The sequence below is a fragment of the Pseudarthrobacter xylosi genome (assembly GCF_055412765.1).
In genome coordinates this window covers 339,413-395,727 of the sequence record NZ_JBVAYT010000001.1, presented here as the reverse complement: position 1 = coordinate 395,727, position 56,315 = coordinate 339,413, and the positions used below count along the sequence as shown (strand labels likewise).

The following is a 56,315-nucleotide window of genomic DNA, read 5'->3' as shown; positions in this document are numbered from 1 at the left end:
CGTGACTGGCTTCTCCGCGCCGTGGCGGGGGATCCGGCCGACCTGCAGATCATGTACGGGATCCACGGCGAACGCAGGCTTCCGGAAATGGAACTGCCCTGGCTTGCCGGGTACGAGAATTCAAAACCGGTACGGACCGGGAACGGAGCTGCCGAACAGCTTCAGCTGGACGTCTGGGGTGAGGTGTTGGACTGTCTCGCGCTGACCAGGAACTCGCTGCTGAAACACACCGATGAATCCTGGGACGTTCAGGTTGCCCTGATGCAGCATCTGGAGACCATCTGGGACCAGCCGGACAACGGACTCTGGGAGATGCGCGGGCCACGTCGCCATTTCACGCATTCCAAAGTGATGGCCTGGGTGGCCGCGGACCGGATGGTCAAGGGCGTCCGCGACTTCGGCCTGCCTGGCCCCGTGGAACGCTGGAAGGCCCTTCGCGACACCATCCACGGGGACGTTATGGCGAACGGCTTCGACGCGGCCCGCAACACCTTCGTGCAGTCCTATGGCCGGCCTGAGCTAGACGCCAGCCTGTTGCTGATCCCGCGGGTGGGCTTCCTGCCGGCGGATGATCCCCGCGTGCTGGGGACCATTGACGCGATCCAGCGGGAGCTGACAGAAGATGGTTTTGTGCTGCGTTACCGTCCCGCTGACAGCGACGACGGGCTCCCGGGGGACGAAGGGGTGTTCCTGGCGTGCTCGTTCTGGTTGGTGGAGGCCCTGCTCGGCGCAGGGCGGAGCGAAGAGTCCACCCAGCTGTTCGAACGGTTGCTGGAACTCCGCAACGATGTGGGTCTGCTCAGCGAGGAATGGGCCGTAGGTGCGCGGCGGCAACTGGGCAATACGCCCCAGGCGTTCAGCCACTTCGCGCTTGTGACAAGCGCTCTTGAGCTTCATCAGGATACAGTTCGCCGAAGTGACAAACCTATCCCCCCGGAGACCGAAAGGGGAGGGCAATGAGGGCCTCAGGGCCCCTCGCTCTTCACCTCCGGGAGAAAGGTAAGTATACTTACTAGACTCGCGGAGCGCTCCCAAAAGGCACAGCGCCGTGACAGAACGAGGGGTGGTTGTAATGGCCGGACATTTTGAGCTGGTGGATGCGCCTGACGGCGGCTATCGGGTGCGGATGTTGGATGGTTCAGGAAGCCTTATGGCTATCTCGGTGACCTTCCCAACGAAACGCGCAGCGGTGGCCGGGGTTGCCATGGCCCGCGAGATTGCCGGTACTGGCTTGATCAGGGACCGCAGCAGCAACGGTGCTGGCGCGGTCATCCGCGATCGCATCGGCCCCACGTCGTCCCCGAGGGACAGCGCCCCCCGCGGCAAGAAGATGTCCGCGGCTGCACGCGCTGTGGCAGGGTGATCACCCAAAGCCACGCCATGGTCCGCGGGCGGCGGTACGGCGTCCTTTTTGACGTGGATGGCACCCTGGTGGACTCCGCCTACATCCATACGCTCGCGTGGTGGCAGGCGTTCCGCCAGCACCAGTATGACGTCCCCATGGCCGCCATTCACCGGTGCGTTGGGATGGGTGGCGGCCGCCTGGTGGACGCACTCCTTCCTGCTGGCCGGGACCGCAACGCGGACGCCGAAATCCTGACGAGCCATGCTGCGCTCTTCGCGCAGAGCTGGCCGTCGCTGCGTCCGTTCGACGGCGCCAAGGAGCTGCTTGCCCAGTGCCACGCCGGTGGACTCGCCGTCGCCCTGGCCTCATCGGCGCGCACCCAGGACCTGGCGGCCACCCGCAGGGCCCTCGGGGCGGACTCGTTCATCCATGCCGCCACCAGCGCGGACGATGCAAAGGCAAGCAAGCCGGCCCCGGACATCCTCGTGGCCGCGCTGGAAGCCGTCGGTGTGGCCGCGGCCGGTGCCGTGTATGTCGGGGACGCGGTGTGGGACATGCAGGCCGCCGCCGCCCTGGGAATCCCCGCCATCGGCGTAACCTGCGGCGGAACCAGCGCCGCCGAACTCCGCGAGGCGGGCGCGGCCGAGGTCTATGACGGGCCTTGGGACATCCTGGACAACCTGCAGGCAAGCGCGATCGGCAGGCTGCTGACTTTGAAATCGAACCCTGCCGGCGCCCAGTAGCGTGAGGCGACACTAACGGCCCTTCTCGCAGGCCTTAAGCGCTCGCGTTCGGTTACAGGGGCAGCAGGGCTGAGAGGTCCGCGCGCAGGCCGGAGGCGGACACCCTGCTTGCCGCGACGGCGTCAGGCCAGCTCAACTGTCCGGTCGCCATGCCAAGCCAGGTGGCGGCGTCGCACTCGATCACGTTGGGCGGTGTCCCGCGGGTGTGCCGCGGCCCCTCCACGCACTGGGTGACGCCGAACGGCGGTACGCGCACCTCCACCGAATTCCCCGGCGCGCGCGCGGTCACCTCCTCCAGCGTGTACCGCACGGCGGTGGCTGTGACGTTGCGGGGGAGCGGAACGTCCGACGGCGACGCAGCGGCTTCCTGCCACGCGGCCAGTGCCGCACTACCTTCTTCAATGCCGATCCGACGGCGTGCCACAGCCATGTCAGTCCAGAAGAGCGGACACGGCAGGGCCCAGGCGGATCTTGCCCACCTCGTGGCTGCCGCCCATCACCGGGGCAACCACTTTTTCGAGGACGCTGGAGACGCCGGGGATATCCACGGCGCCAACCGCGGCGAGAAGGGTCAGGCCCACCAGGGACGTGGCGCGCAGGTTCCCGTCCAGCATCTTGATGGCCACCGAGACACCCTGGGGTGTGGCCATGGCCAGGACGCCCTCGGCCCCGATCTTGGCGATGATGCCCAGCTCGTCCATCACGATGGTGTTGGCCTCGCCGCGACCCTGGACTGCCCACGGGTAGTCGAGCATGGACGTGGCGATGGTGGCGGCGCGGGCGTTGGAGTTCTTGTCGCCGGGCGCATTGGCCAGCATCGAGAACGCGCGGGCCAGGCCGGTCAGCGAGATCGCGGCCACCGGGGCACCGCACCCGTCAATGCCCAAGTGGGCGATGCGCTCGCCGCTGTACTCCTCGATCACGCTGCGGACGCGCTGTTGCAGCGGATGGTTCGGCTCAAGGTAGCTGTGGGTGTCCCAGCCGTTTTCGGTACACGCCCACAGGAAAGCGGCGTGCTTTCCGGAGCAATTAAAGGCGAGCTTGGACTTGCCGCGATCGGAGCGCAGGAGCCAGTTGCGGGCCGTCTCGTCCTGCGGCCAGGCGGCGGGGCACTGCAGCTGCTCTTCCCGGACACCGGCGGCCTTGAGCATCCCCTCCACCACATCCATGTGGTCCAGGGAACCGACGTGGCTGCCGCAGGCCAGCGCCACCTGCGCGCCGCGCAGGGGAACCCCGGACTGCATGGACGCCAGGGCCTGCAGCGGTTTGAGTGCGGACCGTGCGTACATGGGAGTCCGGATGTCGCCGAGTTCGGTGACGACGGACCCGTCGGCGGACAGTACGACGGCGGAGCCAATGTGCCGGGACTCCACAAAACCGCTTCGTTCAACAACGGCGAGTTCGACGGCGGAGTCCACGGTGAACGTGGCATGCGGGTTGTGCGGCATGGTGCCAAGTCTATGGCCCCCGGAGGGAAGATCAGGGAAGGTCAGGGAAGACCTGCCGAATGCCGGGCTACTCCACGGTGACCATGAGGGACTGCCAGCCGGAGGCGCCGTCGGGTACCGGATCGGCCCGCTGGTCGGTCTGTACCTCGCCCGTTCCATCGGTGGCACGGACCTTGATGTAGTGCGGTCCGGGAGTGGCTTCCCAGTCGAAGGACCACTGGCGCCACGTGATGAGGGACGCCTCGGTGGACAGGACGGCCTCGGCCCAGGGGTTGTTGTCGATCTGGACTTCCACCTTGGTGATGCCGCGGGTTTGCGCCCAGGCCGTGCCGCCGATCGCCACGCGGCCGGCGGGCACCTTGGCGAAGGACTTCGGGACTTCCACCCGGGCCATGGTCTTGATGGGGCCGCGCTCGGACCAGCCGCGCTCGGTCCAGTAGGCCTTGCTGTCGGCGAACCGAGTCACTTCCAGGTCCACCACCCACTTGGTGGCGGACACAAAACCGTACAGCCCGGGCACCACCATGCGGACCGGATAGCCGTGCTCCAGCGGCAGCGGCTCGCCGTTCATGCCGATCGCCAGCATGGCGTCGCGGTCATCCTGCAGGACCTCCAGCGGTGTGGAGGCGCTGAAACCATCGATCGACGTCGAGAGCACCATGTCCGCGCCGTCCTTGGGACGGGCCCGCTTGAGGACCTCGCGGATAGGCAGACCGAGCCAGCGTGCGTTCCCGGCGAGGTTTCCGCCCACGGGATTGGAGACACAGGTGAGGGTCACGTGCGACTCGATGAGGTCGGCGTCGAGCAGATCCTGGAAGGTGAGGCGGATTTCTTCCTCCACCAGCCCGTGGACGCGGAGCTCCCAGTCATCGGCGTTGATTTCGGGGACGCTGAGGGCGGTGTCGATCCGGTAGAACTCCCCGTTGGGAGTTACCCACGGCGTAACCCCCGCGGCGGGTGACTGGACACCGGCGGGCACGGCCGCGGCGGCCCGGGCCGGTGCGGGCAGCTGCAGGGCATCGCGGGCCTTGGAGATGTTGCTGCGGGCGGCACTGAGCAGGCGTCCGCCCGTTGCCGCGATGCCGGCGCCGATCACGGTGATCCCGGCGGCGGCGAAGAAACGGCGGCGGCTGGTGGCGGGCCGGTCAGGTTCCTCGGCGCCCGTGTCGGCGGGTGCCTCTGGCCAGGACTTCAGCCGCCAGAGCGGGGCGATTAGAAGCCGCAGAACCACCAGCCCGGCAATCGTGCCCAGCACGGTGGGGACGGCATCCATCGGCTTCACGCTGGCCCGTGTCACCACGCTGACCACGATCACCGCGCCCATCAGCAGAACACCGGCAACGCCCAGTGCCCACTTGCGGTAGGCCACCACACCCAGCACGCAGGCCAGCAGGAAAATGGTCAGGCCCATCCCCACGAACAGCGCGGCTTTATCGTTCGTGCCGAACGTGGCGATGGCGAAATCCTTCATCCACGGCGGTGTGAAGTCGATGAACGTGGACCCCAACGCGATCACCGGGGTTGCCCGGGCGGTAAAGAACGCTCCGATCAGCTCCGCAACGGAGAGTACGACGGCGGCAGCCGCCACGCCTGCCAGCGCGGCCATTGCGGCGGGACCCTTGAGCCAGTTCAGAAGCTTCTTCATGCCTTGGATTCGTTGCGGCGGGCCACAGGGATGGCCGGGCAAGGACACTGCTTAGGAATACCCCCTTAGGAAAGGGCAGGGTGCACAAAGTACCCTTGGAGACTGTGAAGGTACTCGTCATTGGCCCTGGAGGCCGCGAACACGCCATTGTCCGCTCCCTGCTCGCCGACCCCAACGTTTCAGAGGTCCACGCAGCTCCCGGCAACGCCGGAATCAGCAAGCTGGTCCCCACCCACAACATTGACGGGAATGATCCCGGCGCTGTCGCGGCGCTGGCCACCAAGCTCGGCGTGGACCTCGTGGTGGTGGGCCCCGAGGCGCCGCTGGCTGCCGGCGTCTCCGACGCCGTCCGCGACGCCGGTATTCCGGTCTTTGGCCCCAGCAAGGCCGCGGCCCAACTGGAGGCCTCCAAAGCGTTCGCCAAGGAAGTCATGGCAGAAGCGGGAGTCCCCACAGCCATGGCGATGGTGGCCACCAACGCCGAGGAAGCCGCGGCGGCCGTGGACACCTTCGGCGCACCCTACGTGGTGAAGGACGACGGCCTCGCAGCCGGCAAGGGCGTTGTAGTTACCAACAACCGCGACGAAGCCCTGGCCCACGCACAGACGTGCTTCGACGCCGGCGGCACCGTGGTGATCGAGGAATTCCTCGACGGCCCAGAAGTGTCGGTCTTTGTCCTGTGCGACGGCCGCAACACCGTGGCCCTGTCCCCGGCGCAGGACTTCAAGCGCATCTTCGACAACGACGAAGGCCCCAACACCGGCGGCATGGGTGCGTACACCCCGCTGGAATGGGCCCCCGCCGGGCTGGTCCAGGAGGTCATCGACCGGGTGGCCCAGCCCACGGTCAACGAGATGGCGAACCGCGGCACCCCGTTCGTGGGTGTGCTGTTTGTGGGCCTGGCGCTGACTACGCGCGGCACCCGCGTCATCGAATTCAACGTCCGCTTCGGCGACCCCGAGACGCAGGCCGTGCTGGCCCGGCTCAAAACCCCGCTTGGTGCGCTGCTGCTGGCAGCTGCCAAGGGCGAACTGGACAAGGCAGAGGAGCTGCGCTGGTCCAAGGAGACCGCCGTCGCCGTCGTCGTCGCGTCCGAAAACTACCCGGACTCCCCGCGCACCGGTGACCGCATCCGCGGACTCAAGAAAGTGGATGAGCTCGACGGCGTGCACGTGATCCACGCTGGCACAGCGCTCGACGACGACGGCAAGGTGATCTCCGCCGGCGGCCGGGTGCTCGCCGTCGTTGCCCTCGGCAGCGACCTGGTGGAGGCCCGGGAACGGGCGTACGACGGCGTGGAGCTGGTCCAGCTGGAAGGCTCACAGTTCCGGACGGACATCGGCCGCAAGGCCGCCCGCGGCGAAATCAAGGTAACGGCCCTGGCCACTGGAGCGCTCCCCGTCACGAAGGCGAAGGCATAAACATGACTGAGAACTCCGCCCAGGAACCACAGCAGTCCCGCGGCTTCAGCACCGAAACCCTGGACCTGCCGGGCTGGACGCATGTTTACTCCGGCAAGGTCCGCGACCTCTACGAGCCGGCGGACGAAGCCATCCGCCAGCAGGTGGGCCAGGACTGTGTCCTCGTGGTGGCCAGTGACCGCATCAGCGCCTACGACCACGTGCTGGCCAGCGAAATCCCGGACAAGGGCCGCATCCTCACACAGTTGAGCCTGTGGTGGTTCGACCAGCTTGACGTGGTCCACCACGTGTTGGCATCCACCGTGGAAGACGGCGTTCCCGCGGCTGTGGAAGGCCGCGCGATGATCTGCCGGAAGCTGGACATGTTCCCCGTGGAATGCATCGCCCGCGGCTACCTCACCGGCACCGGACTGCTGGAGTACAAGGCCAAAGGGACGGTCTGCGAAATTCCGCTGCCGCCGGGCCTGGTGGATGGATCCCGGCTGGAACAGGCCATCTTCACGCCGTCCGCGAAGGCCGAGGTGGGCGAGCACGACGAGAACATCTCCTACAACGATGTTGTGGCCATGGTGGGGGACGACATCGCCGGACGCCTCAGCGAGCTGACCCTGAAGATCTACACCGGCGCCGAGAAGATCGCCCGCGAACGTGGCATCATCCTGGCCGACACCAAGGTGGAGTTCGGCTACGACGCCGTGTCCGGGGCCATCACCCTGGGCGATGAGGTCCTGACGCCGGATTCCTCGCGTTTCTGGGATGCGGCCACGTATGAGCCGGGGAAGGCGCAGCCTTCCTACGACAAGCAGTATGTGCGCGACTGGCTGACGTCGGCCGAATCAGGTTGGGATAAGGACTCCGATGTGGCACCGCCTGCCCTGCCGGCAGACGTGGTGGCCCGCACACGCAGCCGCTACGTCGAGGCCTACGAGAAGATCACCGGCAGGACGTTCGCCTAGGCCGTTTGACGGGCCCGGCTTCGGGCTGGGCCCGTCCTAGCTTGCTTTAACGTCTTTCGCTGCTGCTGCGGCCCGCTGCTGGGCAAGCCTGATTTCGAGGACAGCATCCAGTGCCTGCTGGACTCGGTCCGAGGCTCCCGCGGCACTGAAGGCCTTCTGGGCTTCTTCGAGGTAGACCAGGGCTTCGTCGGACTCGCCGGCGGCCTTCAGGGATTTCCCCAGCAGCAGTGAAACTTCCCCTGCCGTGTGCTTGGCCAGCGCGCCGGATTCCGCGTGGATCTCCCGGAGCTTGTTGATGGCAGCCACGATGTCACCCGTGAGATACAGCCAGCGGGCGCGGATGAACGCAACTTCGAGCTGGTCGCTCTTGTTGCCACCCACGATGGACAGGGCCAGTTCGGCGCGCTCGATGCTGGAAAGTGTTTCCGGCTCCACGATTCCGGAGGACAACCGGACGGCGGCCGAGGCCTTATTGAAACGGGCCCACAGATCGATGTCGTTGGCGGGCGACAGCATCCGGGCGGCGCGCTCGTGGTACTTGATGCCCTCAGGGTAGTCGTGCCGCATAAACGCAACGTTGCCGATCACCCAGGCAACCTCACCGGCGAGCTGGGACATGGAGTGCTCGTCCATCTGGTCATTCATGGCCTGGCAGTATTTCCAGGCTTCGTCCAGGCGGCCGCTCTCCGCCAGCGCGCCGATCAGTGCGCGGTAGGCGCCGATGATCAGGGTGGAACCGTTGGGGAGCTGGCCGCAAAGTTGGACGGCCGCCAGCGCGTGTTCCACAGCAGTGCTCAGCTGGCCCTGGCCCTGGCAGATAGCTGCGAGCATCTGGCGGGCACGGACGGCGAGGCCGGCAGACTCGGTGGCCATCGGGTGCTCCAGGAGGTGCTGCATGATCTTTTGGCATTCCTGCCAGTTGCCCTGCTTGATCAGGCATTCGGCCTGCATGTAGGTCATGTTCCACCACGCGCTGGTGTTCTTGCCCTCCAGGGCTATCTGGGCTGCGTTGGCTGCGTGGGTGGCAGCCAACGGGTAGTCCCTGAGGTCCCAGGCCTGGCGTGCGTAGAGGCCGGCCAGGACGTACTCGGCGTCGCTGACGGTGATGGGCTGGCTCCAGGCTTCCAGCGCCTTGGGCGCAAGCTCCAGCCTGCGGGCGAGTTCTTCGATCACTTCCGCCGTCGGCTCACGGCGGCCGGTTTCGAGGAGGGAGATATAACTGGGGGAATACAGGTCCTTGCCCAGTTCAGCCTGTGTCAGCCCACGTTCGAGACGCTCCGCACGGAGCTTCTCCCCGAATCCGTTGCCCACGGGTTTTCCTCCTAATTCTGGACAGTCTTTGTACTCAATGCTTGACAGTCCCTGTGGAAAACATTTTACAATGTATGTCAACAAGGACAGTGCTGACTTTGTAACGAATCCGACTCGTATTGAGGAACTTATATGTTGAAGAAGATTGCGGCCGCTGGCGTACTCGCTGCGGCCTTGGCATTTTCTGCGGCGGCCCCGGCTGTCCTGTCGGCAGGTTCCATCGCCGACACCACCGGCGTATCCGTAGCCGTTGGCAACTGGCCCGATCCCATGTCCAAGCCCATCAAGGACAAGGGTAAGACTTACACCACCAACGTTGGCAACTGGCCCGACCCGATGTAAGGAATCCTCTCAGGAGGCGCGGCCCCGGGGCATGGTCAACATGCCTCGGGGCTATTTCTTTGTCAGGGACTTGACCGTTCCTTGCCCGGGGACGTGACAGCCGGGAGATACAAAAGAGGGCCTCCCCTGGGGGAGACCCTCTTTCAATTGGTCGGGATGACAGGATTTGAACCTGCGACCTCGTCGTCCCGAACGACGCGCGCTACCAAGCTGCGCCACATCCCGATCCGCTGCAAAAGCAACTTTACAAGAATAGCCGACGCCGGGCCCGGATGCGAAATCGGCGGCCGTGGGTACCCCAAAGCCGGGAAAGCCCGCGCGCCGGTCAGACCAAGGAGTCCTTCCACGCGCCGTGGAGCTCTGCAAAGCGGCCGCCGCCGCCGATGAGTTCCGCAGGCGTGCCGTCCTCGACCACGCGGCCGTCGTGGACCACCAGGACGCGGTCGGCTGTTTCGACGGTGGAGAGGCGGTGCGCGATGATCAGCGCCGTCCGGCCTCCGCCCGCAGCAGCAGACCCAGCCGCGGCCGCTGAGCCCGGCGACGCGGGGCCCGCACCAGACGAGTCCTGCGCACCTGCGGAAGTGCCGGCGTCGGAAGTTGCCCGCAGAAGGCGCGCCAGGCCGCTCTGGACGAGCCGCTCGGAGGGGATGTCCAGGGACGAGGTGGCCTCGTCGAGGATCAGCACCGCCGGCCGGGCGAGGAACGCGCGGGCGAAGCTGATCAGTTGCCGTTGCCCGGAGGACACCCGGCCGCCGCGCTTGTTGACATCCGTGTCATAGCCTTCGGGGAGTTCGGTAATGAATTCGTGGGCGCCCACGGCCCGGGCAGCGTCCTCGATCTCCGAACGGGTCGCCTCCGGCCGGCCCAAGGCAATGTTGTCCGCCACGGAGCCGCTGAACAGGAACGCCTCCTGGGTGACCATCACAATGTTCCGGCGCAGGTCCGTGGTGGTCAGGCTGCGCAGGTCCACGCCGTCCAGGGTCAGGGAACCGGAGGAGACGTCGTAGAAGCGGGCGATCAGCTTGGCCAGCGTGGATTTTCCAGCACCGGTCTGCCCCACCAAGGCCACGGTCTGGCCGGCGGGGATGTGCAGGTCCATGGTGGGAATGATGACCGGGCCGTCGCCGTAGCCGAACTCCACACCCTTGAAGTCGATGGTGCCCTGGGCATCGCGGAGCGCCACGGCGTTCTTGGGCGGCCGGACCGTGGGAACCTCCTCCAGCAGGCCGGAGACCTTCTCCAGCGCCGCCTGGGCACTCTGGAACGAGTTGTAGAACATGGCCATCTGGTCCACCGGCTGGAAGAAGCGCTTGGTGGAAAGGATCAGCGCCAGCAGTACGCCCACGGCGAGGTCTCCGCCTAGGACCCGGAACCCGCCGAAGAGGAGCACCACGGCCACGCAGACGTTGCCGATCAGCACCAGGCCGGGCTGGAATATGCCGTTGAGGTTGATGGAGCGCACCGTGACCAGCCGGTAGTCCTCGGACAATTGCCCGTACTTCGCGGCGTTCTCCGTTTCCTTGCGGAAGGCCTTCACTGCACGGATCCCGGTCATGGTCTCCACGAAGTGCACAATCAGCCGGGCGGACACCACCCGGGACTCGCGGAACACGATCTGCGAGTGCTTCTGGTACCAGCGCGACAGGAAGTACATGGGAACGCCCGCGGCCAGCACGATCAGCCCGCTGCGCCAGTCCAAGGCAAACACCGTGACAGCCGTGAAGACCATAAACAGCAGGCCCGAGGCCAGGGAGCTGACGCCGGAGTCGAGGAGTTCCCGCAGCGCCTCAAGGTCCGAGGTCTGCCGGGCGATGATCCGGCCGGACGTGTACTTTTCGTGGAACTCAAGGCTCAGGCGCTGGGTATGCCGGAACACCCGGACCCGCAGGTCCAGCAGCATGGCCTGGCTGAGCCGCGCGGTGGACGTGACGTAGAGGGCGGTGAGTCCCGCCGTCGCGATCGCCGCGAGCAAGTAGGCGACGCCGGTGAACACCAACGGGAGGTTGTCGCCCGCCTGCAGCGCCGGAAGCGCGCTGTCGATGCCGAACGCGATCAACGCCGGCCCGGCCACACGCGCGGCCTGGGACAGGACCACGGTGGCGATGGTCAGCCAGAACCTGAGCCGCACCGGACGGATCAGTGTGGCCAAAAGGGCGAGCGACCGCCGTCGTACGGTTTTACTGTCCGCCTTGCTGAGGTGGGTATTGTCCTCATTGGCGGTGCCGAAGGTTGCGCTGCTCATCGGATGCTGTCCTTTGACTCGTCCTCAAGCTCCGACAGCTCCGAATCCAGATCCCGTGGTTCCTGGTCCAGGCTGGCGATGACGTAGCGGTAATGGGGGTTGTGCGCCAGCAGTTCGGTGTGGGTTCCGACGGCGGCGATCCGGCCGTCCTCGAGCAGCGCCACCCGGTCGGCCAGCGCCACAGTGGACGGGCGGTGCGCGACGATCAGCGTAGTGGTGTCCTTCAGGACCGCACGGAGCCGGGTTTCCACCAGCTCCTCGGTGTGCACGTCCAGGGCGGACAGGGGGTCGTCCAGCACCAGGACCCGGGGCCGGGCCGCGATGGCCCGGGCCAGGGCAATCCGCTGCCGCTGCCCGCCGGACAGGCTCAGGCCCTCCTCGCCGATGAGGGTGTCCACGCCCTCCGGCAGTGAATACGCGAAGTGCGCCTGCGCCACATCCAGGGCTTCGTCCAGGGCTTCCTCGCTGCGGTCCGGTGCCCCGAGGAGCACGTTGTCGCGGACCGAATTGGAGAACAGTGTGGTGTCCTCGAACGCGACGCCCACCACGCGCCGGAGCCCGTCGACGTCGAACTCGCGCAGGTCCACGCCGTCAATGGTGATGGAGCCGTCGGTGACGTCGTACAGGCGGGGGACCAGCTGGATCAGCGCGCTCTTGCCGCTGCCCGTGATGCCCACCAGTGCCATGGTTTCGCCCGGCCGGACATCCAGATTGATGTTCTTGAGGATGGGTTTGTCCGGTGCGTCCTCGAATGCGAAGGTGGCGTTGGTGAAGCTGAGCGCGCCCTTCAGCAGCGAGGGGATGCGCGGCTCCGCGGGACTGGTGATGGTGTTGACCGAATCCATGACCTCGAAGTGGCGGTCGACGGCGGACTTGGCGGTGAGTGCCATGGCCAGAAGCATGCCGGAGAATTCCACTGGCGTCGCGATGACGGCGGCGGTGGCGAAGAACGCCACCAGGGCGCCGATGCTCAGCTGGCCGCTGGCGCACAGCATCACGCCCACCACCAGCCCGGCGCCGAGCGCGAGTTCCGGCAGCAGGGTGACCACCATGGTGAACGTGGCCTGGTGCTTCGCCTTCACGATCTCGGTCTGGCGGAGTTCCTCGGCCTGTTCGTTGAAGTTCTCCAGGGCCTCGCGGCTGCGGCCGAAGGCCTTCAGGACGCGGATGCCGTGGACGGATTCCTCCACGGTGGTGGCGAGGTCGCCGGCCTGGTCCTGGCTGCGGCGGGCCACCTTGCTGAAGCGGGTCCGGAACCGGAAGCCGTAGGCCATGATGGGCGCCGCCGCGGCCAGGAAGATCAGCGCCAGCTGCCAGCTCATGGAGAACATCACCACAATGCCGATGACCACCGTGAGTGTGGTGACCACCAGCATGATGGCACCGAACGCCATCCAGCGGCGCAGGAAGTTCAGGTCCGTCATGGCGCGGGACAGCAGCTGGCCGGAGCCCCAGCGGTCATGGAAGGACACCGTCAGGTCCTGCAGGTGCCCGTACAGCGAGACCCGCATCCGGGTTTCCACGGTGGTGGCCGGGTTGATCACAAACTGCCGGCGGAGGGCCACGAGGCCCGCTTCCGCGATGCCCAGGACCAGGATGACGACGGCGGCAGTCCAGACGGCGTCCGACGCGCCGCCGGGTGTGAGGGACTCATTGACGAGGACCCGCAGCACCTGCGGGATGGTCAGCGCCACGACGCTGGCCAGGAGTGCGCAGAGTAGCCCCATCACCAGCCGGGGGATGATTGGCCTCACGTGAGGATAAAGACGGCTGATGGATCTGAAAAATGAGGTCTGCTTGGCCATGCCCGCTTCTCAAGCTCTAAATCGAATGTAGTTTCCCTTAGCAACTACCCTATGCCATGGCGTGAGCCGATTCACACGTTCTTTATTCGGGGGAGGTGAGCGTCAGCAGGACTGCCTCGGGTTTGCAGGCGATGCGGATGGGAGCGAACCGGGAGGTGCCGATGCCGCCCGAGACGTTGACCGGCGTCGTACGTCCGTTGCTTTCCCAGTCGTTGAGTCCCTTGGCCCGCCACGTGGGGAGGTCGCAGTTGGCCACCAGGGCGCCGTAGCCGGGGATGCAGAGCTGGCCGCCGTGGGTGTGGCCCGCCAGCAGCAGGTCCGCGCCGTCCTGGGTGAAGTGGTCCAGGACCCGCTGGTAGGGGGCATGGATGACCGCAACCCGGAGGTGCGCGTTTTGGTCCTGGTCACGGGTGCCGCGGGGCCAGCCAGCGTAGCGCTCCCGGTTCAAATGCGGATCGTCCACGCCGGAAAAGTCGAACCGGATCCTCTTCAAGACCACCGATTGATGCCGGTTGGTGAGGTCCACCCAGCCGCCCATGCCGAAGCCGGACCGCAGCCGCGGCCAGTCCAGTTCGACGGGTTTGGGCGTGGCCTTGGACGGCCCCAGCAGGTAGGACGCGGGGTTTTTGAAGCTGGGGCCAAAGTAGTCGTTGGACCCCGGAACGAAAACGCCGGGAAATTCCAGGAGTGGGCGCAGTGCCTTGAGCAGAGGCTCCACGGCTTTGACGTGGCTGAGGTTGTCTCCGGTGTTGACTACCAGGTCCGGCTCCAGCGACGCCAGCGATTCAAGCCAACGCGCCTTGGTGTCCTGGCCCGGGACGAAGTGGATGTCGCTGAGGTGCAGGACGCGGAAGGGCGCGTGGCCTGCCGGCAGGATGGGCAGTGTCTCCTCGCGCAGGACAAACTGGTTCTTCTCCCACAACCCGTATCCGAAGGCTGCGAGACCCGCCGCAGCGCCCGCGCCGGCGGTGACGGCAAAGCCGCGCCCGGTGTTCCGGACGCGGCTGGCCAATGCTGGGCTGACTGCCATGGGCGGCTAGTCCTTCTTCTCGCCGTTGCCGTTGCTGCTCGGCGCGGTGGACGGCTGTGGGGCCGGGGCCGGGGCAGGCGCGGTGGCCTGAGTTGGTGGCGTGGTCCGGGCCGGTGTTCCGTTCACCATATTGGTGGGCGGGGCCGGGAACGGGTTGGTGCCGTAGGCCGGAGCTACCTGGGCCATGTATTTGGAGAACATGGGACCGGCGATCATGTAACCGTCGATCGACTCGTAGCTCTTTCCGTTGATCGTCAGGTTCCGGCCGGGCCGCAGCTGGTCACCCAGCGGGTCGCCGAACCAGGCCGCGGTGGCCACACCGGTGGTGTACCCGACCACCCAGGTGGACCCGTTGGTGTCGTTGGTGCCGGTCTTGGCAGCCACCGGGAAGTTGGTCTTGGTGGAGAGCCGCGGCTGGATGAGGGAACCGGAACCGGCGTTCAGAACTTCCTGCATGGCGTATGCAACCCCCCGGGCGACCTCCGGTTTGACCGCATCGCGGCAAGCGGTGGCCTGGGCCGGGAGCTGTGCGCCGGTCTGGTCCGTGACAGAGGTGATGGCGATGGGCTCGCAGTACTTGCCATCGTTGGCGAACGTGGCAAACGCGGAGGCCATGGTCAGCGGGGCGGTCTGCGTGGAGCCGATCAGGTTGGCCAGCGTGGTCATCTTGACCGGCGGGTTGGGATCGTCACCCACCGGCAGGCCACCGTGGATTCCGACCGCATCCACGATCTTCTGGATGCCGCAGAGGTCAACCTGTGCCGCCGAGGCAAAGGTGGCCGTGTTGATCGAGTTCATCAGGCCGTACAGGACCGTCATGTTCCGGTAGTAGCCGTCGTCGGAGTTCTGCAGGTCGAAGCTGCCGGGAATCCTGGCGTCATACCAGCCCACCGTGGGTTCCGGGCAGGTGTTCTTCCAGGGGAAGTTCTGCGGGTACTTGCGTGTGGCGGCGTTGATATTGGTGTTCATGGACTTGCCCTCGTTCAGCCACTCGGCGAACGTGAAGGGCTTCATGGTGGAGCCGGGCTGGAATCCGCCCAGGCCGTTGAGGTCGTTGCCGTCCTTGTCCAGCTTGTCCACGTTGAAGTTCTGCGTCTGGTTGAACTTCCCTTCGGTGGGCAGGAACGAGGTGTTTTGCGCCATGTTCAGGATCTTGCCGGTGTTGGGCTGCACGGAGACGATGGACGCGCCCCAGTTGTCCGGATTAACGCCGGCGGCCGCATCAGACTCAACCTGGGCAACGTTCTGGGCGTTGACGTCCAGCGTGGTGGTGATGGTCAGGCCGCCGCGGAAGATCTTCTGCTCGCGCTCTTTCACATCCGCACCGTAAGCAGGGTTGTTCAGCAGCAGGTGAAGCACATAGTCGCAGAAATAGGGTGCCGTGCTGGCGTACGCGCAACCCTGGCGTGACGGGGTGACCTTCGGCTCCACCGGTGTGGCCACGGCGGCGTCGTGATCGGCCTGGGTAATCTTTCCCTGGTTCAGCATGAGGCCCAGCACCAGGTCGCGGCGCTGTTTGGCGTTCTCCGGGTTGGTGATGGGGTCGAACGCTGACGGGCTGTTGACGAGGCCAGCGAGGAGGGCTGCCTGCGGGAGGGTCAGATCCTTGGCGGTGGTGCTGAAGAAGAATTTGGAGGCGGCCTCGATGCCGTACGCGTCGCGGTTGAAGAAGACGATGTTGAGGTAACCCTCAAGGATCTGCTCCTTGGAGAATTCCTTCTCGAGGGCGATCGCGAGCTTCATTTCGCGAAGCTTGTCTCCCACACCCTTGTTAACACCGTTGAGCTTGATGTCGTCAGTGTTTCCCTCGGCTGCGAGGTTGGCGTTGAGAACGTTGTTCACGTACTGCTGGGTGATGGTGGAGGCACCCTGCTTGTTGCCACGGGCCGTGCTGACCATGGCGCGGAGGATGCCGGTGGTGTCCACACCGCCATGCTCGTAGAACCGGCTGTCCTCGACAGCGATGATGGCTTCCTGCATGAACGGCGAAATCTGGTCGAGGGCAACCTTGGTCCGGTTTTCCTCATACAGGTTCGCGATCAGGCTGCCGTCCGCGGCGAGGATCCGCGTGGACTGGCTGGGCGGGTCCACCTGCAGCTCTGCCGGGAGGGTATCGAAGAACTCGATAGAACCGCTGGCCGCGCTGCCCGAAACAGCGGCGGCCGGGACTAGCAGCCCCGCCACCAGGACACCACAAATCGCGCTCACACCAAGGAAGCCAAAGATCTTTCCGAGGGTAGTGGCCGTGTCGAAAATGGGGTTCTTACGAGTCACCATGTTTTCCACTTTACCGGCAACGACTAGTCTTTCTCTCATGACCAAATGGGAGTACGCCACGATTCCGCTCATTATTCACGCCACTAAGCAGATCCTGGATCAGTGGGGAGAGGACGGCTGGGAGCTCGTCCAGGTAATCACCGGACCGGACGGCAACGGTCTGGTTGCCTACCTCAAGAGGGAGAAGCAGTAGCAATGAGCACCCCCGCAGAGACCACGTCCGGCCCTGTATCCACGCCGGAAAACGCGTCTGATTCAGTGCCGGTTTCCGCCGTCGAGCAGCGCCTCGCCGAGCTCGGACTGACCCTCCCCGAGGTGGCTGCTCCCGTCGCCGCCTACGTCCCGGCTGTCATCACCGGCAGCCATGTTTACACCTCCGGCCAGCTGCCGTTTATTAATGGCAAACTCGAAGCAACCGGCAAGGTTTCCACCGGCACGGAAGGCCACTCTGACGAGCCCACCGTGTCCCCTGAGGACGCCAAGGCCTACGCCGCTGTCTGCGCCATCAACGCGTTGGCGGCCATCAAGAGCGTCATCGGCGATCTGGACCGCATCACCCGCATCGTCAAGGTGGTGGGCTTCGTGTCCTCCGATCCGGCGTTCACCGGACAGCCTGGCGTCATCAACGGTGCGTCCGAGCTCCTCGGCCAGGTCTTTGGTGAGGCAGGCCGGCACGCCCGCTCCGCCGTCGGCGTGTCGGTTCTTCCGCTCGACTCTCCCGTTGAGGTCGAACTGATCGCTGAATTCAGCTAAGGACCCGGTTCACTCAATTGCCTCAGCTCTCCCGACGTCTGTTTGCCCTTCCTCCGGATCTTGAAGGGGCTGCCCAAAGCTGGCTCGAACACGGCGAGCGGACTCCGCGTGCTGCCCGCTACGCTTCGTCCGTGGTGCTTTTGCGGGACTCGCCCACCGGCCTGGAGACGTGGCTGGGGTACCGGCCCGGCTCCTCGCCGTTGGGCGTCCTCGCGTTCCCCGGAGGTTCCCTGGAGGCGTCCGACCACGACGCCGTCGGCTGGCTGGGGCCCTCACCCCAGCATTGGGCCGAGCAGATGGGGACGGACGACGTCGGGCTGGCGCGCCGCCACGTGGTGGGCGCCATCCGCGAACTGTTTGAGGAAACCGGCGTGCTCCTGGCCGGGCCTGACATGTCCACCACGGTGGAAGCCACGTCAACGCACGACTGGATGCGTGCCCGCGTGGCCGTTGCTGACCAGGAGAAGACCTTCACTGAGCTCCTCGCCAAGCGGGGACTCTCGCTGCGGACCGACCTGCTGAAGCCGCTCGTCAACTGGCGCACCCCGGACTTCGCGCACCGCCGCTTCGACACCCGCTACTTCGCAGCCACAGTGCCCATGAACCAGCAGCCCAGCCTGCTGCAGAGCAAAGGTGTCTGGGGACGCTGGGTGTGCGCCACCCAGGCCATCGCCGCACGCGGCACCACTGCCCTGGGCGATGAAGTGGGCCAGGAAAATACCGTGGGCCTCACTCTCGGCCAGCTCCTGGTACCGGGCTCGGAGATCATGCTCGAGAAGATGGCCGCCGCAAACGGCTGCATCGCCTACCTGAGCTACAAGCGCAAACCCCACGTGTACCAGGCACGGCTTGTCGACGAAGAGGGCACACTGATGCTCGAAGTAGAGGCCGCCAAAACCGTAGCCGGAGACCCCCAGCGCGAACGCTAGCTCCGCGGACCGAAAACGGAGATCCTCGGCTGGGACCGCTGGGCGGCAGCCTTTCGCCGTCGCTTAGACACGGCGCATAGGGGGAGCCTTCGGTCGCTGTGCGACCTCCGGTTCCCGATGCGCCGTGATGCGCTCCTACGCGAAAGACCGCCGCCCAGCTCGAACGCTCTCTCACTTATCACCGGTTTCTCGGCGATGCTCTCTCACTTTCCTTAAGAAAGTGAGAGAGCGTTTACGAAAAACCCGCAGGACGTGAGAGAGCGTTGGCAGGGGGTAACGCAAAAGGCCCGAGGTCCGGCATCCGGAAGCGTGCGTCAGAGCAACGAAGTGGGCCCACACCGTCCGGGTTCCCTGGCCGAGCTCGCGAGGTTAGGGGACGGTGGGGCGCAGCACGCGGAGGATGCCGGCCTCGGGCCGGACGCAACTGGGACTAGCGGGAGCGCTGGCGGAGGCGCTGCATGTCCAGGATCACTACGGCACGGGCCTCGAGGCGGAGCCAGCCGCGCTGGACGAACTCTGCCAGGGCCTTGTTGACCGTCTCGCGGGAGGCGCCTACCAGCTGGGCCAGTTCTTCCTGCGTGAGCTCGTGGGCTACCAGGACGCCGTCCGTTGCCGGGCGGCCGAAGCGGTCGGCCAGATCCAGCAGTGCCTTGGCCACGCGGCCGGGGACGTCGGAGAAGACCAGGTCCGAGAGCGAATCGTTGGTGCGGCGCAGGCGGCGGGCCAGGGCCTGCAGCAGCTGCGCCGAAACCTCGGGGCGCGTCCGGAGGAGAGCGTTGAGGCTTTCGTTCTTCAGGCCGGCCAGGCGGGTTTCGGAGACGGCCGTTGCCGTGGCCGTCCGGGGGCTCGGGTCAAAGAGCGCCATTTCGCCGAAGAGTTCACCCGGGCCAAGGATGGCGAGCAGGGACTCCCTGCCATCGGGGGACGTGCGGCCCAGCTTCACCTTGCCGGAGACGATGAAGTAGAGCTGGTCGCCCTGGTCGCCCTCGCGGAATACCGATGCACCGCGGGAGAGGTCCACCTCGGTCAGCTCATCCGTCAGCAGGCGGAATGCTTCGTCGTCGAGCGTGGCAAATAGGGGTGCTCGGCGCAGTACCTCGATGTCCATGAAATCTCCTGAATAAAAAGTGTCGGCTGTGGCGCTTTTGCCATTGTTTCAGAATTTTCAAGGTTCTGTGACGTACTTGGCAGCGGAAACGCCGCTGACAGTGTGTAATGCGGGCCCGATACGGTGCCCGGCCGCGCCCGGCCTGTGATTTTTACGACCGAACGCGGGACGAACTCGGCCCGCAGGGCCGGTGGACTGACGCCCACAGAACAATGTCAGCCTGCGCCACTAGAATTGGGTCTCAACCGTATTAGAGGAGCGTCAGTGTTTGGCTTGACCGTTCTGGACCTGGCGCTGATCCTGGCCCTGCTGTCTTACCTGATCTATGGCCTGCGCAACGGCTTCCTGGTCACCCTCGGCGGTATCGCGGGCTTCGCCGCGGGCGCGGTGGCCGCATTCTTCGCCGTTCCGCTGGTCAGCGGTTTCGTGGATGACTCCGGCTGGAGGCTGACGGCCATCGTGGCCGCGGCCGTTGTACTGATGGCGCTGGGCCATGGCCTCGGGACCATGATCGGGCGCAAAATCCGCGGCGCGGTGCGGATCAAGCCGCTGCGAGCGATGGACCGGCTGGTGGGCGGAGCCGTGAACGTGGTGGTCTCGGCCCTGGTGATGTCCATGCTCGCCTTCAGCGTCAGCGCCCTGGGCGTTCCGTTTGTGTCGCAGCAACTGGCCGAGTCCAAAGTCATCCGGTACATCGACGGGCTGACGCCTGTTCCGTTGAAGACCACCATGGCGCAACTGCGGTCCACAGTGATTGGCAACGGAATCCCCACGCTGCTTGAAGGCCTGGACCAGGGGCAGCCAGTGGCGGCGCCTAACGCCAGCACCGATACGCCGGCCCTGAACCGGGCCGCACAGTCAGTCCTGAAAATTGCGGGAACCGCCTACCAATGCGGCCAGAACCAGACCGGCACCGGCTTTGTGGTTTCCCCGGGCCGGGTTGTGACCAACGCCCATGTTGTGGCGGGCGTGTCGCAGCCGGTGGTTGAAATTCCCGACGGCGACGCGCTGCCCGGGAAGGTGGTGTACTTCGACACCCGGCACGACCTCGCCGTCCTGGCCGTTGACGGGCTGCCCTCCGAACCGCTCACGCTGACGTCCGATCTCCCGAATGGCAGCCCGGCCGCTTTCGCGGGGTACCCCCACGGCGGTCCGTTCAAGTCCAACCCCGCCACCGTCCAGGACATCAGCTCCGTCCTGGTCCCCGATATCTACGGCGAAAACCCGGCCCCGGAGGAGATCTACCGCCTCGCCGGCAACGTCCAGCCCGGTAACTCCGGCGGGCCGCTGCTGACCATGGAGGGCCTGGTGGCCGGCGTCATCTTCGCCAAGGCGACCTCGGACGCCGAAATGGGCTTCGCCATCACCATGGATGACCTGTTCCCGGTCGCGTCCCAGGCCTCAAGCCTCAGCACCCCCGTGTCGTCCGGGCAGTGCATCCAGAAGTAGCCGGGGCGGCCTTGGCCACTCCGGCCTGAGCCGTTCGGCGCCGGGCTACAGCGTTTCGGCGAGGTAGTCGATGGCGAGCTTGTACCCGAAGACCCCGGCGCCCACGATCACCGCGGCGCACACGGGGGACAGGAACGAGTGGTGCCGGAATTCTTCGCGCTGGTGCACGTTGGTGATGTGGACCTCGACGGCGGGAAGCTGCACCGCTGCCAGGGCGTCGCGCAGGGCCACGGAGGTGTGGGTGAAGGCGCCGGCGTTCAGCACAATCCCGACGGCGGTGCCGCGGGCAGCGTGGATAACGTCCAGGAGCACGCCCTCATGGTTGGACTGGACGCATTCCACGGTGAAGCCGTGCGCTTGCGCCGCCGTGGCCGCCAGCTGCTCCACGTCCGCGAGGGTGGAGGTGCCGTACTTCTCCGGCTCACGGGTGCCCAACAAGTTGAGGTTGGGGCCGTTGATCACGAGGATGGTGCCACGCCCGGCAGCGGACGCGGAGTCAGGGGAGGAAACGTCAGTCATGAATCCAATCTACCTGCCGGATTCTGCACCATCATTCGGCCCGGGCGATTCCACCGGGCCGGATTTCCGGCGGCCGTGGACAGTGGCAGGTGAATGATGGTGCAGAATCCGTCGCAAGCGACCCTAGAGCGCCGTGAACCTCAGGACCACGGCGTGTTCCGGGTTGAGGATGGGCATGGGCAGGCCCACTTCGGCCAGGAAGCGGCCGCCGGCCACCGCCCCGTCCGCCAGCCAGGCCGGTGGCCGCACCTGGGTGAACGTGTGGGCGTAGTCGGCGTCTCCGGGCGCCGGGAAGATGGCTTCCACCCGGTAGCCACGGTCCGGTTCCAAGCCGGGGATGGTGATCCGGCCGGTCTGTTCAGCGAACGACGTGCCCGTGCTGACGAGGGCGAACAGCGCCGCCGTCGAACCTTCACCCATGTCTGCACCGCCGTCGGCCACCACGCCGTGGAGCATGAGGGAATCGTCGGGGACGTCGGCGCGGACCATGCGCCCGGAGTGGATCAGGCCGCGGTGTTCCTTGTAGATCCCGATGAAGCGTTTGAGTTCCGCGCGTTCGGCGCCCTGGACTTCACGGACGTCCCATTCCATGCCGAAGTGGCCGAACAGGGCGGTGATGGCGCGGAAGGAGAGGTCGTGGGTGCGGGCTGTGGTGTGCGAGACGGTCGGTCCGATGTGTCCACCCACCAGCTCGGGCGGGACTACCAGCCCGGTCCAGCGCTGGATGGTCTGCCGTTCCAGGGCGTCGTTGCAGTCCGAGGCCCAGATCCGGTCCGTCCGTTCCAGGATGCCCAGGTCCACGCGGGCGCCGCCGGAGGAGCAGCTCTCGATCTCGACGCCGGGGTGGGACTTCTTGAGTTCGTCGAAGAGACGGTAGGCGGCGAGGGTCTGTTCGTGGACGGAGGAGCGGCCGGCGTGGCCGTGCTCCAGCTGGTCCCGGTTCTGGTCCCACTTGAGGTAGCTGATGTTGTTCTCCCGCAGCAGTGCATCCACGCGGTCGAAGATGTACTGCCACGCGTCCGGGTTCACGAGGTCGATCACGTGCTGGTTGCGCCACTCCAGTGGCAGGCGGCCGCCGTCCTTGTGTGAGGCGGCGGCTGGACCAACAATCCAGTCCGGATGCGCCCGGGCGATGTCCGAGTCCAGGTTGACCATTTCCGGTTCCACCCAGAGCCCGAACTCCATCCCGCGCGAGGTCACGGCATCGATCAGGGGCGTGAGGCCGTCGGGCCAAATTGACTCGTCGACGTACCAGTCGCCCAGGCCGGCGTGGTCATCGCGGCGGCCGCGGAACCAGCCGTCGTCGAGCACAAACCGTTCCACGCCGAGTTCGGCGGCGGAATCAGCCAGCTCGATCAGCGTGTCCAGGTTGTGGTCGAAGTAGACCGCTTCCCAGGTGTTCAGCACCACCGGACGCGGCGTGCCGGCGGGCAGGCCGGTGGCGGCGGCGGGCAGCACGTGATGGGGGCGGGAGCGGAACCAGTTGTAGAACGCCTCGCTGATGCCGTCCAGGCCGCGGTCCGAGTAAGCGGCGAACAAGGTGGGGGTGGTGTAGCTGCCGCCCGGCTCAAGGATGACCTCGGCGGGGCCCAGGAGCTCCGAACCGCCGATCATGGTGCGGCCGTCCCCGATGCTGTCGGCGAAGTGTTCGTGGTTGCCGCTCCAGGCCAGGTGTGTGGCCCAGACTCTTCCGTGGCGGTTGCCGAAGCCGGCGGTGCCGGCGGCGAAGAGCAGCGAGGAGTCGTGTCCGGTGCGGCCATGCCGGCCCGTGCGTACCCAGGTGCCCTGCTGGATGGGGCGGCGCTGCGGGTGGCTTTCCCGGCACCAGCGCCCGGTCAGGTCAAGGAGTTCGACGGCGTCCGGCGCCACCGGGAGGACGGTGGCCAGCTCGTCGAGCTGGTAGGGCGTGGCGCCGTCGTTGGTGAGGGTGTGGCGCAGCTCCAGCAGGCCGCCGTCGTGCAGTGTCAGGGCGGACGAGACCGTGACGCCGGCGTCGGCATCGGACTGGACGATGATGGCGGAGTTGCCCTCGGTGCTCGCTGTCACCGTGCGGAGGCGGGCCGAGAAGTCAAGGCCGGAGACGCCGTCGGCGATGCGGTGGCCGCGGAGGGCGGGACGGCCGCGCCAGCTGGACGATGCCTGGGGCAGGAGACCGGCGGGCACGGTGGCGTCGATAGCGGAGTGCGGGATCGGTTCGCCGAGGATGGCGAGTTCCGGGAGTGCGCTGCCAAGGTCCGCGCCCCAGTGGATGACCTCGGCCTCTCCGTTGTCGAAGCTGATCACCAGGCTGGTGCCGGCGGAACGGAGGTGGAGCGGGTCCATATGATGCTGTCCTTCTGAAGGGTGGGAGTAAGAAAAAACTAGGCTGCGCGCCGCGGGAACACAAGGCCCCGCGGCGCGCAGCCGGTCAAGCTGGTGGCCTACTTGAAGAGGGCGTTGACCTGTTCGTTGGCCTGGGTCAGGGAGCTGGCAGGGGCCTTGCCGGACACTACTGCGTCCATGGCGGGCTCCATGATGCCCTTGACCTTGGCGGTGTTGTCCGTGATCGGGTACAGGAAGGTCGTCTTGTTCTTGACCTGCTCGGTGAATGCGCTGACATCCACACCCTTCGCCTTGAACGCTGCCGCGGCCTTGTCAGAAGAAGCCTTCAGCGCGGGGAAGACGACGGCCTTGGCCGCTACGACGTCCTGGCAGTCAGCCGAGGCGAGGTACTCAACCCACTTGATCGAGGCGTCCTTTTTCTTGGTTCCGGCCCAGATCGAGTCGGCCAGGCCGTTGAACATCGAGGCACGCTTGCCTTCGGGGCCCACCGGAGTGGGGGCGATGCCCACCTTGATGCCCTGGTAGCTGGTGTACTGGCCGGTCATCCACGAACCGTGGGCATTGATGGCGGACTTACCGGCCGCGAAGGTGTCGGCCATACTGGCGCCGACAGTTGTCTCCAGCTTGGGCATGTAGCCCTTCGTAGCCAGCTCCGCGAACCATTCCATGCTTTCCTGGAACTTGGGGTCGTCGTAGTTGTAGTGGGTGCCCCACGGGTTCTTGTCCGTGTGGGACCAGCCGGTGGTGTTGGTGAGGTAGCTCCACTCCGTCTGTCCGGAGGAGTCGCCGCCGCCGTTGAGGCCAAGGCCATAGACGGCGACGTTGTTCTTGTCGAATCCGGCTTCGTCGCCGCGCTTGCCGTTCTTGTCAACGCTCAGGTGGGCGATGACCTGCTCGTAGGTGCCGCCGTCCTGGGGGTTCCAGGTGAGATTCTTCATCTGGTCCTCGGTGACGCCGCCGCTGGCGAGCATGTCCTGGTTGTAGAACAAACCGATGGTGTCCCAGTCCTTCGGCAGGCCGTAGCGCTTGCCGTCCTGGCCAACCCAGAGGTCCGCGAGGCCCTCGTTGTACTGGCTCAGGTCAATGTTGTCCTTCGTGACGGCGTCATCGATGGCCAGCAGCTGCTTGTTTTCGGCAAGCTCACCGTAGCGTCCTAGGTGGTTGGTGAAAACGTCCGGGGCGGTGCCGCCAACAAAGCCGTTGGTCAGCGTGCTCCAGTAGTCGTCCCAGCCGCGCTGGGTGATCTTGACCGAGATGTCCGGGTTGGCTTTCTTGAAGTCGTCGGCGCACTGCTGGTAGGCGGGCAGCTGGTTGGCGTCCCACAGCCAGTAGTTGATCTCGCCCTTGGCTGACTCTGCCGAGGAGGATGATCCTCCGCCACAGGCGGACAGGGACAGTGCCATAACTGCGGCGACGGCGACGGCGCCGAGGGATTTCTTCATGGTTCTACTTTCCGTTTGGGAGATGGGGAGTGAGGTTTAGGGGGATTACTTGATGCCGGAGAAACCGATGGAGTTGACGATCTTCTTGCCGAAGGCGGCGAAGAGGATCAGGACAGGCAGGGCCGAAACGAGGGTCGCGGCCATCAGGCCGGACCAGTCCGGGGAACCCTGGGGTGCCTGTGATTTGAAGACGCCGAGGCCCACCTGGAGGACGCGCACATCGTCCTGTGAGCCGACGAGCAGTGGCCAGAAGTACTCGTTCCACTGGCCGATGAAGGTGAGCAGTGCGAGGGTGGCGATGGGTGCGGCGGCGTTGGGGAGCACAATCTGGAAGAAGATGCGGAAGTGCTTGGCGCCGTCGAGCATGGCTGCTTCCTCCACCTCGCGGGACATGTTCAGGAAGAACTGGCGGAGGAAGAAGATGGCGAACGGAGTCATAAAGAGGTAGGGCAGGACCATGCCGAGCATGGTGTTGAGCAGGTCCAGGTTCTTGATCAGCAGGAAGTTGGGCAGTGCCGTGAAGATCGGCGGGACCAGCATGGTGCCCAGGAACAGGCTAAACACCGCGTTCCGGCCCCTCCAGCGCAGCCGGGCAAACGCGTAGGCAGCCATCGCGCTGAAGAATACGGCTCCGGCAGTGGTGATGGACGAGAAGATGATGGAGTTTTTCAGGTACAGCCAGAAATCTATGGTGGCCCCGGAACCGCCCTCGGCGATGGCATCCGCGGGGCTCTGCAGCCCGAACACCCGCATAAAGGCGCCAAAGGTGAACTCCGCGGGAAGCAGGCTGGCCGAATTGGCGGCCAAGGCCGCATTGGTGGACAGCGCCGTCCGCAGCACCCAGAGGAACGGGAGGACGGAGACTGCGATGGCCAGGACCAGGAGGGCCCAGGCGCCTGCGCGGCGGGTGTTGAACGGACGACGGCGGCGGGCCGGGGCCTGCAGCGGTGCGCGGCTGGTGGTGGATGTCATGGGGACTCCTTAGTCCAGGTCCGACTCGTTGCCCTTGAGGAACTTCATCTGGATGAAGGCCACCAGGGCGAGAATGAGGAAGAGAATGACGGCGATGGCGGATCCGTAACCGAAGTCCGACTCGGTGAAGGCCCGCTGGTAGATGTAGTACTGGATCACGCGGGTGGCGTTGACCGGTCCGCCCTGGGTGGTGACGGCCACGGTGTCGAAGACCTGGAAGGATCCGATCACGGTCACCACGAGGACCAGTACCAGGACCGGGCGGAGCAGCGGAATGGTGATCTTGCGAAAGGTCTGGAACGCTGAGGCGCCGTCCAGCTTGGCGACCTCATAGATGTTGCCCGGGATGGCCTGCAGGCCGGCGAAGATGAGCAGCGCGGTGTACCCCATGTGCCGCCAGGTGTTGATGACTGCCTGGGTGGGGATGGCCCACTCTTCGCTGCCGAAGAACGCGACGCGTGGGAGTCCGGCCCATTCGATGAACTGGTTGACCACGCCGATCTGGTAGTCGAGCATCCAGAACCAGAGCAGCGCCGCGATAACGTTCGACATCAGGTAGGGCAGGAGCAGGGCGCCACGGATCAGCGTGGACTTCGCGACCTGATGCATCAGGAGGGCCAGGCCCAGGGCCAGGGCCGTCTGGAGGACGATGTTGAGGACCACGTACTGGCCCGTGACGGCCAGGGAATTCCAGAACAGCGGGTCCTTGGCAATCGCCGTGTAGTTGTCCATCCCCACCCAGGTGGGGTCTCCGAGAATGTTGTACTCCGTGAAGCTCAGGTACACGCCGCGGATGGTTGGGACAACGTAGAAGAAGAAGAACCCGATCATGGCCGGGGCGATAAAGAACAGGGCGATCTTGAGGTCGCCGAGCCGGCGGTAACCGCCGCGCGGCTTGGGTGCTCCGGTTTGGGGCGGTGCGGGTCTCGCGTTTTTGGCAAGGGTGGTCATCGTCGACCCTTTCCTGACTGTGATGTGGATAACAACTGATGAGGAATCTACACGAGTAGATTGAGGGTGGCAAGTGTTGATGTTTCTTTTATTTCTAAAGGGATTTATCCAGCAACTTGGTCATTGACTCGAGTAGATTCAGGTGAAAGACTGGCGATTCTGATGGAGAGCGCTTGCCCGGCGCTCCCGCAAGGCATCTACGGAAGGCAAACAATGACGTTTTCAATCGGCGTAGTAGGAGTTGGCCAGTTCGGCGGCCAGTTCGCGCACCTCTTCAATCTCCACCCCGGTGTCAGTGCCGTCTATGTGGTGGATGAAGTTTCATTGCGTGCAGCCGAAGCAGCGGACCGCCTGCACCTTGCGGGTGTGAAGGCAGGTTTTGATGAACTGTTGGAATCCGACGTCGATGCCGTGGCCATCTTCACCCAGCGTTGGACACACGGTCCGCTGGTGGAAAAGGCGCTCCGCGCCGGCAAGCACGTCTACTCGGCCGTCCCCATGGCTATTTCCGAGGAAGAGATCGCCCGCATCATCAATGCCGTGCGCGAGACCGGAAAGGTCTACATGATGGGGGAGACCAGCTACTACAACCCGGCCACCGTCTATGCACGCAAGCAGCACGCGGCCGGCCGTTTCGGGCGGATCTTCTACACCGAGGGGGACTATGTCCACGACATGGACCTGGGCTTCTACGATGCCTACCAGTACAGCGGCGGTGACCGCTGGAAGGAAACCGCCAGTTACCCGCCAATGCTGTACCCGACGCACGCGCTCGGGGGAGTGCTCGGTGCGGTCCCCGCCCATGCCGTCAGCGTCAGCTGCGTCGGTGTCAAGGACGACCGCAACGACGGCGTCTTTGACAAGGAAATCAGCATGTTCGGCAACGACTTCTCCAATGCCACGGCCCTATTTGAACTGAACGACGGCGGCGTTATGCGCACTAACGAGATGCGCCGCGTGGGCTATCCGTCACACATCAGGGAGTCCCGGTTCCGCTTCTTCGGGACGGAGGCCAGCTTTGAACAGCTCGCAAATGTCACGGTCTGGCAGGACAAGGAAAACGTCCACGACATTTCCGAGCAGCTGGAAACACGTCCCAGCATGTCCCTGGATGACCCGTCGCTGGCCAACGTTGCGCCGGAACTACGGGACGCCTTCGTCTCCGGACTCTCGCCGGTCCATGATGCTGACCGGCTGCCTGAGGAGTTCCGCGGCGCACCGAACGGCCACGAAGGCAGCCACCACTTCCTCGTGGATGACTTCGTAACAGCGGTCAACACCGGCACGCAGCCGCCGGTCAACGCCTGGGTTGCCGCCCGGTTCACGCTGCCTGGCATCGTGGCGCACCAGTCCGCCCTCCGCGGCGGAGAGCGTCTGCCCATCCGTGACTTCGGTGACGCGCCGGGGATCTGATAGCTAGCATGTACACCATGACGACTCCCGCATTGCAGGCCCCGCGCGGCCCGGTGACCCGCAAGGATGTTGCCCGGTACGCGGGCGTCAGCACCGCCGTCGTCAGCTACGTAGTGAACGGCGGGCCCAAGCGAGTGGCGCCGGCCACGGAAGCGAAGGTCCAGGACGCCATCCGCCGGCTGGGGTACCGTCCGAACGCTGCCGCCCGGGCCCTGAAACTAGGATCCAGCGAAACCATAGGGCTGGTTATTCCGGACAACAGCAACCCTTTCTTCTCGCTGCTGGCACACGCTGTTGAAGATGCTGCCGCCGAACTGGGCTACGCCCTGCTGCTTACCAACTCGGATGGAAACCTCGCGAAGGAACTCCGGCATGTCCGCAACCTTGCAGCACGCCAGGTGGACGGCGTCATCCTGTCCAGTGTCTTGATGGAACCGGGCCTGACGGACCTTGAATCGGCGGAGATACCTGTTGTTCTGCTGAACCACAGTGCCGATGCGCCCGGATTCAACAGCGTGGGCGTGGATCTGGTGGCGGGCGCAAAATCAGCCGTTGAACACCTGATCGGCCACGGACACACCAGTATCGCCCTCGCCATGGGTACTAACACCGGCAACTATTATGACGGCCGTGAAGAGGGCTGGCTGCAGGCTCTGGCGGGGGCAGGACTGCCGGAAGGCCCCATTGTCCGTACCGCCTTCACCCGGGAAGGCGGCTACGCTGCAGGGAAACGCCTCCTGGCCTCCGCGAGCCGCCCGACGGCCATTTTTGCCACGTCTGACCTGCAGGCTGTCGGTATCCTCCGCGCGCTCCATGAGGCGGGGGTCTCCGTGCCCGGAGACATTGCGCTGGCCTCGTTCGACGGCTCGGCTGAAGCTGAGTACAGCTGGCCTCCCCTCACCACAGTGAAACAGCCGGCAAAGGCAATGGCGGAGGCCGCAGTCAGCGCCCTGATAGGCGCCCATCGCGGCCACGAATCCGAACATCTCATCTTTCCTGCCGAGTTGCAGATCCGGCAGTCCTGCGGCTGCCCCTAGGCTGCAGCGAGCCGAAGCCTGCCAACTTTCTCCTGCAGGACACGTTGCGCCTCAGGACCCAGCCCGAGATCACTGATGACCTCGTCCACTTCGTCCAGCGACGCAATGGAACTGATGCCCAGCACCCCCCATTTGGTGTGGTCGGCCAGCACGACAGTTTTCCGCGCTGCGGCCACAAAGGCCCGGTTCGTTTCGGCCTCAAGCAGGTTGGGCGTAGTGAAGCCGGCGACGGTTTCCATGCCGTGGACGCCAAGGAACAGCACGTCCAGGTGCAGCTGCTTCAGCGCGCTGGTCGCGATGGGGCCAACCAGGGCGTCCGACGGCGTGCGCTGGCCGCCGATCAGGATCACCGTGGAGCTGTAGCGGGCCGGGCCCGTTGCCGCAGCATGGTGGAACAGGTCAGCGATGCGCACCGAGTTGGTGACCACCGTGATTTGCGGGCCGTTGACCAGTTCCTTGGCGAGCGCCCACGTTGTGGTCCCGGCGCTCAGCCCCACCGCCATCCCTTCCTGGACGAGTGCGGCCGCTTCAATTGCAATGGCACGCTTCTCCGCTGTCAGCTGCGTGGACTTAAGTTCGAAGCCTGGCTCGTGGGTGCTGGCATCGCCGGGGAGCTTGGCGCCGCCGTGGATACGTTCCAGTTTGCCGCCCTCCTCCAGCAACTCGATATCCCGACGGACAGTCATCAGCGAAACACCCAGTTGTTGGGCCAGGTCCGAGACGCGGACAACCCGTTCGCGCTGGACGGCGTCCACGATTGCCTGGTGGCGTGCTGCGGGGAGCATGGAATTCCTTTCGTGCTGAGGCGGGGGACTGATATCCCCGTCACGTTCCATGATGGTCTACCCCTTGCTTGAACCAAGAGTCAGCCCCGCAACAAACTGCCGCTGCAGGAGCAGGTAGATCACCAGCGTGGGAATGACAGTGATGACTGCACCGGCCGCCAGGAGGTTGTAGTTGCTCAGGAATTCTCCCTGCAGGTTGTTGATGGCCGTGGTGATCGGAAGCCGGTTGCCGCTCTGGATGAAGATGAGGGGCCAGAAGTAGTCGTTGTAGATGAAGATGACCTGCAGCGTGCCGAGGGCGGCGAACGCCGGCCGGCATAGTGGCATGATGATCTCCCGGTACTGCCGCCAGATGCCGGCCCCATCCACCAGGGCGGCCTCGGTCAGGTCCGCGGAGAGCGCCTTCATGTAGTTGGACAGCACAAAGGTGCAGAAACCCATCTGGAAGGCGGTATTGACCGCGATCACAATGATGTACGTGTTCAGCATGTTTCCGGAATCGCTGACCGAGTACGGCACTTCGAAGTGCTTTGCCATCTCGAACAGCGGGGCGGCGAGGACCTGCGGGGGAAGCAGGTTGCCGGCGGTGAACATGATGAGCAGCGTGATGTTGAACTTCCAGTTCACCCGGCTGACGGCGAAGGCCATGAGGGAGGCAAGGAACAGGGTCAGCAGCACAGCCGGGACGGTGATGATGACCGAGTTCCAGAAGTACGTGGAAAACCCGCCCTGGGTCCAGGCCTGGGCAAAGTTGTCGAAGTTGAAGTCGCCGGCAAAGCTGAAATAGCCGTACTGGTTCGTCGAGGCCACCGGGCGGAGGGCCGTGAAAAGAGACCAACCCAGCGGGATCAACCACATCACTGCCACGACGGCCAGGAAGATATGGGTTCCGTAGTGGCGCTTGGGCCTGCTACCGGAGCGGGGCGCGGCTGCGGCGGGAGTCCTGCCGGCGCGGGCTGTGGTGGTGCTCATGCTTTGTTCTCCTTGCCGAAGGTGCGGCTGAGGTAGAAGACGATAGGAACAAGGGAGATGACCAGCAGCACCACTGCCAGTGCCGAGCCGACGCCAATCACCTGGCCTTCACCTACGAGGTTCTGGATCACCAGGGCGCTGAGCATTTCCAGGCCGTTGGTTCCGCGGTTGATGACGTACACCACGTCAAAGGCGCGCAGCGATTCGATGATGGTGATCACCACGATGACGATATTGATGGGGCGCATGGCCGGGAACACCACGCGGAAGAAGGTCTGCCCGGCACTGGCTCCATCGATGGCGGCGGCTTCCTTGAGGGTCGGGTCCACGCCCTTCAGCCCGGCCAGGTACAGGAGCATCACGTAGCCGGCATGCCGCCACGTCGCTGCGATCATGGCGGCCCAAATGTTCACGGAGGAGTCGCCGAACCAGTCAACGGCCTGCGGTGTCCCGGCGGTGCCCAGGAGGAAGTTCAGGAGTCCGTTGTCGCGCTGGTAAAAGAGCTGCCAGATGATGCCGATCAGGGCCAGGGACAACATCACGGGTGCGAAAAAGATGCTCTGGTAAATCTTGCTGCCCCTGATGTTCTGGTCCAGCAGCACGGCGAGCAACAGGCCCAGCGGTGTGGCGATCAGGGCCAGGAAGAGGAGCCAGAGGAGGTTGTGCTGCACTGCCGGCCAAAAGGGCGGGTAGTCCTGGGTGATGTACTGGTAGTTCGCCGTGCCGGCGGGGCGTATGTCGGCCAGGTCCAGGCCGTTCCACCGGCTGAAGCTGAGCCCCACGGACATCAGCGTCGGCAGCCAGACCAGGGCCAGTTCGATCAGGGTGGGGATCCCCACCATCAGCGACAGGACCACCTTGTCCCGCCCGGTCAGGCGGCGGACCCGCCCGCCTCTGGCCCGCCGGATACGGCCGACGCCGGGCTCCCGCGCTTCCGGCGGTATCAGTTCTTGTGCGGTGCTGCTCATGGAAGTCTTCCCTCTATTGATGGGGACGCTGGAAGGGAACGACGGCGGCGGGAGCCTTGCGCCGCCGTCGTCGTTCCGTTCTGGTTGGGCGCCGTGGAAACGGCGCTGACAGGGCTGGAAGTGCTGCCCTGGGCTACTGCGCGGCGTAGAGCGACTTGGCCTGGGCCTCAAGGTTTTTGACGTCCATTTTGCCGTCCTTGATGAAGCTCTGCAGGGCCGGGATCATCACGTTGTTGGCCATGGCCGGCAGGGCGTCGCGGTCGAAGAACTGGCTGATGTACTTCGCGTCCGCGATGGTGTCCGCACACTTCTTGTTGAGCGGGCTGAACTTGGACGTGTCCGTGCCCTTGGCGGTGGCGATGTTGGACGCATCCACGGCAGCGTAGGCGTCCTGGGCATCGGCGGTGCCGAGGAACGCCATGAAGTCGCGGGCCGTCTTGTTCTCCCCGCCCTTTTTCGACAGCAGGAGGCCGTCGATGGGGGCTTCGACGGCGTCGCGGCCTTCCATGGCGATCTCCGGAAAGGCGAAGAAATCGATGTCCGCCAGCACCGCCGGGTCGGTGAATTGCTGGGTGACGAAGGAACCCAGCAGGTACATGCCGGTCTTCTTGGCTTCCAGAGCCTTAGCGGCGTCCTGCCAGGTCTGGCCGAGGGCTCCCGGATCCTGGAAGGGAAGGAGCGCCGCCCAGGTGTCGAAGACCGCGCTGACCTTTTGCTGGTCCCAGGATTCCTTGTGTGCGCACAGGTCCACATGGAACTGGTAGCCGTTGAGCCGCATGTTCATGTAGTCGAAGGTGCCCATGGCCGGCCAGCCGTCTTTGTCGGCGAAGCCGATGGGAATGATGCCATCTGCCTGCATCTTCGTGGCGAGGGCCTTGAGTGCGTCAAAGGTCTCCGGCACCTCGTACCCCTTTTCGGCCCAGAGACTCTTCCGGTAGAAGAACCCCCATGGGTAGTTGTAGTTGGGCACGAAGTACATCTTGCCGTCCGGTCCGGTGGAGGCTTTCTTCAGCGCATCGGAGTAGTTGCCACCGATGGTTTCCCAGACGTCATCGATGGGTGCAAGGAGCCCTTTGCCCGCGTAGTACTGCATGCGGTAGCCAGCGAACCAGGTGAACGTATCGTCCGGAGAGCCCTGCAGGTAGGAATTGATCTTGTTCTGGAAATCATTGTGGGGCACCGTGTTGATGGTGACCTGCTTGCTGTTTTTGGCCGTGAAGGCGTCGGCGACGGCCTGGTAGGCGCGCTTGGGCACATCGTCCGAGGAGCCGGAGCCGAAGGTGAGGCCGGAGGAACCGGAACCTGACGCGGACGGGCCGCTTCCGCCGGTGCAGGCTGCCAGGAACGGGATGCCGGCAATGCCTGCCGCGCCTACGCCGACGGTCTTGAGGATGCTTCGCCTGCTCGGAAAAGCGGTTGCAGACGCATCAAACTGTGAAGCCATGTTCTCTCCCTTGAAAAATAGCCGCATGTGAGACACCTCACATTGCATCTGACTATAAACGTTCAAAACAGAACATGGAAGAACGGCAAATAACATTTTTGGCGTCGATTTTTTTGAATCGTCCCAAACGGGAGTGGCCCCGTTATTCCCATCAGGACGGGAATAACGGGGCCACTCGATAGCTTCGGACTGGGGCTTGCGGCAGCTGTTACTTTCTGAGCGACTGCGCGATCTGGGCCATGACGGTGGTGTCGGCCAGGGTGGTGGCGTCGCCGGATTCGCGGCCTTCGGCGATGTCCTTGAGCAGGCGGCGGACGATCTTGCCGGAGCGGGTTTTGGGCAGTTCCGGGACCACGAGGATGGTTTTGGGCTTGGCGATGGGCCCGATTTCCTTACCTACGTGGTTGCGGAGTTCGGCGATGGTGGCCTCGCCCTTGTCCACGGCATCGCCGCGCAGGATGACAAACGCGACGACGGCCTGGCCGGTGGTCTCGTCCGCGGCGCCCACAACGGCGGCTTCGGCCACGGAGGGGTGGGACACCAGGGCTGATTCGATTTCGGTGGTGGAGAGCCGGTGCCCGGAGATGTTCATTACGTCATCCACGCGGCCCAGGAGCCAGATGTCGCCGTCCTCGTCCTTCTTGGCACCGTCGCCGGCGAAGTACATGCCTTCGAAACGGGACCAGTAGGTCTCCTTGAACCGCTCGGGGTCACCCCAGATGCCCCGGAGCATAGCAGGCCAGGGCTCGCGGATCACCAGGAAACCGCCGTGGCCGTCCGGCACGGATTCGCCCTGCTCATCGACGACGTCCACGGCGATGCCGGGCAAAGGTGTCTGCGCGGAGCCGGGCTTCGTGGCGGTGACACCCGGCAGCGGGGCGATCATCTGCGCGCCGGTTTCGGTCTGCCACCAGGTGTCCACGATCGGGGCCTTGTTGGCCCCGATGACATCCCGGTACCACATCCACGCTTCCGGGTTGATGGATTCGCCCACGGACCCGAGGACACGGATCGAGGATAGGTCATACTTGTCCGGGATCTCCCGGCCCCACTTCATAAACGTCCGGATGGCCGTAGGAGCGGTGTACAGGATGGAGACCTTGTACTTCTCGATGATTTCCCACCAGCGGCCCTGGTGCGGGGAATCCGGGGTGCCCTCGTACATGACCTGGGTGGCGCCGTTGATGAGCGGGGCGTAGGCGACGTAGGAGTGGCCGGTGACCCAGCCGACGTCGGCCGTGCACCAGTAGACATCCGTTTCGGGGTGCAGGTCGAAGACGGCCTTGTGGGTGTAGGCGCCCTGCGTGAGGTAGCCGCCGGTGGTGTGCAGGATGCCCTTGGGTTTCCCCGTGGTCCCCGAGGTGTACAGGATGAACAGCGGGTGCTCGGAGTCGTGCCCGACGGCGGTGTGCTCCGTGGAGGCCAGCTCCACGGTGTCCGCCCACCAGTGGTCCCGGCCTTCGTGCCAGTCCACGTTCTGGCCGTTGCGCTTGACCACCACTACGTTCTGGACCGTGTGCCCGTCGGCGGCGAGTGCCTCGTCCACGGCGGTCTTGAGCGCGCTGGGCTTGCCGCGGCGGTAGGTGCCGTCCGCGGTGACCACGAGCTTGGCTTCGGCGTCCTCGATCCGGGACCGCAGGGCGTCGGCGGAGAACCCGCCGAACACTACGGAGTGCACCGCGCCGATGCGGGCGCAGGCCAGCAGCGTGATGACGGCCTCCGGGATCATGGGCAGGTAGACCGCCACCCGGTCACCCTTGCCAACGCCGAGGGACTCGAAGGCGTTCGCGGCCTTCTTGACCTCTTCGGTGAGCTGGGCGTACGTGTAGGTGCGGGTGTCGCCGGGTTCACCCTCGAAGTAGATGGCCACCCGTTCCCCGAGGCCGTTCTCCACATGGCGGTCCAGGGCGTTGTACGCGGCGTTGACCTCGCCGCCCACGAACCACTTGGCGAACGGCGGGTTGGACCAGTCCAGTGCCTGGCCGAAGTCTTTGCTCCAGGTGAGCAGTTCGCGGGCCTGCTTCGCCCAGAAAGCCGGGCGGTCGGCGTCGGCCTCGGCGTAATCAGCGGCGGTGACAACGGCGTCGGCAGCGAATTCGGGGCTGGGGGCGAAAGTGCGGTTTTCGTGCAGCAGGTTTTCAAAGGCGTCGCCCTGCTGGTCGGTCTGCACGGAAGCTGCGGGGGCAGTGGCCGTGGAGCCGGGAGTGTCCTGAGACATGGTGAACCTCATCATTCATCGGTCTGTTCAGCGGCTGCCGTCGCCCGGCCGTGCTCCGCCGATGTGCGCGGCATTGGGCAGCGGCCGATCGCGGACATTCCGCAAAGAGCTGTTCCGGAATCAGCCTAATACGTGCAGGGGCCGCGATGTGTTCGCTGTCACAAAGGCGCCCGCGAACGGCATTTATTTAGCGGTGAATGGTTAATGGACCCTGCGAACCGGCGTCCCGCCGCTGCGGATCAGCTAGTGATCGGCCATGCGGTTGGCTAGGCTGAGATTGAATTGTGACTTTCTACGGAGCTGTCGGATCCGGTGTATCACTGCCGGGCCTGGCCGTTGCCGCCGTTTCGGACGGCACAGTTTTGGGACGGAACCGTCCCGGTGCCGCCACGCTAAGGAGTACAGAATGAACCAGCAAAGCTTCGGCCAGAAATTTGGCCGCACAACCGAGGCCGGGCCTGGCACCACACCGGGAGGCGGCTCAGCGAAGGGCGTGCAGAAGCCGGCCCGCGCCAAGCCGGGCACCACCAACCAGGCCGTGCTGGGTCCGTTCACGCTGCGGGACCTGACGGTTTTCGCCTCTACCCTCATTCTTCTGGTGGCCTCGCTGCTGCCCATCTTCTTCGGCCGGTTTAATCTCTGGAATGCAGGCAGCCTGTTCTTCCTGGGCCTCGGCATTGTGTTGCCGCTGATTGTTACGGCACTCTTTGCTGCCCGCCGGCTTGTGCCCGCCACGAAGGTCCGCATCGGCTCGCTGTCCGTTGACCAGTTCGCTTCTGTGGTGGCTTCCTTTGCACTGGCGTTCTTCTTCGTTTCCACGGCTGCGGGCTATGTGCCCAGCCTGTTGGTGGGCCTGGTCGGTTCCGTGGTGCTGTTCGCGGGGACCGTGCTGAGCCGGTTCATTCCGTACTTCGCCGGCGACTTCCTGGGGCGCGACGAATCCCCGGCGCACGTGATGGCGCGCGACTCGGCCGTCCCGCTGCCCAAGCCGCACACGCCCAAGGAACCCCAGCCTGCGGCCGCGCCCGTCCCGGCGGCTTCCGCGCCTGCCGCCACTTCTGTGCACGCCGGCACCCCCGCAGCTTCGGCTGGGGCCTTCTCCGCGCCGGCCGGCTCCGCGCCTGCCCCGGCTGCCCCCGCCCCGGCTGCGCCAGCAGCCGTCTCGTCCGCCCCGGAGGCGAACGAGTGGACCGCCGCCGGCGACCCGAGCCCCGCAACCCAGGCCGCCGACGTCGTGCCTACCCCAACAGCGACGAACGCCTCAGTGACGCCCGCCGTTGCGGAGGCTACTGCAGATGACATCCCGGCGGCGGCTGCGGCTCCAGCCGCATCTGCGCCGACGGCTACGGCCGAGTCCTCCGCCGCTGCCCCTGAAGCGGCAGTCCACAACGCCGGCACGGGTGTCCCTGCCCCGGCTCGCCAGTCCGCCGCGGAACCTGCGGCGACGGCCGTGCATCAGCAGGTGCGCAGCGTGGAGCCCATCGGCGCCACCGTGGATCCGGCATCCAGGCCGGAAGAATCGTACGAAGAGCCGGCGCATGAGGCATTTTGGTTTGCCGTGGCCCAGCACCGGACCGCAGTGGATGCCCAGACCGGCGCCCCCGCGTTTGTGATTGAACCGGGCGGCTGGGTTCTGGCGCTGGAAGACCGGGGCCACGAATTCCTGGTCCAGCACACCGACGGACGGGTGGGCGTGCTGCGCGACCTCAGCAACATCGAGCGCGGCTAACCAGGCCCGTGGCCACCTCCCGTAGACCCGGATCCGGCCCGGCCGCAGCAGCCCCGGAGTCTTTGCTGGCGTTGAAGCGCCGGGCGCGACGGATCAACAAGGCCTTGGCGGAGAAGTACCCGTACGCCCATGCTGAGCTGGATTTCCGGAACCCGTTCGAGCTGGTGGTGGCCACGGTCCTGTCGGCCCAGACCACAGATGTGCTGGTCAACCATGTCACCAAGATTCTCTTCGCGCGGTACCCGGACGCCCGGGCCATGTCGGAGGCCGATCCCAACGAGCTGGAAGCGATCCTGCAGCCCACCGGCTTTTTCCGGGCAAAAACGAAGAACGTGATGGCGCTGAGCACGCGCCTGGTGGACGAGTACGACGGCGTGGTCCCCGGCCGGCTGGAGGACCTCGTGACGCTGCCGGGAGTGGGGCGTAAAACCGCCAACGTGGTACTGGGCAATGCCTTCGGGATCCCCGGGATCACCGTGGATACGCACTTCGGCCGGCTCGCGCGGCGCTTCGGCTGGACCACTTCCGAAGACCCGGTGCAGATCGAATTCGACGTCGCCGAACTGTTTGAGCCCAAGGACTGGACCATGCTCTCGCACCGGGTGGTGTTCCATGGGCGGCGGGTGTGCCACTCACGGAAGCCGGCCTGCGGCGTATGTCCGGTTGCGAACTGGTGCCCCAGCTACGGGTTGGGTGAGACCGATCCCGGCAAGGCCGCCAAGCTCCTTAAATACGAGCTGGCGCCCGGGAGCGAGATTCTCCTGGAACAGTTGCTGTCCGAAACGCACCGCGCCGCTGAAATCCGGATGGAATCACAGAGGCGGCTCCCATGAGCGCACGCCAGGACCTGATCGACCTGGTGCGCAGATCGGACAGCGGCGACGTCACCGCGCCAAACACTGCCTGGGCGGCCCTGACCGTGGATGAAAACATAGCCCGCAAGGCTGCAGTCCTGATGCTTTTCGGTGTACTGGACGACGTTCCGGCCGCCTCCGGCAAACCCCTGGCCGCGGCGGATCTTGATGTCCTGCTGCTGGAACGCGCGCACACCCTGGATTCCCATCCCGGCCAGGTCGCCTTTCCCGGTGGCACCATCGACGCCGACGAAACCCCGGTTGCCGCAGCCCTGCGCGAAGCCGAAGAGGAGACCGGGCTGGACTCCGCTGGGGTGGAGGTTCTGGGAGCTTTGCAGGAGCTCGGGCTGGCCCGGAGCAACTTCCTGGTGACGCCCGTGCTCGGCTGGTGGGCGTCGCCGTCGCCGGTGCACGTGGTGGATTATGCCGAATCCGCCCAGGTTTTCCGGATCCCCGTCCGGGACCTGCTGGACCCGGCCAACCGGGTGACAGCCACGGTCAGCCGTGATGGCAGGACCTTCAGCAGCCCCGCGTTCGCAGTCAGCGGTGTGCTGGTCTGGGGCTTCACAGGGATCATTCTGGATGGCCTCTTTGAGCAGCTGGGCTGGGCCGTGCCCTGGGACCGGACCCGGCTGCACGAGGTGGTCTTCTAGCTCGGCTGCGGCTGCTGCCGAAGATCAACAACAATGCCCGTGGCCGCGTTTTCACGCAGGGCATTGATGCCGTCCTTCAAGGCACCGAGATGCTGAAGTCGGGCGAAACTGCCACGATATTTCCGTTTGAGTCGGTGAGCCTGAGCCGATAGCACTCATCACTTACACGATGTATTTCAAACCTGCCCGCCATATGGTGGACCTCCCCTTATATGCGTCTTTGCATGAATAGCTGGACCGGCTGCTTCAGTCGCTGCTCTGATGTAACCATGGTCACAGAGGTTCCGGCCAGCTACTCCCGGGTAGGTTTTCTTCGGGCTACCTGTGGGCCCCTGCTACTTGGCGTTGTCGTAGGAATCCACCACGGCCACGCTGACGGGGAATTCCACCGGGATGGGGCCGAATAGCAGTTCCTTCGCGGCTGCGGCAGCTTCCTCGATGGCCCGGATGCAGGCCTGGACGCCGGCCTCGGGGGCATGGACCATCACCTCGTCATGCAGGAAGAACACCAGCTCCGCCGCAACGGTTCCGTCGGCACGCAAGGCCCGCAGCCGCCGTCGTAATTCCGCCAACCAGCACGCCGCCCAGTCAGCGGCGGATCCCTGCACCACAAAATTGCGGGTGAAGCGGCCGCGGGAACGGGCAATCGATTCCGCGCGGCGCTGTTCCTCGGCAGTGGCGGACTGCTGGCTCCGGAACCACCCCTCCGACGGCGGGGGGCTGCTCCGGCCAAGCCGGGTGGTCACGGTGCCGCCGGCCTCGCCGTCGCGTGCCGCCTGCTCCACGAAGCCGACGGCGCGTGGGTAGGTCCGTGCCAGCTGCGGCATCAGGCGCCCGGATTCGCCCGTCGTGGCGCCATAGATGGCGCCCAGGAGGGCGATCTTCGCCTTGGCGCGGTCGCCGCCGAAACCCTGGGCGGCGATGCCGGCGTACAGGTCCTTGTCGCGCGCCGCTTCAGCCATTTTGGAGTCCTGCGCCAGCGCCACCAGGACCCGGGGTTCCAGCTGGGAGGCGTCCGCGACGATGAGCTTGTGGCCGGGATTCGCATGGACCGCGCCGCGGATCTGGCGCGGGATCTGCAGGGCCCCGCCGCCCCGCGACGCCCAACGGCCGGACACGACGCCGCCCACCACGTACTCGGGCTGGAAACGGCCGTTGGCCACCCAGGCGTCCAGCCAGGCCCAGCCGTTGGCGGTATGCAGGCGGGACAGTTTCTTGTAGGCAAGTAGCGGCTCAATGGCAGGATGGCTGGACTCCATCAGCTCCCACTGCCGCGTGCTTTTCACCTCGATACCGTTACGGTGCAGGGCTCGCATCAGTTCCTGCGGCGAGTCCGGGTTCAGTGCGGGCGAGTTGAGCAGTCCCCGCAGTTCGGTGTTCAGGGCCTCCAACTTCGCGGGGCGGTGACCGGACGGAGGGCGCGGGCCGAGGTAATCGGCCAGGATCTGCTCGTGCAGGTCCTCCCGCCAGGGAACGCCGGTGTGATGCAACTCCGCGGCGATCATGGCGCCAGCGGATTCGGCGGCCAGCAGCAGCTGGAGCCGCTTCCGCTTGTTTTCTTCCGGAGCCGCATCGGCCAGGGCTGCCTGCTGGGCGGCGTATTCAGCGCGGAGCTCCGCCAGAGTGTGTCGCGGCGTCCGGTGGCGGACGTCGTCAAAGAGGGCGCCCTGATCTGCTGGCGGGGGCGGCGGCTGGAGTGCGCGGGGCAGCGAATGGGCATCGTCGAGCGGTTCCTTTTCCGCGTTCCTGGCGTACTCCGTGTGGGCAGTGAACTGCGAATACGCCAGGATGTTCCCGCACAGGCTGAGGTCATAGCAGCGGTCCACTTCCACGCCCGCCGCCAGCAGAGCGGGGTACCAGTCCTGGGTCCGGTGCCAAATCCAGCGGGGCGGCGCCTCGCGGGGCCTGTTTTCCAGTTGGCGTACGACGCCGGCCAGCTCGCTTGCGCTGATCAGGCGCGGCTCGGGGCGGTCTGGGTGCGGATCGCCCGCCTGGGTGACCTGCTGGAGGGCTGCGCCATGGGCGTGGGCGGCGAGCAGCAGATACATGGGTCTAATTCTGCCCTGTGGCGGGGGCTCGGGCGGACCGGCAGGTGGGCCGGTGGGCGGACCGGTGGGCCGGGGCGTGTGCTTGTGTGGGGAGGGGTGGGGGCTGCGACGCGGGCTGTGGTGCGAGTGCCATCGATCCCAAGGGCGTCAACTTATGTTGACGCACCCCCAGGCGTCAACTAAAGTTGACGAATGGAGGTAGGGCGGATGAAAACACTGGTTGCATCAATGGATGGGAAGGGCCCCGCTGAAGCGCTGTACGCAGTGGCGGAGCTGCAGAAAGAAGTTGGCCGCGCCGAAGCGGCCCTGGTTCGGAAGGCGAGGCAGACGGGTCTGTCTTGGGAAGCCATTGCCCTGTGCCTTGGGGTGAGCAAGCAGGCCGTCCACCGCAAATACGGGAAGCAGTAGCCGGCCCGGTTGTTTGGTCGCGTTGTTCGGCCGCGTTGTTCGGACGCGTTGTTCGGCCCGGTCGGTTCGGCCGTTCGGCCGGGGTCCGGCCGGGGAGTCGGGGGGTTGTCCACATACGGTGGCACGCCCCTGTTTCTCCCCCTGAGGACGGTGGAGAGTTGCTGCATGAGCAGGCACCAGCTATCTCCACCTCCTTCCGAGCGGCCTTCCACCCAGCTGTCCCGCGCGAGGCCTTCCCCTTCCCCCGTATCTGACTCCGGTGGTTCCCAGTCCCGTGAGTCCAGGGCCGGTGGATCCACGTCCCGTGCGCCTGCCTCGGGACGGGCCTCGGGAGCCTGGCTGCCGGATCCCGCTCGTGCCGAGGTTCTCCTGGTCACCGGCTACGACTTTCTGCAGGGCGAAGTGGAACGGATTGTCGCTGCCGCCGGCGGCCATTTGCGGGTGGTGGCGGACGTGGCTGATGCCGCCAAGTACTGGGACGCCGCGGCTGCAGTGTTGGTGGGGAGCGATGTCCGTGAGCTGCCGCCGCGGCGAAGGGCCCCTGCCGTGTTGGTGGGCCTGAACGGGGAAGGGGACAGTCTCTGGCACCTGGCTGCAGCCCTCGGAGCGGAGCGGGTGGCGGTGCTGCCGGACGCCTCGGCCTGGCTGGCAGAGTACCTGAGCCGGTCACGGTCGCCCGAGGCGGGAGGACTCGTCCTCGGGATAACAGGGGGCTGCGGCGGTGCCGGGGCCACCACCGCGGCAATCTGGATCGCCCAGGCGGCGGCCGGTCTGGGTGTGCGCGTATTGCTCGTTGATGGAGACCCATGGGGTGGTGGCCTGGAACTGGCCCTGGCCGCTGAGGAGACGCCGGGGCTGCGCTGGCCTGACCTGTCCGGCGCCAGCGGAAGCATCGATCCCGAGCAGCTGGCCGATTCACTCCCGGTCGCCGGCGGGTTTTCGTTCCTGTCCTGGCCCGGCAGCCGCGAACGCCAGCCACCGGTGGATGCCGCCACCACCGGTGGCGTGCTGGATGCGGCCCGGCGGGGCTACGAACTCGTGGTGGTGGACATCGGCCGGGGCGCGGAACCCGTGCGCATGTTTGCCTGGGACTGTGACCGCATCCTGGTGGTTGTGCCGGCGCAGCTGAAAGCCGCGGTGGCCACGGCCCGGCTGCTCCACGAACTTCCGCCGGTTGAGGCGGCCCTCCTGGTACGGGGCAAGGCCGGCGCCGCGCTGGACGCAGGACTGATTGCCGACGCCGTCGGGCTACCGGTCCAGGGCCGGGTTCCGGAGCTGCACGGCGTCACCGCTGCCGGGGAAAACGGAAGGCTCCTTGACGTGGGCAAACGGCGGAGCGTCAGGCATTTCGCCGCCTCAGTGCTCGATCTGCTGGACGGCGACATCCCTGCCGGAGACCTGCCGTGAGCGAGCGGCAGCCAGTCCCGCCGCCGTCGCACCAGGACCCTCGGACGGGGGCGCGCCGTCGGCAGGCCCGCATCCTGGATCCGGGCTTTTTGGATTCGGCGCTGTTGGAAACCGTGCGTGAATCAGTCATGGCCGACGCCGGACCTGTCACCCCGTCCCGGGTCGCCGCCGCGGTCCAGGCCACCGGGCGGCTGCTGGGGACTGCCGGCTCCCTCGCCGCAGTGGAACGGATCAGCGCCGAGCTGAACGGGCTCGGCCCACTCCAGGAGCTGACGCGGGACGTCCATGTCACCGACATCTTCGTCAACGCCCCGGACTCGGTCTGGATCGACCGGGGGCAGGGCCTCGAACCCGCCGGGGTGTCGTTTTCCGGTGAGGCACAGGTGCGGGCATTGGCATCACGGCTGGTGGCCGCCGGCGGACGGCGGCTGGACGACGGGTCCCCGTGCGTTGATGTCAGGCTCGACGGCGGCTACCGCGTCCACGCCGTCCTGCCGCCGATTTCGACAGCCGGCACTCTGCTGAGTGTCCGCATCCGGCGGGAGCAGGTCTTCTCCATGGACGAACTCCGAGCCGGCGGCATGTTCGGCGGCGTGGTCCATGACGTCCTTGAACGCATGGTTGAACAGCGGCTGAGTTTCCTGGTCAGCGGGGCCACGGGTTCCGGGAAGACCACTCTGCTCTCCACGTTGCTGGGGCTGTGCTCCCCGGCGGAACGGCTGGTCCTGATCGAGGACGCGTCCGAACTGAACCCCGTCCATCCGCACGTTGTGTCGCTCGAGTCACGGCACGGAAACCTCGAAGGCGGCGGCGAAGTGGACCTGGGCGAACTCGTCCGGCAAGCGCTGCGGATGCGGCCGGACCGGCTGGTGGTGGGGGAGTGCCGCGGCGCCGAGGTCCGGGAGCTCCTGACCGCCATGAACACCGGCCACACCGGAGGGGGAGGGACCATCCATGCCAACACGGCCACCGCGGTCCCGGCCCGCCTGACAGCCTTGGGAGCACTCGCTGGCATGGGCCAGGACGCCGTGCGCCTCCAGGCAGCCAGTGCCTTGGACGTGGTGGTCCACGTGGAGCGGTCCTGCCGCGGGCGGCATGTTGCCTGCGTGGGTGTGGTGCAGGATGGTCCTGGCGGGCTTACCGTGGTTCCGGCGTTGGAGACCAGACGAGGCAAGCTCGGCACCGGTCCTGCCTGGGAGGCAATGAGCTCGAGGCTGGGACTGTCCCCGGCGGCGGGTGCGGCAGCATGACACTTCTGCTGGCCGCGGTCTTGGGACTGGCGGCCGTGCTGCTCTTCAGCCCGCCCGGCGGTGCCACAGGCCGTTTCCGGAGGGCCGTGGCAAGTGCAGGACCAGGCCTCGCCTCGCGGGTTCACTCCGGCGCCGGTGGCAGCCGCATGCGCGGCTCGTGGCGCAACATCCTCCGCGCACGACCGAAACGGAGTGACCTGTCCCTGACCCTTGTGGTGCAGCAGCTTGCTGCGCTGCTGAAGGGCGGCCGCACTCCGGCACGGCTCTGGGATGAACTGTGGCTGGTCCATGGTGGCCGTCCGGAGCCAGGTTCAGCAACTACGGACGCAGGCTTAGGCGCACCCCAGGATCTTGGCGGAAGGGCTGAGCCAATCCGTGGGTCAGCAGCCGGGCGCAGCGGGCCGAGCCTCAGCGCAGGTTCCCTTGTGATGCTTGGCGCCGTCCGCGCAGCAGCATTCCGGGGCGCACCCGTGTCCGAAGCGATCAGGAAGGCCGCGCAGGTAGAGTATTCGCGCGCCGACGGCTGGGAGTTACGGATCTGGTGCGAGCTGGCCGCCTGCTTTGACATCGCCGAAGCCAGCGGCTGTCCCCTGGCTGATGTGCTGGCGCGGTTTGCCGCCCAACTCGAAGTGGAAGACGATGCCGAGGCCGCGCGCCAGACCGCCCTCGCCGGGCCCAAGGCCACAGTCGGTCTGCTGACGTGGCTCCCGCTGATGGGGCTGGGCCTGGGAATAGCGTTGGGCGTAGACCCGTTGGCCATCCTGATCGGGACTCCGCTGGGACTGGCGGCCCTCGCAGCGGGAGTGGGCCTCACCATCGCCGGGAGAATCTGGTCTGCGCGCCTGGTGGGTGCTGCCGCCGGGGCCGGTGTGCCATGACGGAGATTCTTGTGCCGGGGCTTGCTGTGGCAGTTGTTCTTGCTGCGGCCGCTTGGCTAGCCCTCTCGCAGCCAGGCCGGGTCCGAAAGAGACTGCTCAGACTCCGGGGGGAAGTGGGTGCAGGGTCACCGGGGGCGAATGAAGCCCTCACACAACGTGGCCGGCTGCACGGATTGCGTGACACGGCCATGATGCTGGAGCTCGTGGCGGCGATGCTTGACGCGGGGTCAGGCATCGGGCGGTCCCTGGAACTCGTCGCAGCCTCGGCCTCGCCGGACTACGGCAAGGCGTTGCGCCCCGTGGTGTCTGCGCTCGCCATCGGGGCCGACTGGGAGACAGCCTGGCGCAGTTCTGAAGTCCGGCTTCCCGGAATCCTTGAACTGCGTGACGCACTCGGATTTGCCGCCCTGACCGGGGCGCCGTCGTCGGCCATCCTTTACGCGCAGGCCGCGAGGCTGCGCCGGGAAAGATTCCGTGCTGCGGAGAAGCGCGCGGCCTCCCTCGGCGTGAAGCTTGTCATTCCGCTGGGCCTGTGCTCGCTCCCGGCGTTCATCTGCCTCGGCGTTGTCCCGGTCCTGCTGGCACTGGTGCCGTCCGGGTCCTGACAGCGGGATCTGAGCTACGGTCCATTCCCTCCACACCCCGTCCCGTCCTCCACAATCCGCTCAAAGCCGCGCTTATCCACTTACGGGATGTTGGCCCTTACCGAGACATCCGGAGCCGGGAAGAGTCGAATCAGCCGGCAACTCGGCCGGAGCACAGAAGGGAAATGTCACCATGACCATCATCGAAAACAGCCTTTCCGCAGTATCCGCACCGGAGTCCAGCGCCCCAACCACGGGCACAGCACCGTGGGACTCGGGAACACGCTCCGATGCAGGATTGGGGGCGTGCACCTGCCAACGACAGGAATCCCCAGAGCCCAATGACAATGTGGTGGAGCTTTACCCTGGTGCCAACGAGCGGAACGAGCGCCGCGGCCGGATTTCAGCTTCAGAAGCCGGAATGGCAACGGCTGAGTACGCCATCGCCACCCTGGCCGCTGTGGGCTTCGCAGGACTTCTCGTCTTCATTCTCCGCAGCGACGAGGTACGCGGATTCCTGTTGAACCTCATCCGCACGGCGCTGGCGTTGCCGTGATTCTGTCGCCGGCAGCGCTGCAACGTCCTGATGACCGGAGCAGCCGCAGTGGGCCGGGGAATGCCCGCGGCGCCGTGACGGCGGAGTTCGCGGTAGCGCTGCCGGCGGTGCTGTTGCTCCTCGCCCTGCTTTTGGCCGGAGCCTCCGCGGGCGTCACCCAGCTCCGGCTCGAGGAAGCAGCGCGGGCCGGTGCCCGGGCGCTGGCCCGCGGTGAGGATCCCGCCGCAGTGCAGGGGATCGTCAGGACCTTGGCCGGGACATCAGCAACGGCGTCCGTTGCGGCCGACGGCGAATGGCTCAGCGTCACCGTGGCTGACGGTGTGGGCGGACCATTGGGGGCAACAGTGCCCTGGACGCTCACCGCCAAGGCCACCACGCGGAGCGAAACGCCCGCCGCCGTTGGCGATCCGCTACCACTGGTACCGGCAATGCCGGCCACGATGCACGGGTACTCGTTCCGGCTGGCACATTCTGCGGACGAACGGACGGAACACGTCCGGGCCGCCGACGAGGAGCCGTAGTGAAGCGGCAGCACGGCGACAACCCGGAGCGCGGTTCGGGAACAGTCCTCGCAGCGGGGCTGGCATTGGTTGTCATCATGGCGATGGCCCTGATGCTGTTGTTCGCACAGTCCGCGGTGATGGCCAGCCGGGCAGCGGCAGCGGCGGACCTCGCCGCCCTTGCCGCAGCCGATGCCCTGCGCGGGATCACGTCCGGTGACCCCTGCACGGTGGCCGCGGAGGTGGCGGCCCGCCATGCAGCATCACTCGTCAGCTGTACGGAAGGGGACGGTCAGACCGTCATGGTCCGAACGGAGCTGAATGCACGGACACTGGTTGGCGCCGCCACCGGTCACGCGCGGGCCGGGCCGCCGCCCTGAGCGGCTGTGGTGCTGAACGGCTCGGTGCCGGCCATGAATTCCGCGCCGCGGGAAGGCATTTCGCGGGCATCTTTGAGGAGGACATCGATGAGCGTGACGGCGGCGGCCTTGTCCAGCGGGTTGTTCTTGTTCCCGCATTTGGGGGACTGGACGCAGGACGGGCAGCCTGACTCGCACTCACACGCCTTGATGGCGTCGCGTGTGGCGGAGAGCCACACCTTTGCCTTATCGAAGCCGCGTTCGGCAAAGCCCGCACCGCCAGGGTGTCCGTCATACACAAAGATGGTGGGCACGCCTGTGTCGGCGTGGATGGCGGTGGACACCCCTCCGATGTCCCAGCGGTCGCTGGAGGCCACCAGGGGCAGGAGGCCGATCGCCGCATGCTCGGCGGCGTGCAGGGCCCCCGGGAACTGCGCCTCGATGAGTCCGGCGCCCGTCAGCGAACGGTTCTCCACCACAAACCAGACCGCCTTCGTGAACAGGTCCCGCGCGCCGAGCTCCAGCGGCTCCTCACCCAGGATTTCGTTCGAGATCAGGGCCTTGCGCTGAAAGGAAACCACCTGCGTTGTCACCTTCACATCGCCGAAGTGCACGGCAACATCGCCCCAGTGCTCAGTCCGGAGTGTCTCGAGCACTTCGATCTGGGTCACGTCCCGGGCCGTTGTGTAGTAGTCGGGGTTGGCGCGCCGGACCACCACGCAGTGGTCGTCTTCGTTCAGGTCCTCCACCACATAGCTATCGCCCTGGTGTACGTAGATAGCCCCCGTGTGCGCCTGGTAGTGCGTCTGGGGCGAGTCCATGGTCCCGAGCAGCGAGCCGGTGTCGGCGTCGACGATGCTCACCGGCCCGCCTCCGTCGGCGCGGAGGTTCACCATGGCCGCCGCGCTCTGGGAGTGCGTCCAGAACCAGCCCGCCGGCCGGCGCCGCAGATACCCCTGCGCCACAAGCTGGCCCAGCAGCTTCTCAGCCGTGCTGCCGAATAGGCCCAGTTCAGCCATGCCCAGCGGAAGCTCCGCGGCGGCGGCGCAAAGATGTGGTCCCAGCACGTACGGATTGGAGGGATCAAAGACGGTGGCCTCCACCGACACGTCGAAAATCGCCTCGGGATGGTTCACGAGGTAGGTGTCGAGCGGATCATCGCTGGCCACAAACGCGGCAATGGCATCCTGCCCCGCGCGCCCTGCCCGGCCGATCTGCTGAAACAGCGACGCCCTGGTGCCTGGCCAGCCCGCTACCAGGACGGCATCCAGACCGGAAATGTCGATCCCCAGCTCAAGGGCGGACGTGCTGGAGACCCCCAGCAGTTCGCCGGAGCGGAGGGCCTTTTCCAGGGCCCGCCGTTCTTCCGGAAGGTACCCGGAACGGTAGGCAGCCACGCGCTGGGGCAGGCTGGGATCCACTTCGTCAAGGAGGCGCTTGGTGATCGAAGCGATCGTCTCCGCTCCGCGGCGGGACTTGATGAAAGCGATGGTCCGGATCCGGGACGAAACCAGGTTCGCCAGCAGATCGGCCGTTTCGGCAACGGCTGTCCGGCGTTCCCTGGCGCCGTTCTCGCCCTTGAGCTCGGTCAGTGCAGGTTCCCAGAAAGCGACGGTGGTGGAACCGTGCGGCGAGCCGTCCTCGGCAACCGCCCGGACCGGCGCCCCGATCAGGCGTCCGAACGATGTGCCCGGCTCCGATGCGGTGGCAGAGGCTGCGATGAACACCGGACCGGGGTGGGTGGTCCCGGCACCGTAGTACGCGCAGATACGGCGCAGCCGGCGCATCAGGTTCGCCACGTGCGAGCCGAACACACCGCGGTAGCTGTGTGCCTCATCCACAATTACGTAGCGCAACCGCCGGAAGAAGCTGGCCCACCAGGCATGATTGGGAAGGATGCCGAAGTGGAGCATATCCGGGTTGGCGAGGATGAAATTGGCGTGGTCCCGGATCCACCGGCGGGACGCGGGATCTGTATCGCCGTCGTACGTCTCGGCCCGCACAGTGGGCAGCTTCAAGGAACGGATGGCTGCGAGCTGGTCGGCAGCGAGAGCCTTCGTGGGCGAGAGATAAAGCGTCACGGCGCCGTCGTCGTGGATCTTTCCTGGTTCGGACAGGACGCGCAGTTCGGAGCGGTGGATGGCGTCAAGCGCAGGCAGTTGGTAAGCCAAGGACTTGCCGGAGGCGGTGCCAGTGGCGATAACCACGTGCTCGCCGCCGTGGGCGAGGTTGGCGGCCTGGATCTGGTGCCGGTAGGGCTCGTGGATGCCGAGGGACCCGTAAGCGGCCACGAGATCCGGGTGGGCCCACGCCGGCCACGGTTCGTGGACCGCCTGGCGGGCGGGGATGGTGCGGACATGACGCAGCTGCTCCGGGTCCGGGCCTCGGCCCAGCAAAGGAATCAGGGAGTCATGGGGGTTCACCCCAACATTCTTTCACCCGGGGAAAAATCACCCCACGGAAAGGTCTGCGCCTTCGTCGGACGTGGACAGCATCAGCACGCGGCAAACAGTGGTCCAGCCCAGGTGGGAGTACAGCTTCTGACCGTCGAGGGAGGCCAGAAGCAGGCCGTTTTCCACATCCGGTCCGATGGCCTGCGCGGCCAGGGCCTTCATGATGAAGCTGCCCAGGCCGCGGCGCTGGAACGCCGGTTGGACAACAATCTTGTCGAATACCGCGGTCTCGCCCACCACAAAAACCCTGCCGCTCGCCGCCACCGTGTCGCCCGAACGGACCACCGCGTGGTGGACGCCGTCGAGCTCGGAGGTGACCAGGTTCAGGTCGTCGTCGGAGAGCCAAGGATCTTCCATGTCCTGGGTGGACATGTCCACAATCATCATGGCCTGCGATGCCGACGTGACGTTCAGAGCGTTCTGCTGGGCCAGCGCCGTGAAGCGGGCAACGTCATTGGTGAGGATGGTCAGGACCCTGGCCGGTGCCTCGGCGGTCGTGGCAGCCAGGGCAGCGAACTCGTCAGCGGAGGGGTCATGGGCGAAGTACTCCCACTCCCCGGTGGTATCGGCCCGCAGTGCAGCTGGGAAGCGGCCCTCAACTATTGTCTGGTAACCGCGGCAGCCGGCCCAGCCAGCTACCCAGACTTCAAGAAGGCGTGTGATGTCTTCAACCAAGGCGTCCGGACTCATGTCATGAGGGTATTCCAGCCCCGACACAAGCAACAGGGGTAGGGTGCCCCGATGTGACTTGCTTATGCAATCGTGACCAGACAAAACTGACCTAATGCCCGCCCCTACAGAAGACGCCGCTTCGTACTCTTTTCCTTTGCCCCTGCTGGTCTGCGTCGCCACGATGGTCGCTGTCGTAGGCGGCGCCAGGTACTGGGAGGGGGCCACGGGTGTGGGGTACTGGGCTTGGCTTGCCTGCGGACTCGTCCCGCTGGTGGCCGGCGCCCTGATCTACCGCCGGCAAACAACTCCCGTGGTGTTCCTGGGCTCCCGCCGCGAACCGGCGGGCGGCAAACGGCCAGGACTCGGTGGGCTGCTGACCTCACTCATCCTGTTCCTGGTGCCGCGCCTGGTCGGTGACGGCGCTGCAGCACTCGCTCTTATCGATGGCGGTAGTGCTTTCACGGCTGCCGTGACGGCAACCGTGGTGCCCTTCGTCGTCGTCGTCCTGGGCTACCCGGCGGCCGAAACCGCCCTGAACAGGCGCGACGCCGCCATCGCAGCGAGCAAACTTTAGCCCCGGCCGCCAGGCGGGCCCGGTGCCCGGCAACCCAGTACCCTTAAATACGTGGCTTTGAACCGAATTGTGCTCTTTTACGGCTTTACCCCCATCGCAGATCCGGACGCGGTGCGGCTCTGGCAGCGTGCCCTGTGCGAAAAACTGGGGCTGACCGGACGCATCCTCATTTCCAAGGACGGCATCAACGCCACGGTGGGCGGTGAGATCGGCGCGGTCAAGCAATACGTCAAGACCACGCGCGAATACAAGGGCTTCCACGGCATCGACGTGAAATGGTCCGACGGCGGCGCGGAAGACTTCCCGCGGCTGAGTGTTAAGGTCCGGGACGAGATCGTCTCGTTCGGCGCGCCCGGCGAACTCAAGGTGGATGAGCACGGCGTGGTGGGCGGTGGCACCCACCTCAAGCCCGAAGAACTGCACGAACTGGTGGAGGCCACAAAACAGGCCGGTGAGGATGTGGTGTTCTTCGACGGCCGCAACGCCTTCGAAGCCCAGATCGGCAAGTTCAAGGACGCGATCGTCCCCGACGTGGCCACCACCCACGATTTCATCAAGGAGCTCGACTCCGGCAAGTACGACGCCCTCAAAGACAAACCCGTGGTCACCTACTGCACCGGCGGCATCCGCTGCGAGGTGCTCTCCAGCCTCATGGTGAACCGCGGTTTCAAGCAGGTGTACCAGCTCGACGGCGGCATCGTCCGCTACGGCGAAACGTTCAAGGACCAGGGCCTCTGGGAAGGCTCGCTCTACGTGTTCGACAAACGCATGCACCTGGAATTCAGCGAGGACGCCAAAACGATCGGTGCGTGTGTTCGCTGTGCCTCGCCCACGAGTAAGTTCGAGAACTGCTCCAACCTGAGTTGCCGCACTCTGACCCTGTATTGCTCCGAGTGTGCCGCCAGCCCGGAGACGCTTCGCTGCCCCGAAGGCTGCGCGGCCTGAAACGTGCGTCGCCGAAGGGTCTGGCCGGCCTAGATCCGGCAGGTAGGAAAGTTCAAAGCCGGGACAGCCTGTAGGCGAAATTGGCGGCGGACTGCGCTTCAACCTGGAAGTGCAACACCGTTTCCTTGGACAGGTAGATCACGCTTTCGCGCCGGGATCCGCAGCGCAGGCTGAGGTCCACCATGGTGAATTCGTCACTGCGGACTTTGAAGTCGACGCGCAGCTGGCTCCGGCATACCAGCACCAGGACGTAGGTTCCGGCGGGGAGGGGCAATGTGGCGCCGGTCCGGATTTCTTCGGCCCGCAACAGGCCGAATTCCCTGTGCACCACCTGCAGCCCGGTCCCCACTTGGGACTCCGTCAGCCAGGCCTCCATTTCGGCCTCGCTGACGGGATCGTTCCGCCACAGTTCAGCGCGCGGCCCCGGCTCGGTCACTGCCGGCGAGGCCGGGGCGTACTCGGCGGGCCGCCACCCTTCGTCGTACGTATATTCACATCCGGTGAGCGCAGATCCGGCCACCATGGCGCTCGCCGTCCAGAGTACGACGGCGGCCCTCACCCGGGTGCGCACGGAGACTGACCGGGACGGGTAGGTGCCCGGACGAAGTGCCGCCCTGCGGGGCGGCGGCGCCCCCTGTGTTGCGGGCATACTCCGACTCTATGCCCGGCACGGACCCCAATCCAGAGCCCTGAGTAAGTGACGGGAAAGCGAGTCAACTACCCCGCGGTTACCAGCTGGTAGGCGTAGATCACCGGCGCGTCAACGCTGGAGGCACTGAGCTCCAGCGGTCCGGATTCCGGGAGGGTGATTTTGCGGGACTCCGGCGTGCCGTAGCAGGCCGCTCCGAGGTCGGCGAGCGCTTTGCCGCCGGACCGCACTGCGAGGAACGCCTTGCCGCCGCCTTCACAGACAAGTGTCAGCGTGTACTTGCCTGCCGGCACAGTCTCCGTATGGTCAATGGGCTGGGCGTTGAGAATCTTGCCAGAGTCCTCGGCAACAGTGCCGCTGGCCGACGGCATCGCCGTGGCTTTCCAGGCCGGCACATCGGCGTTCTCCACCGAAAGCTGCTGCGCGCAGCCGGAGACGCCCAGGAGGACAGCTGCTGCAGCCACGGCGGAGAGGGCGCGCGGCAGGGAGGAAGGAAACAGAACCATGCTTCCAACTTACCCGGCCCCATCGGCGCTCCGTGATTCACACCCTTGACCTTGACGCTACGTCAACATTTATCGTTGAATCATCAGCCGGTTCACGACCCCGGACTACTCCGCAAACAGACCCGGAAGGAGGAACGCATGGACTGGTCCATCCAGGACATAGCCCGGATCGCTGGCACCACCAGCAGGACGCTGCGCCACTATGACGACATCGGCCTGCTCAAGCCCAGCCGCACCGGCAACAACGGTTACCGCTACTACAACCAGGCGGGACTGGTGCAGCTCCAGCGCATCCTGCTCCTGCGCGGGCTGGGGCTGGGCCTGCCGGTGATCAGCCAGGTGCTCGACGACGAAACGGACGCCGCCAAGGCGCTCACCGGGCATCTCGAATGGCTCAAGCAGGAACAGGACAGGCTGGCGCGGCAGATCGCATCGGTCACACAAACCATCGAAGCAGTGAAAGGAGGTGGCGAAATCATGGCAGAAGACATGTTCAACGGTTTCGACCACACGCAGTACAAGGACGAAGTGGAGGAACGCTGGGGCAAGGACGCCTATGCGAGGGGGGACTCGTGGTGGCGCGGCATGAGCGCCGACGAGAAGGCCGCGTGGAAGCAGCGCTCGCAGCAGTTGGGCGAGGACTGGATCGCCGCCGCTGCGGCGGGTATCGCACCGGACAGTGCGGAGGCCCAGGACATTGCCCGGCGGCACGTCGAATGGTTGACCGGCATCCCGGGCACCCCGGCGTCGGACGCCCGGGGCACGGGTGGCGGCAAAGGCAACACAGGCGAGGGTGACGTCAAGGCGTACGTCACCGGGCTCGGCGAAATGTATGTTGCGGACCCCCGGTTCGCCAAGAACTACGGCGGTGCGGAAGGTGCCGGCTTCGTCCGGGATGCCCTGAAGATCTACGCGGCGGAGAACTTGTAGCCAGTCTGGACGATCCCGGCCCGCCAATAGACTTGGGCGGTGACTGTTTCCACGATTTTCCTGGCCGGCAACACCCCCGATGCCCCGCGCAGCGACCTCCCCGATCTGCTGACGGCGCTCGCCGCGGACCTGCGCCGGGTGGACTACACGCTCGACGGCGTGGCTTCTCTGCTGGGCGAGTCCGCCTACCGCGCACTGAACCGGGACCAGATCATCCCGGCATTGCTCGCCACCGAAAGCGCCCTCCAGCGTGACGCGGCGAAGGGCGGGCCTGCGAACGGTGAGAGTACGACGGCGGAACTGGCCGCCGTCGTACGTCTCTGGCTGCTGGCGGAACCGCAAACGCGGGAAACGCTCGACGCCGCCCTGCCTGGGATCCGGGCCGACGGCCTGATCGAGCTGGGGCTGCTTGAGCCCGTGCCCGGCGCCGAGCAATCGACGCCGGACCTGCTGCAGGCAAAAGCGGATCTGCGGCCGTACGGCTGGGACGCGAATGAGGACGGCAGCGGGGGCGCCGAGCTGTGGGTGGCCAGCGATCTCGCCGCGCACCAGCAGGCGGGCGTGCTCCGGCACGATCACGTGCTGGGGATCGGGCAGGCGTCCACCACGCTGGTGCAGACCACCGTCCGCCGCCACGTTGCCAAGGCCCTGGATCTGGGCACGGGCTGTGGAATCCAGTCCTTCCACCTGCTGCACCACGCCGAGCACGTCACGGCCACGGACATCTCCGAGCGGGCGCTGGCCTTCACCCGTTTCAACCTGCTCCTGAACGCCGAGGCACTGCACGTGGACCCGGACCGGCTGGAGGACCGGGTGAGCCTTCGGCTGGGGTCGCTCCTGGAGCCCGTGGCCGGGGAGGAGTTCGAGCTGGTGGTGTCCAATCCGCCGTTTGTCATCACGCCGCGGACCGTGGGTGAGCACGCGTCCGGGCAGTTCACCTACCGTGACGGCGGCCTGCCCGGCGATGACATCGTGGCCTCGCTGGTGGCCGCCCTGCCGTCGGTCCTCGCCCCGGCTGGAACGGCCCAGCTTTTGGGCAACTGGGAAATCACAGCGGGGACGTCGTGGCAGGACAGGCCGCAAAGCTGGGCCGGTTCGGACGTGGACGCCTGGTTCATCCAGCGCGAGCAGGTGGGCCCGGAACAATACGCCGAAACGTGGCTGCAGGATGCATCCGAGTCCCGCGACCGCAGGCATTACCGGGACGCTTATGCCGCGTACCTGGCGGACTTCGCGTCGCGGAACGTGGCGGGGATCGGCTTCGGCATGATCTGGCTGCGGCGGCCGGCGGTCACGGGACGGGTCGCCGGACCGGAAGCGGAATCCGGTGCCGGCCCCATCAGCCGGTTCGAGGAAATCACGTACCCCATTGAGCAGCCCATCGGGCCCCACCTGGGCGCCGCCGTCGAGCGTTCCGATTGGCTGGCCGCCAACAGCCTGGCGGACGCGCACCTGCTTGTGGCGGACGACGTCACGGAGGAACGCCACCAGCGGCCCGGCGCCGAGCACCCGGGCGTGATCCTGCTGCGCCAGGGTGCCGGCCTGCGCCGGACCAATCTGCTGAGCACCGAACTCGCCGGGCTTGTCTCCGCCTGCGACGGCGACCTCTCGGTCGGCCAGATCATCGGTGCCCTTGCGGCGCTGCTTGGCGGGAGCCTCGCCGGGGAGGACGGGTTCGACGGCGACGCGTTCCGGACAAGGCTGCTCGACGACGTCGCGAACCTGGTCAGCGACGGTTTCCTGGTCCCCTCCGAGCCTGCAGAATAGCGGTTTCGTGGGCTCCGGAACACCCTAAAACGGGGCCCAGGACATGCCGGATGAGTCGGCGGGTTTTCCACATGAATGCGCACGATTGTCCAAAATATGGTGAACTAGGCCAATATGGGCTCATCTGCCCACGCAACCCTTTTCTGTAGGAGCACCGTGCCAAGCAAGGCCAAAACAGGCAAGAAACTCGTGATTGTGGAGTCTCCTGCCAAGAGCAAGACCATCGCCAAGTACCTCGGCGAGGGCTTCATCGTAGAGGCCTCCATCGGTCACATCCGCGACCTGCCGCAGCCGTCTGAGCTTCCCGCAGAACTGAAGAAAACCTCGGTGGGCAAGTTCGCCGTCGACATCGAAAACGACTTCAAACCCTATTACGTGGTGTCCGCGGACAAGCGGAAAAAAGTCACCGAGCTGAAGGCCGCGCTCAAGGATGCCGACGCCCTCTATCTCGCAACCGATGGGGACCGCGAGGGTGAGGCCATCGCGTGGCACCTGCTGGAAGTGCTCAAGCCCAAGGTCCCCGTTTACCGGATGACGTTCGGCGAAATCACCAAGGAAGCCATCCACCGCGCCATGGACAACCTGCGCGATGTTGATACGGCGCTGGTGGACGCGCAGGAAACCCGCCGCGTCCTGGACCGGCTCTACGGTTACGAGATTTCCCCCGTGCTGTGGCGCAAGGTGGCACGCGGCCTGTCCGCCGGCCGCGTGCAGTCCGTGGTCACCCGCATGGTGGTGGACCGTGA

Annotated in this window: 52 protein-coding genes and 1 tRNA gene (2 of these 53 running past the window's edge); 28 read left to right on the top strand and 25 right to left on the bottom strand. The window is 65.9% G+C overall.

Annotation, left to right across the window (positions count from 1 at the left end):
- The 3 genes from ACZY1F_RS01855 to ACZY1F_RS01845 form a co-directional block, all read left to right on the top strand.
- Positions 1-960, top strand: the 3' portion of a protein-coding gene (locus tag ACZY1F_RS01855; protein ID WP_463939959.1) for a glycoside hydrolase family 15 protein. 852 nt of this gene lie to the left of the window's left edge; the window shows 960 of its 1,812 coding nt (coding positions 853-1,812); the start codon falls outside the window, past its left edge; it ends in the stop codon at positions 958-960.
- A gap of 112 nt (positions 961-1,072) precedes the next feature.
- Positions 1,073-1,363 carry a hypothetical protein gene (locus tag ACZY1F_RS01850; RefSeq protein WP_463939958.1) on the top strand — a complete coding sequence of 97 codons (291 nt, stop codon included), beginning with the start codon at positions 1,073-1,075 and terminating at the stop codon, positions 1,361-1,363.
- Between the two features lie 17 nt (positions 1,364-1,380).
- The gene (locus ACZY1F_RS01845; RefSeq protein WP_463940384.1) at positions 1,381-2,088 is read left to right on the top strand and encodes an HAD family hydrolase; all 708 of its coding nucleotides are present in this window, start codon (positions 1,381-1,383) and stop codon (positions 2,086-2,088) included.
- 52 nt (positions 2,089-2,140) lie between these two features.
- Here ACZY1F_RS01845 and ACZY1F_RS01840 read toward each other — a convergent pair whose 3' ends face one another.
- The 3 genes from ACZY1F_RS01840 to ACZY1F_RS01830 all read right to left on the bottom strand — a co-directional run bounded on the left by ACZY1F_RS01840 (position 2,141) and on the right by ACZY1F_RS01830 (position 5,181).
- A complete protein-coding gene (locus ACZY1F_RS01840) occupies positions 2,141-2,518 on the bottom strand; it encodes a sterol carrier family protein (protein ID WP_463939957.1) in 378 nt (125 codons plus the stop codon).
- Position 2,519: 1 nt separating this feature from the next.
- On the bottom strand, positions 2,520-3,536 hold the full coding sequence (locus ACZY1F_RS01835) for an asparaginase (protein WP_463939956.1): 1,017 nt from the start codon (positions 3,534-3,536) through the stop codon (positions 2,520-2,522).
- Between the two features lie 67 nt (positions 3,537-3,603).
- Positions 3,604-5,181 (bottom strand): molybdopterin-dependent oxidoreductase, encoded by a 1,578-nt coding sequence (locus tag ACZY1F_RS01830; protein WP_463939955.1) that lies wholly within the window; start codon positions 5,179-5,181, stop codon positions 3,604-3,606.
- A gap of 104 nt (positions 5,182-5,285) precedes the next feature.
- Between ACZY1F_RS01830 and purD the strand changes: the two genes are divergently transcribed.
- Together purD and ACZY1F_RS01820 are read left to right on the top strand one after the other, a co-directional pair.
- Complete coding sequence (gene purD / locus ACZY1F_RS01825) at positions 5,286-6,602, top strand: phosphoribosylamine--glycine ligase (RefSeq protein WP_463940383.1); 1,317 nt, start codon at positions 5,286-5,288, stop codon at positions 6,600-6,602.
- Positions 6,603-6,604: 2 nt separating this feature from the next.
- Positions 6,605-7,558: a phosphoribosylaminoimidazolesuccinocarboxamide synthase gene (locus ACZY1F_RS01820; RefSeq protein ID WP_463939954.1), complete on the top strand. Its 954-nt coding sequence runs from the start codon at positions 6,605-6,607 to the stop codon at positions 7,556-7,558.
- A gap of 36 nt (positions 7,559-7,594) precedes the next feature.
- Here the strand turns inward: ACZY1F_RS01820 and ACZY1F_RS01815 are convergent, their stop codons facing one another.
- Positions 7,595-8,869 (bottom strand): helix-turn-helix domain-containing protein, encoded by a 1,275-nt coding sequence (locus ACZY1F_RS01815; RefSeq protein ID WP_463939953.1) that lies wholly within the window; start codon positions 8,867-8,869, stop codon positions 7,595-7,597.
- A 132-nt stretch (positions 8,870-9,001) separates the two neighbouring features.
- Here ACZY1F_RS01815 and ACZY1F_RS01810 point away from each other — a divergent pair, with 132 nt between their 5' ends.
- Positions 9,002-9,211, top strand: a complete 210-nt coding sequence (locus tag ACZY1F_RS01810; RefSeq protein ID WP_463939952.1) for a hypothetical protein — start codon at positions 9,002-9,004, stop codon at positions 9,209-9,211.
- A 148-nt stretch (positions 9,212-9,359) separates the two neighbouring features.
- Here the strand turns inward: ACZY1F_RS01810 and ACZY1F_RS01805 are convergent.
- From ACZY1F_RS01805 to ACZY1F_RS01785, 5 genes are all read right to left on the bottom strand, one after another.
- Positions 9,360-9,436 (bottom strand) — tRNA-Pro (locus ACZY1F_RS01805).
- 100 nt (positions 9,437-9,536) lie between these two features.
- On the bottom strand, positions 9,537-11,453 hold the full coding sequence (locus ACZY1F_RS01800; protein ID WP_463939951.1) for an ABC transporter ATP-binding protein: 1,917 nt from the start codon (positions 11,451-11,453) through the stop codon (positions 9,537-9,539).
- Positions 11,450-13,258 (bottom strand): ABC transporter ATP-binding protein, encoded by a 1,809-nt coding sequence (locus ACZY1F_RS01795; RefSeq protein WP_463939950.1) that lies wholly within the window; start codon positions 13,256-13,258, stop codon positions 11,450-11,452. Before ACZY1F_RS01795 ends, ACZY1F_RS01800 begins: the two co-directional genes overlap by 4 nt.
- Positions 13,259-13,340: 82 nt before the next feature.
- Positions 13,341-14,288, bottom strand: coding sequence for a metallophosphoesterase (locus tag ACZY1F_RS01790; protein WP_463939949.1), 948 nt, complete (start codon positions 14,286-14,288; stop codon positions 13,341-13,343).
- 6 nt (positions 14,289-14,294) lie between these two features.
- Positions 14,295-16,565 carry a transglycosylase domain-containing protein gene (locus ACZY1F_RS01785; protein ID WP_463939948.1) on the bottom strand — a complete coding sequence of 757 codons (2,271 nt, stop codon included), beginning with the start codon at positions 16,563-16,565 and terminating at the stop codon, positions 14,295-14,297.
- Between the two features lie 37 nt (positions 16,566-16,602).
- Between ACZY1F_RS01785 and sp36 the strand changes: the two genes are divergently transcribed.
- The 3 genes from sp36 to ACZY1F_RS01770 are packed head-to-tail and all read left to right on the top strand — an operon-like array spanning position 16,603 to position 18,247.
- Positions 16,603-16,758 carry a Sp36 family protein gene (sp36, locus tag ACZY1F_RS01780; protein WP_099093395.1) on the top strand — a complete coding sequence of 52 codons (156 nt, stop codon included), beginning with the start codon at positions 16,603-16,605 and terminating at the stop codon, positions 16,756-16,758.
- A 2-nt stretch (positions 16,759-16,760) separates the two neighbouring features.
- Positions 16,761-17,318 (top strand): RidA family protein, encoded by a 558-nt coding sequence (locus ACZY1F_RS01775; RefSeq protein WP_463939947.1) that lies wholly within the window; start codon positions 16,761-16,763, stop codon positions 17,316-17,318.
- Between the two features lie 17 nt (positions 17,319-17,335).
- Positions 17,336-18,247, top strand: coding sequence for an NUDIX hydrolase (locus tag ACZY1F_RS01770; protein ID WP_463939946.1), 912 nt, complete (start codon positions 17,336-17,338; stop codon positions 18,245-18,247).
- Between the two features lie 430 nt (positions 18,248-18,677).
- Here ACZY1F_RS01770 and ACZY1F_RS01765 read toward each other — a convergent pair whose 3' ends face one another.
- Positions 18,678-19,355, bottom strand: coding sequence for a Crp/Fnr family transcriptional regulator (locus ACZY1F_RS01765; protein ID WP_011693220.1), 678 nt, complete (start codon positions 19,353-19,355; stop codon positions 18,678-18,680).
- A 264-nt stretch (positions 19,356-19,619) separates the two neighbouring features.
- Here ACZY1F_RS01765 and ACZY1F_RS01760 point away from each other — a divergent pair, with 264 nt between their 5' ends.
- Positions 19,620-20,804 (top strand): MarP family serine protease, encoded by a 1,185-nt coding sequence (locus tag ACZY1F_RS01760; protein WP_463939945.1) that lies wholly within the window; start codon positions 19,620-19,622, stop codon positions 20,802-20,804.
- A gap of 45 nt (positions 20,805-20,849) precedes the next feature.
- Here ACZY1F_RS01760 and aroQ read toward each other — a convergent pair whose 3' ends face one another.
- The 5 genes from aroQ to ACZY1F_RS01735 form a co-directional block, all read right to left on the bottom strand.
- A complete protein-coding gene (gene aroQ / locus ACZY1F_RS01755; RefSeq protein ID WP_463939944.1) occupies positions 20,850-21,323 on the bottom strand; it encodes a type II 3-dehydroquinate dehydratase in 474 nt (157 codons plus the stop codon).
- Between the two features lie 123 nt (positions 21,324-21,446).
- Complete coding sequence (locus ACZY1F_RS01750) at positions 21,447-23,645, bottom strand: alpha-galactosidase (RefSeq protein ID WP_463939943.1); 2,199 nt, start codon at positions 23,643-23,645, stop codon at positions 21,447-21,449.
- A gap of 98 nt (positions 23,646-23,743) precedes the next feature.
- Positions 23,744-25,087: an ABC transporter substrate-binding protein gene (locus ACZY1F_RS01745; RefSeq protein ID WP_463939942.1), complete on the bottom strand. Its 1,344-nt coding sequence runs from the start codon at positions 25,085-25,087 to the stop codon at positions 23,744-23,746.
- A 45-nt stretch (positions 25,088-25,132) separates the two neighbouring features.
- The gene (locus ACZY1F_RS01740; protein ID WP_463939941.1) at positions 25,133-26,059 is read right to left on the bottom strand and encodes a carbohydrate ABC transporter permease; all 927 of its coding nucleotides are present in this window, start codon (positions 26,057-26,059) and stop codon (positions 25,133-25,135) included.
- 9 nt (positions 26,060-26,068) lie between these two features.
- The gene (locus ACZY1F_RS01735; protein WP_463939940.1) at positions 26,069-27,010 is read right to left on the bottom strand and encodes a carbohydrate ABC transporter permease; all 942 of its coding nucleotides are present in this window, start codon (positions 27,008-27,010) and stop codon (positions 26,069-26,071) included.
- A 213-nt stretch (positions 27,011-27,223) separates the two neighbouring features.
- Here ACZY1F_RS01735 and ACZY1F_RS01730 point away from each other — a divergent pair, with 213 nt between their 5' ends.
- Both ACZY1F_RS01730 and ACZY1F_RS01725 read left to right on the top strand, forming a co-directional pair.
- A complete protein-coding gene (locus tag ACZY1F_RS01730) occupies positions 27,224-28,423 on the top strand; it encodes a Gfo/Idh/MocA family protein (protein WP_463939939.1) in 1,200 nt (399 codons plus the stop codon).
- Between the two features lie 17 nt (positions 28,424-28,440).
- Positions 28,441-29,460: a LacI family DNA-binding transcriptional regulator gene (locus ACZY1F_RS01725; protein ID WP_463939938.1), complete on the top strand. Its 1,020-nt coding sequence runs from the start codon at positions 28,441-28,443 to the stop codon at positions 29,458-29,460.
- Here ACZY1F_RS01725 and ACZY1F_RS01720 read toward each other — a convergent pair.
- The 5 genes from ACZY1F_RS01720 to acs form a co-directional block, all read right to left on the bottom strand.
- Positions 29,457-30,245, bottom strand: a complete 789-nt coding sequence (locus tag ACZY1F_RS01720; protein WP_463916062.1) for a DeoR/GlpR family DNA-binding transcription regulator — start codon at positions 30,243-30,245, stop codon at positions 29,457-29,459. The two genes, ACZY1F_RS01725 and ACZY1F_RS01720, sit on opposite strands and share 4 nt — an antisense overlap.
- A 57-nt stretch (positions 30,246-30,302) precedes the next feature.
- Positions 30,303-31,217: a carbohydrate ABC transporter permease gene (locus ACZY1F_RS01715; protein ID WP_463939937.1), complete on the bottom strand. Its 915-nt coding sequence runs from the start codon at positions 31,215-31,217 to the stop codon at positions 30,303-30,305.
- Positions 31,214-32,185, bottom strand: a complete 972-nt coding sequence (locus ACZY1F_RS01710; protein WP_463939936.1) for a carbohydrate ABC transporter permease — start codon at positions 32,183-32,185, stop codon at positions 31,214-31,216. Before ACZY1F_RS01710 ends, ACZY1F_RS01715 begins: the two co-directional genes overlap by 4 nt.
- Before the next feature lie 133 nt (positions 32,186-32,318).
- On the bottom strand, positions 32,319-33,629 hold the full coding sequence (locus tag ACZY1F_RS01705; RefSeq protein WP_463939935.1) for an ABC transporter substrate-binding protein: 1,311 nt from the start codon (positions 33,627-33,629) through the stop codon (positions 32,319-32,321).
- A gap of 208 nt (positions 33,630-33,837) precedes the next feature.
- Positions 33,838-35,847, bottom strand: a complete 2,010-nt coding sequence (acs, locus tag ACZY1F_RS01700) for an acetate--CoA ligase (RefSeq protein WP_463939934.1) — start codon at positions 35,845-35,847, stop codon at positions 33,838-33,840.
- Between the two features lie 406 nt (positions 35,848-36,253).
- Here acs and ACZY1F_RS01695 point away from each other — a divergent pair, with 406 nt between their 5' ends.
- The 3 genes from ACZY1F_RS01695 to ACZY1F_RS01685 are packed head-to-tail and all read left to right on the top strand — an operon-like array spanning position 36,254 to position 39,083.
- Entirely contained in the window at positions 36,254-37,576 is a 1,323-nt protein-coding gene (locus tag ACZY1F_RS01695) for a hypothetical protein (RefSeq protein WP_463939933.1), read from the top strand.
- 8 nt (positions 37,577-37,584) lie between these two features.
- The gene (nth, locus tag ACZY1F_RS01690) at positions 37,585-38,409 is read left to right on the top strand and encodes an endonuclease III (RefSeq protein ID WP_463939932.1); all 825 of its coding nucleotides are present in this window, start codon (positions 37,585-37,587) and stop codon (positions 38,407-38,409) included.
- Positions 38,406-39,083 carry an NUDIX hydrolase gene (locus ACZY1F_RS01685; protein WP_463939931.1) on the top strand — a complete coding sequence of 226 codons (678 nt, stop codon included), beginning with the start codon at positions 38,406-38,408 and terminating at the stop codon, positions 39,081-39,083. Before nth ends, ACZY1F_RS01685 begins: the two co-directional genes overlap by 4 nt.
- A 335-nt stretch (positions 39,084-39,418) precedes the next feature.
- On the opposite strand, the gene ACZY1F_RS01680 is transcribed toward ACZY1F_RS01685, so the two are convergent.
- Positions 39,419-41,131, bottom strand: a complete 1,713-nt coding sequence (locus ACZY1F_RS01680; RefSeq protein ID WP_463939930.1) for a bifunctional 3'-5' exonuclease/DNA polymerase — start codon at positions 41,129-41,131, stop codon at positions 39,419-39,421.
- Positions 41,132-41,323: 192 nt separating this feature from the next.
- Here ACZY1F_RS01680 and ACZY1F_RS01675 point away from each other — a divergent pair, with 192 nt between their 5' ends.
- The 8 genes from ACZY1F_RS01675 to ACZY1F_RS01640 all read left to right on the top strand — a co-directional run bounded on the left by ACZY1F_RS01675 (position 41,324) and on the right by ACZY1F_RS01640 (position 47,094).
- Positions 41,324-41,539, top strand: coding sequence for an AsnC family protein (locus ACZY1F_RS01675; RefSeq protein WP_248758709.1), 216 nt, complete (start codon positions 41,324-41,326; stop codon positions 41,537-41,539).
- A gap of 165 nt (positions 41,540-41,704) precedes the next feature.
- Positions 41,705-42,946: a septum site-determining protein Ssd gene (gene ssd / locus ACZY1F_RS01670; protein ID WP_463939929.1), complete on the top strand. Its 1,242-nt coding sequence runs from the start codon at positions 41,705-41,707 to the stop codon at positions 42,944-42,946.
- Positions 42,943-44,196 (top strand): TadA family conjugal transfer-associated ATPase, encoded by a 1,254-nt coding sequence (locus ACZY1F_RS01665; RefSeq protein ID WP_463939928.1) that lies wholly within the window; start codon positions 42,943-42,945, stop codon positions 44,194-44,196. Before ssd ends, ACZY1F_RS01665 begins: the two co-directional genes overlap by 4 nt.
- Positions 44,193-45,074, top strand: coding sequence for a type II secretion system F family protein (locus tag ACZY1F_RS01660; RefSeq protein ID WP_463939927.1), 882 nt, complete (start codon positions 44,193-44,195; stop codon positions 45,072-45,074). The genes ACZY1F_RS01665 and ACZY1F_RS01660 overlap by 4 nt, the downstream gene beginning before the upstream one ends.
- Positions 45,071-45,679 (top strand): type II secretion system F family protein, encoded by a 609-nt coding sequence (locus tag ACZY1F_RS01655; RefSeq protein ID WP_463939926.1) that lies wholly within the window; start codon positions 45,071-45,073, stop codon positions 45,677-45,679. The genes ACZY1F_RS01660 and ACZY1F_RS01655 overlap by 4 nt, the downstream gene beginning before the upstream one ends.
- Positions 45,680-45,851: 172 nt before the next feature.
- Complete coding sequence (locus ACZY1F_RS01650; protein WP_463939925.1) at positions 45,852-46,214, top strand: DUF4244 domain-containing protein; 363 nt, start codon at positions 45,852-45,854, stop codon at positions 46,212-46,214.
- Positions 46,211-46,735, top strand: coding sequence for a TadE family type IV pilus minor pilin (locus ACZY1F_RS01645; RefSeq protein WP_463939924.1), 525 nt, complete (start codon positions 46,211-46,213; stop codon positions 46,733-46,735). The genes ACZY1F_RS01650 and ACZY1F_RS01645 overlap by 4 nt, the downstream gene beginning before the upstream one ends.
- Positions 46,735-47,094: an Rv3654c family TadE-like protein gene (locus ACZY1F_RS01640; protein ID WP_463939923.1), complete on the top strand. Its 360-nt coding sequence runs from the start codon at positions 46,735-46,737 to the stop codon at positions 47,092-47,094. The genes ACZY1F_RS01645 and ACZY1F_RS01640 overlap by 1 nt, the downstream gene beginning before the upstream one ends.
- Here the strand turns inward: ACZY1F_RS01640 and ACZY1F_RS01635 are convergent.
- Both ACZY1F_RS01635 and ACZY1F_RS01630 read right to left on the bottom strand, forming a co-directional pair.
- Positions 47,067-49,496 (bottom strand): DEAD/DEAH box helicase, encoded by a 2,430-nt coding sequence (locus tag ACZY1F_RS01635; protein ID WP_463939922.1) that lies wholly within the window; start codon positions 49,494-49,496, stop codon positions 47,067-47,069. The two genes, ACZY1F_RS01640 and ACZY1F_RS01635, sit on opposite strands and share 28 nt — an antisense overlap.
- Before the next feature lie 27 nt (positions 49,497-49,523).
- Positions 49,524-50,216 carry a GNAT family N-acetyltransferase gene (locus ACZY1F_RS01630; protein ID WP_463939921.1) on the bottom strand — a complete coding sequence of 231 codons (693 nt, stop codon included), beginning with the start codon at positions 50,214-50,216 and terminating at the stop codon, positions 49,524-49,526.
- Positions 50,217-50,310: 94 nt separating this feature from the next.
- Here ACZY1F_RS01630 and ACZY1F_RS01625 point away from each other — a divergent pair, with 94 nt between their 5' ends.
- Together ACZY1F_RS01625 and trhO are read left to right on the top strand one after the other, a co-directional pair.
- Positions 50,311-50,772 carry a hypothetical protein gene (locus ACZY1F_RS01625; RefSeq protein ID WP_463939920.1) on the top strand — a complete coding sequence of 154 codons (462 nt, stop codon included), beginning with the start codon at positions 50,311-50,313 and terminating at the stop codon, positions 50,770-50,772.
- Between the two features lie 51 nt (positions 50,773-50,823).
- The gene (trhO, locus tag ACZY1F_RS01620; RefSeq protein WP_463939919.1) at positions 50,824-51,717 is read left to right on the top strand and encodes an oxygen-dependent tRNA uridine(34) hydroxylase TrhO; all 894 of its coding nucleotides are present in this window, start codon (positions 50,824-50,826) and stop codon (positions 51,715-51,717) included.
- A 52-nt stretch (positions 51,718-51,769) separates the two neighbouring features.
- Here the strand turns inward: trhO and ACZY1F_RS01615 are convergent, their stop codons facing one another.
- The gene (locus ACZY1F_RS01615) at positions 51,770-52,366 is read right to left on the bottom strand and encodes a hypothetical protein (protein ID WP_463939918.1); all 597 of its coding nucleotides are present in this window, start codon (positions 52,364-52,366) and stop codon (positions 51,770-51,772) included.
- Positions 52,367-52,434: 68 nt separating this feature from the next.
- Complete coding sequence (locus ACZY1F_RS01610; RefSeq protein ID WP_463939917.1) at positions 52,435-52,872, bottom strand: DUF6023 family protein; 438 nt, start codon at positions 52,870-52,872, stop codon at positions 52,435-52,437.
- Positions 52,873-53,010: 138 nt separating this feature from the next.
- Between ACZY1F_RS01610 and ACZY1F_RS01605 the strand changes: the two genes are divergently transcribed.
- The 3 genes from ACZY1F_RS01605 to topA form a co-directional block, all read left to right on the top strand.
- Positions 53,011-53,802 (top strand): MerR family transcriptional regulator, encoded by a 792-nt coding sequence (locus ACZY1F_RS01605; RefSeq protein WP_463939916.1) that lies wholly within the window; start codon positions 53,011-53,013, stop codon positions 53,800-53,802.
- 39 nt (positions 53,803-53,841) lie between these two features.
- Positions 53,842-55,569, top strand: a complete 1,728-nt coding sequence (locus tag ACZY1F_RS01600; protein WP_463939915.1) for a DUF7059 domain-containing protein — start codon at positions 53,842-53,844, stop codon at positions 55,567-55,569.
- Positions 55,570-55,725: 156 nt separating this feature from the next.
- On the top strand, positions 55,726-56,315 hold the start of the coding sequence (topA, locus tag ACZY1F_RS01595; protein WP_463939914.1) for a type I DNA topoisomerase. 2,152 nt of this gene lie beyond the right edge of the window; only the first 590 of its 2,742 coding nucleotides appear in the window; the start codon lies at positions 55,726-55,728; its stop codon lies off the right edge, out of view.

Coding starts and splice junctions, on each gene's coding strand:
- aroQ (WP_463939944.1), bottom strand. CDS start 21,323: ATGACTGACGTTTCCTCCCCTGACTCCGCGTCCGCTGCCGGGCGTGGC.
- ACZY1F_RS01610 (WP_463939917.1), bottom strand. CDS start 52,872: ATGGTTCTGTTTCCTTCCTCCCTGCCGCGCGCCCTCTCCGCCGTGGCT.
- ACZY1F_RS01655 (WP_463939926.1), top strand. CDS start 45,071: ATGACGGAGATTCTTGTGCCGGGGCTTGCTGTGGCAGTTGTTCTTGCT.
- ACZY1F_RS01735 (WP_463939940.1), bottom strand. CDS start 27,010: ATGACCACCCTTGCCAAAAACGCGAGACCCGCACCGCCCCAAACCGGA.
- ACZY1F_RS01710 (WP_463939936.1), bottom strand. CDS start 32,185: ATGAGCAGCACCGCACAAGAACTGATACCGCCGGAAGCGCGGGAGCCC.
- ACZY1F_RS01750 (WP_463939943.1), bottom strand. CDS start 23,645: ATGGACCCGCTCCACCTCCGTTCCGCCGGCACCAGCCTGGTGATCAGC.
- ACZY1F_RS01830 (WP_463939955.1), bottom strand. CDS start 5,181: ATGAAGAAGCTTCTGAACTGGCTCAAGGGTCCCGCCGCAATGGCCGCG.
- ACZY1F_RS01615 (WP_463939918.1), bottom strand. CDS start 52,366: ATGCCCGCAACACAGGGGGCGCCGCCGCCCCGCAGGGCGGCACTTCGT.
- acs (WP_463939934.1), bottom strand. CDS start 35,847: ATGTCTCAGGACACTCCCGGCTCCACGGCCACTGCCCCCGCAGCTTCC.
- ACZY1F_RS01675 (WP_248758709.1), top strand. CDS start 41,324: ATGGAGGTAGGGCGGATGAAAACACTGGTTGCATCAATGGATGGGAAG.
- ACZY1F_RS01840 (WP_463939957.1), bottom strand. CDS start 2,518: ATGGCTGTGGCACGCCGTCGGATCGGCATTGAAGAAGGTAGTGCGGCA.
- ACZY1F_RS01810 (WP_463939952.1), top strand. CDS start 9,002: ATGTTGAAGAAGATTGCGGCCGCTGGCGTACTCGCTGCGGCCTTGGCA.
- ACZY1F_RS01800 (WP_463939951.1), bottom strand. CDS start 11,453: ATGAGCAGCGCAACCTTCGGCACCGCCAATGAGGACAATACCCACCTC.
- sp36 (WP_099093395.1), top strand. CDS start 16,603: ATGACCAAATGGGAGTACGCCACGATTCCGCTCATTATTCACGCCACT.
- ACZY1F_RS01795 (WP_463939950.1), bottom strand. CDS start 13,258: ATGGCCAAGCAGACCTCATTTTTCAGATCCATCAGCCGTCTTTATCCT.
- ACZY1F_RS01625 (WP_463939920.1), top strand. CDS start 50,311: ATGCCCGCCCCTACAGAAGACGCCGCTTCGTACTCTTTTCCTTTGCCC.
- ACZY1F_RS01660 (WP_463939927.1), top strand. CDS start 44,193: ATGACACTTCTGCTGGCCGCGGTCTTGGGACTGGCGGCCGTGCTGCTC.
- ACZY1F_RS01695 (WP_463939933.1), top strand. CDS start 36,254: ATGAACCAGCAAAGCTTCGGCCAGAAATTTGGCCGCACAACCGAGGCC.
- ssd (WP_463939929.1), top strand. CDS start 41,705: ATGAGCAGGCACCAGCTATCTCCACCTCCTTCCGAGCGGCCTTCCACC.
- ACZY1F_RS01820 (WP_463939954.1), top strand. CDS start 6,605: ATGACTGAGAACTCCGCCCAGGAACCACAGCAGTCCCGCGGCTTCAGC.
- ACZY1F_RS01685 (WP_463939931.1), top strand. CDS start 38,406: ATGAGCGCACGCCAGGACCTGATCGACCTGGTGCGCAGATCGGACAGC.
- ACZY1F_RS01605 (WP_463939916.1), top strand. CDS start 53,011: ATGGACTGGTCCATCCAGGACATAGCCCGGATCGCTGGCACCACCAGC.
- ACZY1F_RS01785 (WP_463939948.1), bottom strand. CDS start 16,565: ATGGTGACTCGTAAGAACCCCATTTTCGACACGGCCACTACCCTCGGA.
- ACZY1F_RS01775 (WP_463939947.1), top strand. CDS start 16,761: ATGAGCACCCCCGCAGAGACCACGTCCGGCCCTGTATCCACGCCGGAA.
- ACZY1F_RS01850 (WP_463939958.1), top strand. CDS start 1,073: ATGGCCGGACATTTTGAGCTGGTGGATGCGCCTGACGGCGGCTATCGG.
- ACZY1F_RS01720 (WP_463916062.1), bottom strand. CDS start 30,245: ATGCTCCCCGCAGCACGCCACCAGGCAATCGTGGACGCCGTCCAGCGC.
- ACZY1F_RS01790 (WP_463939949.1), bottom strand. CDS start 14,288: ATGGCAGTCAGCCCAGCATTGGCCAGCCGCGTCCGGAACACCGGGCGC.
- ACZY1F_RS01765 (WP_011693220.1), bottom strand. CDS start 19,355: ATGGACATCGAGGTACTGCGCCGAGCACCCCTATTTGCCACGCTCGAC.
- ACZY1F_RS01680 (WP_463939930.1), bottom strand. CDS start 41,131: ATGTATCTGCTGCTCGCCGCCCACGCCCATGGCGCAGCCCTCCAGCAG.
- ACZY1F_RS01650 (WP_463939925.1), top strand. CDS start 45,852: ATGACCATCATCGAAAACAGCCTTTCCGCAGTATCCGCACCGGAGTCC.
- ACZY1F_RS01705 (WP_463939935.1), bottom strand. CDS start 33,629: ATGGCTTCACAGTTTGATGCGTCTGCAACCGCTTTTCCGAGCAGGCGA.
- ACZY1F_RS01745 (WP_463939942.1), bottom strand. CDS start 25,087: ATGAAGAAATCCCTCGGCGCCGTCGCCGTCGCCGCAGTTATGGCACTG.
- ACZY1F_RS01725 (WP_463939938.1), top strand. CDS start 28,441: ATGACGACTCCCGCATTGCAGGCCCCGCGCGGCCCGGTGACCCGCAAG.
- ACZY1F_RS01715 (WP_463939937.1), bottom strand. CDS start 31,217: ATGAGCACCACCACAGCCCGCGCCGGCAGGACTCCCGCCGCAGCCGCG.
- ACZY1F_RS01630 (WP_463939921.1), bottom strand. CDS start 50,216: ATGAGTCCGGACGCCTTGGTTGAAGACATCACACGCCTTCTTGAAGTC.
- ACZY1F_RS01835 (WP_463939956.1), bottom strand. CDS start 3,536: ATGCCGCACAACCCGCATGCCACGTTCACCGTGGACTCCGCCGTCGAA.
- ACZY1F_RS01730 (WP_463939939.1), top strand. CDS start 27,224: ATGACGTTTTCAATCGGCGTAGTAGGAGTTGGCCAGTTCGGCGGCCAG.
- ACZY1F_RS01740 (WP_463939941.1), bottom strand. CDS start 26,059: ATGACATCCACCACCAGCCGCGCACCGCTGCAGGCCCCGGCCCGCCGC.
- ACZY1F_RS01845 (WP_463940384.1), top strand. CDS start 1,381: ATGGTCCGCGGGCGGCGGTACGGCGTCCTTTTTGACGTGGATGGCACC.